This window comes from Acidimicrobiales bacterium (genome assembly GCA_033344915.1).
GTDB lineage: Bacteria > Actinomycetota > Acidimicrobiia > Acidimicrobiales > Aldehydirespiratoraceae > JAJRXC01.
In genome coordinates, this window is record JAWPML010000001.1 from 3,947,253 (window position 1) to 4,003,147 (window position 55,895).

General features: G+C 67.9%; 62 protein-coding genes and 2 pseudogenes (1 of these 64 only partly in view). 47 read left to right on the forward strand and 17 right to left on the reverse strand.

Annotated elements, in window-relative coordinates; all coding sequences use genetic code 11:
• Together R8F63_19160 and rpoC are read left to right on the forward strand one after the other, a co-directional pair.
• Positions 1–2,363 carry the 3' portion of a DNA-directed RNA polymerase subunit beta gene (locus R8F63_19160; GenBank protein ID MDW3220728.1) on the forward strand. 1,228 nt of this gene lie to the left of the window's left edge, so only the last 2,363 of its 3,591 coding nucleotides appear in the window; the start codon falls outside the window, past its left edge; its stop codon occupies positions 2,361–2,363.
• Positions 2,364–2,389: 26 nt separating this feature from the next.
• The gene (rpoC, locus tag R8F63_19165) at positions 2,390–6,310 is read left to right on the forward strand and encodes a DNA-directed RNA polymerase subunit beta' (GenBank protein ID MDW3220729.1); all 3,921 of its coding nucleotides are present in this window, start codon (positions 2,390–2,392) and stop codon (positions 6,308–6,310) included.
• An 83-nt stretch (positions 6,311–6,393) separates the two neighbouring features.
• Here rpoC and R8F63_19170 read toward each other — a convergent pair whose 3' ends face one another.
• From R8F63_19170 to R8F63_19220, 11 genes are all read right to left on the reverse strand, one after another.
• Positions 6,394–7,236 carry an SDR family NAD(P)-dependent oxidoreductase gene (locus tag R8F63_19170; protein ID MDW3220730.1) on the reverse strand — a complete coding sequence of 281 codons (843 nt, stop codon included), beginning with the start codon at positions 7,234–7,236 and terminating at the stop codon, positions 6,394–6,396.
• A gap of 1 nt (position 7,237) precedes the next feature.
• Entirely contained in the window at positions 7,238–8,683 is a 1,446-nt protein-coding gene (locus tag R8F63_19175; protein ID MDW3220731.1) for a carboxylesterase family protein, read from the reverse strand.
• Complete coding sequence (locus R8F63_19180) at positions 8,680–9,132, reverse strand: hypothetical protein (GenBank protein ID MDW3220732.1); 453 nt, start codon at positions 9,130–9,132, stop codon at positions 8,680–8,682. Before R8F63_19180 ends, R8F63_19175 begins: the two co-directional genes overlap by 4 nt.
• Before the next feature lie 17 nt (positions 9,133–9,149).
• Entirely contained in the window at positions 9,150–10,808 is a 1,659-nt protein-coding gene (locus R8F63_19185) for a hypothetical protein (protein ID MDW3220733.1), read from the reverse strand.
• Between the two features lie 31 nt (positions 10,809–10,839).
• A complete protein-coding gene (locus R8F63_19190; protein ID MDW3220734.1) occupies positions 10,840–12,441 on the reverse strand; it encodes an alkaline phosphatase D family protein in 1,602 nt (533 codons plus the stop codon).
• 62 nt (positions 12,442–12,503) lie between these two features.
• Positions 12,504–14,060, reverse strand: a complete 1,557-nt coding sequence (locus R8F63_19195; GenBank protein MDW3220735.1) for an MBOAT family O-acyltransferase — start codon at positions 14,058–14,060, stop codon at positions 12,504–12,506.
• Positions 14,057–15,247, reverse strand: coding sequence for a hypothetical protein (locus tag R8F63_19200; GenBank protein MDW3220736.1), 1,191 nt, complete (start codon positions 15,245–15,247; stop codon positions 14,057–14,059). Before R8F63_19200 ends, R8F63_19195 begins: the two co-directional genes overlap by 4 nt.
• A 4-nt stretch (positions 15,248–15,251) precedes the next feature.
• On the reverse strand, positions 15,252–15,404 hold the full coding sequence (locus R8F63_19205) for a hypothetical protein (GenBank protein MDW3220737.1): 153 nt from the start codon (positions 15,402–15,404) through the stop codon (positions 15,252–15,254).
• Entirely contained in the window at positions 15,401–16,879 is a 1,479-nt protein-coding gene (locus tag R8F63_19210) for a class I adenylate-forming enzyme family protein (protein MDW3220738.1), read from the reverse strand. The genes R8F63_19205 and R8F63_19210 overlap by 4 nt, the downstream gene beginning before the upstream one ends.
• Before the next feature lie 10 nt (positions 16,880–16,889).
• On the reverse strand, positions 16,890–17,117 hold the full coding sequence (locus tag R8F63_19215) for an acyl carrier protein (protein MDW3220739.1): 228 nt from the start codon (positions 17,115–17,117) through the stop codon (positions 16,890–16,892).
• Positions 17,118–17,126: 9 nt separating this feature from the next.
• Positions 17,127–18,599, reverse strand: a complete 1,473-nt coding sequence (locus R8F63_19220) for an aldehyde dehydrogenase family protein (GenBank protein MDW3220740.1) — start codon at positions 18,597–18,599, stop codon at positions 17,127–17,129.
• 99 nt (positions 18,600–18,698) lie between these two features.
• Here R8F63_19220 and R8F63_19225 point away from each other — a divergent pair, with 99 nt between their 5' ends.
• From R8F63_19225 to rpsJ, 8 genes are all read left to right on the forward strand, one after another.
• A complete protein-coding gene (locus R8F63_19225) occupies positions 18,699–19,223 on the forward strand; it encodes a hypothetical protein (protein MDW3220741.1) in 525 nt (174 codons plus the stop codon).
• A 14-nt stretch (positions 19,224–19,237) separates the two neighbouring features.
• On the forward strand, positions 19,238–21,172 hold the full coding sequence (locus tag R8F63_19230; protein MDW3220742.1) for a hypothetical protein: 1,935 nt from the start codon (positions 19,238–19,240) through the stop codon (positions 21,170–21,172).
• A gap of 78 nt (positions 21,173–21,250) precedes the next feature.
• Positions 21,251–22,696, forward strand: coding sequence for an HD-GYP domain-containing protein (locus R8F63_19235; GenBank protein ID MDW3220743.1), 1,446 nt, complete (start codon positions 21,251–21,253; stop codon positions 22,694–22,696).
• A 144-nt stretch (positions 22,697–22,840) separates the two neighbouring features.
• Positions 22,841–23,212: a 30S ribosomal protein S12 gene (rpsL, locus tag R8F63_19240; protein MDW3220744.1), complete on the forward strand. Its 372-nt coding sequence runs from the start codon at positions 22,841–22,843 to the stop codon at positions 23,210–23,212.
• A gap of 2 nt (positions 23,213–23,214) precedes the next feature.
• Positions 23,215–23,685 (forward strand): 30S ribosomal protein S7, encoded by a 471-nt coding sequence (gene rpsG / locus R8F63_19245; protein MDW3220745.1) that lies wholly within the window; start codon positions 23,215–23,217, stop codon positions 23,683–23,685.
• Positions 23,686–23,816: 131 nt separating this feature from the next.
• Positions 23,817–25,910 carry an elongation factor G gene (gene fusA, locus R8F63_19250; protein ID MDW3220746.1) on the forward strand — a complete coding sequence of 698 codons (2,094 nt, stop codon included), beginning with the start codon at positions 23,817–23,819 and terminating at the stop codon, positions 25,908–25,910.
• 54 nt (positions 25,911–25,964) lie between these two features.
• Positions 25,965–27,152, forward strand: coding sequence for an elongation factor Tu (gene tuf, locus R8F63_19255; GenBank protein ID MDW3220747.1), 1,188 nt, complete (start codon positions 25,965–25,967; stop codon positions 27,150–27,152).
• Between the two features lie 7 nt (positions 27,153–27,159).
• Positions 27,160–27,480, forward strand: a complete 321-nt coding sequence (gene rpsJ, locus R8F63_19260) for a 30S ribosomal protein S10 (GenBank protein ID MDW3220748.1) — start codon at positions 27,160–27,162, stop codon at positions 27,478–27,480.
• Positions 27,481–27,559: 79 nt separating this feature from the next.
• On the opposite strand, the gene R8F63_19265 is transcribed toward rpsJ, so the two are convergent.
• Both R8F63_19265 and R8F63_19270 read right to left on the reverse strand, forming a co-directional pair.
• Entirely contained in the window at positions 27,560–28,399 is an 840-nt protein-coding gene (locus R8F63_19265; GenBank protein ID MDW3220749.1) for an S-layer homology domain-containing protein, read from the reverse strand.
• An 88-nt stretch (positions 28,400–28,487) separates the two neighbouring features.
• The gene (locus R8F63_19270; GenBank protein ID MDW3220750.1) at positions 28,488–29,129 is read right to left on the reverse strand and encodes an S-layer homology domain-containing protein; all 642 of its coding nucleotides are present in this window, start codon (positions 29,127–29,129) and stop codon (positions 28,488–28,490) included.
• A gap of 70 nt (positions 29,130–29,199) precedes the next feature.
• On the opposite strand from R8F63_19270, the gene R8F63_19275 reads away from it, so the two are divergent.
• Together R8F63_19275 and R8F63_19280 are read left to right on the forward strand one after the other, a co-directional pair.
• Entirely contained in the window at positions 29,200–30,837 is a 1,638-nt protein-coding gene (locus R8F63_19275) for an amidohydrolase (GenBank protein ID MDW3220751.1), read from the forward strand.
• The gene (locus R8F63_19280; protein MDW3220752.1) at positions 30,834–31,724 is read left to right on the forward strand and encodes a GTP-binding protein; all 891 of its coding nucleotides are present in this window, start codon (positions 30,834–30,836) and stop codon (positions 31,722–31,724) included. The genes R8F63_19275 and R8F63_19280 overlap by 4 nt, the downstream gene beginning before the upstream one ends.
• Here R8F63_19280 and R8F63_19285 read toward each other — a convergent pair.
• Complete coding sequence (locus R8F63_19285; GenBank protein ID MDW3220753.1) at positions 31,705–32,409, reverse strand: S-layer homology domain-containing protein; 705 nt, start codon at positions 32,407–32,409, stop codon at positions 31,705–31,707. The genes R8F63_19280 and R8F63_19285 overlap by 20 nt on opposite strands.
• Positions 32,410–32,586: 177 nt before the next feature.
• Here R8F63_19285 and R8F63_19290 point away from each other — a divergent pair, with 177 nt between their 5' ends.
• Positions 32,587–34,125 carry a sigma-70 family RNA polymerase sigma factor gene (locus tag R8F63_19290; protein ID MDW3220754.1) on the forward strand — a complete coding sequence of 513 codons (1,539 nt, stop codon included), beginning with the start codon at positions 32,587–32,589 and terminating at the stop codon, positions 34,123–34,125.
• 226 nt (positions 34,126–34,351) lie between these two features.
• Positions 34,352–35,041 (forward strand): response regulator transcription factor, encoded by a 690-nt coding sequence (locus R8F63_19295; protein MDW3220755.1) that lies wholly within the window; start codon positions 34,352–34,354, stop codon positions 35,039–35,041.
• 19 nt (positions 35,042–35,060) lie between these two features.
• On the opposite strand, the gene R8F63_19300 is transcribed toward R8F63_19295, so the two are convergent.
• Positions 35,061–35,837 carry a hypothetical protein gene (locus R8F63_19300; GenBank protein MDW3220756.1) on the reverse strand — a complete coding sequence of 259 codons (777 nt, stop codon included), beginning with the start codon at positions 35,835–35,837 and terminating at the stop codon, positions 35,061–35,063.
• On the reverse strand, positions 35,834–36,979 hold the full coding sequence (locus R8F63_19305; protein ID MDW3220757.1) for an AI-2E family transporter: 1,146 nt from the start codon (positions 36,977–36,979) through the stop codon (positions 35,834–35,836). Before R8F63_19305 ends, R8F63_19300 begins: the two co-directional genes overlap by 4 nt.
• A gap of 280 nt (positions 36,980–37,259) precedes the next feature.
• On the opposite strand from R8F63_19305, the gene rplC reads away from it, so the two are divergent.
• The 30 genes and pseudogenes from rplC (at position 37,260) to truA (ending at position 52,945) form a co-directional block, all read left to right on the forward strand.
• Entirely contained in the window at positions 37,260–37,898 is a 639-nt protein-coding gene (rplC, locus tag R8F63_19310; protein MDW3220758.1) for a 50S ribosomal protein L3, read from the forward strand.
• Position 37,899: 1 nt separating this feature from the next.
• Positions 37,900–38,547 carry a 50S ribosomal protein L4 gene (gene rplD / locus R8F63_19315; GenBank protein ID MDW3220759.1) on the forward strand — a complete coding sequence of 216 codons (648 nt, stop codon included), beginning with the start codon at positions 37,900–37,902 and terminating at the stop codon, positions 38,545–38,547.
• Between the two features lie 2 nt (positions 38,548–38,549).
• Positions 38,550–38,840, forward strand: a complete 291-nt coding sequence (gene rplW / locus R8F63_19320) for a 50S ribosomal protein L23 (protein MDW3220760.1) — start codon at positions 38,550–38,552, stop codon at positions 38,838–38,840.
• Positions 38,841–38,853: 13 nt separating this feature from the next.
• The gene (gene rplB / locus R8F63_19325; GenBank protein ID MDW3220761.1) at positions 38,854–39,690 is read left to right on the forward strand and encodes a 50S ribosomal protein L2; all 837 of its coding nucleotides are present in this window, start codon (positions 38,854–38,856) and stop codon (positions 39,688–39,690) included.
• Positions 39,691–39,695: 5 nt separating this feature from the next.
• Positions 39,696–39,974: a 30S ribosomal protein S19 gene (rpsS, locus tag R8F63_19330; GenBank protein MDW3220762.1), complete on the forward strand. Its 279-nt coding sequence runs from the start codon at positions 39,696–39,698 to the stop codon at positions 39,972–39,974.
• Positions 39,971–40,321 (forward strand): annotated as a pseudogene (gene rplV / locus R8F63_19335) (50S ribosomal protein L22). The gene rpsS and the pseudogene rplV overlap by 4 nt, the downstream one beginning before the upstream one ends.
• A gap of 590 nt (positions 40,322–40,911) precedes the next feature.
• Positions 40,912–41,541, forward strand: a pseudogene (rpsC, locus tag R8F63_19340) (30S ribosomal protein S3).
• 286 nt (positions 41,542–41,827) lie between these two features.
• Positions 41,828–42,244, forward strand: coding sequence for a 50S ribosomal protein L16 (gene rplP, locus R8F63_19345; protein ID MDW3220763.1), 417 nt, complete (start codon positions 41,828–41,830; stop codon positions 42,242–42,244).
• A complete protein-coding gene (gene rpmC, locus R8F63_19350) occupies positions 42,244–42,468 on the forward strand; it encodes a 50S ribosomal protein L29 (GenBank protein MDW3220764.1) in 225 nt (74 codons plus the stop codon). Before rplP ends, rpmC begins: the two co-directional genes overlap by 1 nt.
• The gene (gene rpsQ, locus R8F63_19355) at positions 42,461–42,745 is read left to right on the forward strand and encodes a 30S ribosomal protein S17 (protein MDW3220765.1); all 285 of its coding nucleotides are present in this window, start codon (positions 42,461–42,463) and stop codon (positions 42,743–42,745) included. Before rpmC ends, rpsQ begins: the two co-directional genes overlap by 8 nt.
• Positions 42,742–43,110, forward strand: coding sequence for a 50S ribosomal protein L14 (gene rplN, locus R8F63_19360; protein ID MDW3220766.1), 369 nt, complete (start codon positions 42,742–42,744; stop codon positions 43,108–43,110). Before rpsQ ends, rplN begins: the two co-directional genes overlap by 4 nt.
• Before the next feature lie 31 nt (positions 43,111–43,141).
• The gene (gene rplX / locus R8F63_19365; protein MDW3220767.1) at positions 43,142–43,450 is read left to right on the forward strand and encodes a 50S ribosomal protein L24; all 309 of its coding nucleotides are present in this window, start codon (positions 43,142–43,144) and stop codon (positions 43,448–43,450) included.
• Positions 43,451–43,508: 58 nt separating this feature from the next.
• Positions 43,509–44,075 (forward strand): 50S ribosomal protein L5, encoded by a 567-nt coding sequence (rplE, locus tag R8F63_19370; protein MDW3220768.1) that lies wholly within the window; start codon positions 43,509–43,511, stop codon positions 44,073–44,075.
• Between the two features lie 3 nt (positions 44,076–44,078).
• Positions 44,079–44,264, forward strand: a complete 186-nt coding sequence (locus R8F63_19375; protein ID MDW3220769.1) for a type Z 30S ribosomal protein S14 — start codon at positions 44,079–44,081, stop codon at positions 44,262–44,264.
• Between the two features lie 15 nt (positions 44,265–44,279).
• Complete coding sequence (rpsH, locus tag R8F63_19380) at positions 44,280–44,684, forward strand: 30S ribosomal protein S8 (protein MDW3220770.1); 405 nt, start codon at positions 44,280–44,282, stop codon at positions 44,682–44,684.
• 10 nt (positions 44,685–44,694) lie between these two features.
• Positions 44,695–45,234, forward strand: a complete 540-nt coding sequence (gene rplF / locus R8F63_19385; protein MDW3220771.1) for a 50S ribosomal protein L6 — start codon at positions 44,695–44,697, stop codon at positions 45,232–45,234.
• A gap of 2 nt (positions 45,235–45,236) precedes the next feature.
• Positions 45,237–45,602: a 50S ribosomal protein L18 gene (gene rplR, locus R8F63_19390; protein MDW3220772.1), complete on the forward strand. Its 366-nt coding sequence runs from the start codon at positions 45,237–45,239 to the stop codon at positions 45,600–45,602.
• Positions 45,602–46,207 carry a 30S ribosomal protein S5 gene (gene rpsE, locus R8F63_19395; protein MDW3220773.1) on the forward strand — a complete coding sequence of 202 codons (606 nt, stop codon included), beginning with the start codon at positions 45,602–45,604 and terminating at the stop codon, positions 46,205–46,207. Before rplR ends, rpsE begins: the two co-directional genes overlap by 1 nt.
• A complete protein-coding gene (gene rpmD / locus R8F63_19400) occupies positions 46,204–46,401 on the forward strand; it encodes a 50S ribosomal protein L30 (protein ID MDW3220774.1) in 198 nt (65 codons plus the stop codon). The genes rpsE and rpmD overlap by 4 nt, the downstream gene beginning before the upstream one ends.
• A gap of 2 nt (positions 46,402–46,403) precedes the next feature.
• A complete protein-coding gene (rplO, locus tag R8F63_19405; protein ID MDW3220775.1) occupies positions 46,404–46,895 on the forward strand; it encodes a 50S ribosomal protein L15 in 492 nt (163 codons plus the stop codon).
• A gap of 57 nt (positions 46,896–46,952) precedes the next feature.
• Positions 46,953–48,254 carry a preprotein translocase subunit SecY gene (gene secY / locus R8F63_19410; GenBank protein ID MDW3220776.1) on the forward strand — a complete coding sequence of 434 codons (1,302 nt, stop codon included), beginning with the start codon at positions 46,953–46,955 and terminating at the stop codon, positions 48,252–48,254.
• A gap of 2 nt (positions 48,255–48,256) precedes the next feature.
• A complete protein-coding gene (locus tag R8F63_19415; protein MDW3220777.1) occupies positions 48,257–48,826 on the forward strand; it encodes an adenylate kinase in 570 nt (189 codons plus the stop codon).
• Positions 48,827–48,970: 144 nt separating this feature from the next.
• On the forward strand, positions 48,971–49,195 hold the full coding sequence (infA, locus tag R8F63_19420) for a translation initiation factor IF-1 (GenBank protein MDW3220778.1): 225 nt from the start codon (positions 48,971–48,973) through the stop codon (positions 49,193–49,195).
• A gap of 9 nt (positions 49,196–49,204) precedes the next feature.
• Positions 49,205–49,318 (forward strand): 50S ribosomal protein L36, encoded by a 114-nt coding sequence (gene rpmJ, locus R8F63_19425; GenBank protein ID MDW3220779.1) that lies wholly within the window; start codon positions 49,205–49,207, stop codon positions 49,316–49,318.
• A gap of 1 nt (position 49,319) precedes the next feature.
• Positions 49,320–49,697, forward strand: a complete 378-nt coding sequence (gene rpsM, locus R8F63_19430) for a 30S ribosomal protein S13 (GenBank protein ID MDW3220780.1) — start codon at positions 49,320–49,322, stop codon at positions 49,695–49,697.
• On the forward strand, positions 49,697–50,095 hold the full coding sequence (gene rpsK, locus R8F63_19435) for a 30S ribosomal protein S11 (protein MDW3220781.1): 399 nt from the start codon (positions 49,697–49,699) through the stop codon (positions 50,093–50,095). The genes rpsM and rpsK overlap by 1 nt, the downstream gene beginning before the upstream one ends.
• Positions 50,096–50,098: 3 nt before the next feature.
• Positions 50,099–50,713 (forward strand): 30S ribosomal protein S4, encoded by a 615-nt coding sequence (gene rpsD, locus R8F63_19440; protein MDW3220782.1) that lies wholly within the window; start codon positions 50,099–50,101, stop codon positions 50,711–50,713.
• A gap of 12 nt (positions 50,714–50,725) precedes the next feature.
• Positions 50,726–51,664, forward strand: coding sequence for a DNA-directed RNA polymerase subunit alpha (locus R8F63_19445; GenBank protein MDW3220783.1), 939 nt, complete (start codon positions 50,726–50,728; stop codon positions 51,662–51,664).
• A 12-nt stretch (positions 51,665–51,676) separates the two neighbouring features.
• On the forward strand, positions 51,677–52,030 hold the full coding sequence (gene rplQ, locus R8F63_19450; protein MDW3220784.1) for a 50S ribosomal protein L17: 354 nt from the start codon (positions 51,677–51,679) through the stop codon (positions 52,028–52,030).
• 117 nt (positions 52,031–52,147) lie between these two features.
• The gene (gene truA / locus R8F63_19455) at positions 52,148–52,945 is read left to right on the forward strand and encodes a tRNA pseudouridine(38-40) synthase TruA (GenBank protein MDW3220785.1); all 798 of its coding nucleotides are present in this window, start codon (positions 52,148–52,150) and stop codon (positions 52,943–52,945) included.
• Here truA and R8F63_19460 read toward each other — a convergent pair.
• Positions 52,930–53,451, reverse strand: a complete 522-nt coding sequence (locus R8F63_19460; protein MDW3220786.1) for a hypothetical protein — start codon at positions 53,449–53,451, stop codon at positions 52,930–52,932. The two genes, truA and R8F63_19460, sit on opposite strands and share 16 nt — an antisense overlap.
• 123 nt (positions 53,452–53,574) lie before the next feature.
• Between R8F63_19460 and rplM the strand changes: the two genes are divergently transcribed.
• From rplM to glmM, 3 genes are read left to right on the forward strand one after another with little or no spacing between them, the layout of a single operon-like run.
• A complete protein-coding gene (gene rplM / locus R8F63_19465) occupies positions 53,575–54,030 on the forward strand; it encodes a 50S ribosomal protein L13 (GenBank protein ID MDW3220787.1) in 456 nt (151 codons plus the stop codon).
• A gap of 14 nt (positions 54,031–54,044) precedes the next feature.
• Positions 54,045–54,437 carry a 30S ribosomal protein S9 gene (gene rpsI / locus R8F63_19470; protein ID MDW3220788.1) on the forward strand — a complete coding sequence of 131 codons (393 nt, stop codon included), beginning with the start codon at positions 54,045–54,047 and terminating at the stop codon, positions 54,435–54,437.
• 43 nt (positions 54,438–54,480) lie between these two features.
• Positions 54,481–55,803, forward strand: coding sequence for a phosphoglucosamine mutase (gene glmM, locus R8F63_19475; protein MDW3220789.1), 1,323 nt, complete (start codon positions 54,481–54,483; stop codon positions 55,801–55,803).
• Positions 55,804–55,895: the final 92 nt, after the last annotated feature.

The following is a 55,895-nucleotide window of genomic DNA, read 5'->3' on the forward strand; positions in this document are numbered from 1 at the left end:
CCCAGCTGTCGCAGTTCATGGACCAGGTCAACCCCCTGTCGGGTCTCACCCACCGTCGTCGTCTCTCGGCGCTCGGCCCGGGTGGTCTGTCCCGTGAGCGGGCCGGCTTCGAGGTGCGAGACGTTCACTTCTCGCACTACGGCCGCATGTGCCCGATCGAGACCCCGGAGGGTCCGAACATCGGTCTGATCGGTGGCCTGGCGTCCTTCGCCCGGGTCAACCCGTTCGGCTTCATCGAGACGCCCTACCGCGTGGTCAAGAAGGGTCGCGTCACCGACGAGATCGTCTACCTGACCGCCGACGAGGAAGAGGACTACGTCGTCGCCCAGGCCAACGCGCCGATCGACGCCAAGGGCAACTTCCTCAACGACCGGGTGCTGGTGCGCCGGTCGCCGCAGGCTGCGTCGCTGCAGGACCTTCGCCTCCAGCTCGAACAGGAAGTGTTCTTCGGTGCCACCACCGAGATCTCCTCGGTGCCGCCGGAGGAAGTCCAGATGATGGACGTCTCGCCGAAGCAGATCATCTCGGTCGCCACGGCGCTGATCCCCTTCCTCGAGCACGATGACGCCAACCGTGCGCTCATGGGCGCCAACATGCAGCGCCAGGCCGTGCCGCTGGTGCGAGCCGAGGCTCCCTACATCGGCACCGGCATCGAGGGCCGCTGCGCCACCGACGCCGCCGACATGGTGCTCGCCGAGGAGGACGGCACCGTCGTCGAACTCGACGGCGACCACATGGTCCTCGACTACAAGAACAAGGGTCAGACCACGATCCGGCTCAAGCGCTTCGAGCGGTCGAACCAGGACTCCTGCATCTCCCAGAAGCCCCGCGTGGCCGAGGGCGACAAGGTCAAGAAGGGCCAGCTCCTCGCCGACGGTCCGTCCACGGACAACGGCGAGCTGGCGCTCGGCAAGAACCTGCTCGTCGCCTTCATGCCGTGGGAGGGCTACAACTTCGAGGACGCGATCATCCTCTCGGAGCGGCTCGTGAAGGACGACGTGCTCACGTCGGTCCACATCCACGAGCACGAGATCGATGCCCGTGACACGAAGCTCGGCCCGGAGGAGATCACCCGGGACATCCCGAACCTGAGCGAGGAGATCCTCGCCGACCTCGACGAGCGCGGCATCATCCGCGTCGGCGCCGAAGTCGGCCCGGGCGACGTCCTCGTCGGCAAGGTCACGCCCAAGGGCGAGACCGAGCTCACGCCGGAGGAGCGCCTCCTGCGGGCGATCTTCGGGGAGAAGGCCCGTGAGGTGCGCGACACGTCGCTGAAGGTCCCCCACGGCGAGACCGGCAAGGTCATCGACGTCAAGGTCTTCAATCGCGACGACGCCCACGAGCTGCCCCCCGGGGTCAACCAGCTCGTGCGGGTCTACGTCGCCCAGAAGCGCAAGATCAGCGTCGGTGACAAGCTCGCCGGCCGCCACGGCAACAAGGGCGTCATCTCCAAGATCCTCCCGATCGAGGACATGCCGTTCAACGCCGACGGCCAGCAGGTCGACATCATCCTCAACCCGCTCGGCGTTCCGTCCCGCATGAACGTGGGCCAGGTGCTCGAGGCGCACCTCGGCTACGCGGCGCGCTGGGGCTGGGACATCGATGGTGAGAAGGTCGGCGACGAGCCGGTCCGGGGCACCGAGCGCAAGACGCGTCCGACCACGAAGCCGTCCACGTTCATCGCCACGCCGGTGTTCGACGGCGCCAAGTGGGACGAGCAGGAGCTCGCCGGTGACAAGCCCGTCATCGTCGACATCCTGAAGAACCTCAACGCGGAGAGCCACGACGGTGAGACCCGCCTGATCGGTACCGACGGCAAGCAGATGCTCTTCAACGGGCGCACCGGTGAGCCGTACGACAACCCGATCATGACGGGCTACGTCTACATCCTGAAGTTGGCCCACCTCGTGGACGACAAGATCCACGCCCGTTCGACCGGTCCGTACTCCATGATCACCCAGCAGCCGCTCGGCGGTAAGGCCCAGTTCGGTGGCCAGCGCTTCGGTGAGATGGAGGTGTGGGCCCTCGAGGCGTACGGCGCGGCCTACTGCCTGCAGGAGCTGCTCACGATCAAGTCCGACGACGTGCTCGGCCGGGTGAAGGTCTACGAGGCCATCGTCAAGGGCGAGAACATCCCGGAGCCGGGCATCCCCGAGTCCTTCAAGGTGCTCATCAAGGAAATGCAGGCGTTGTGCATCAACGTCGAGGTGCTCTCCAAGGACGGTCAGGAGATCGAGATGCGTGAACTCGACGAGGAGACCTTCCGCACGGTCGAGGAGCTGGGGATCGATCTCCAGCGCCCCGAGCGTGGATCAGATGAAGAAGACGCTGCCCGTGCCGCCGCTCGTGCGGCCCGCGGCTGAGACCGGGAACGGACTGAGGGAACAACATGCTCGACGTCAATGATTTCTCCAACCTGAAGATCGGTCTCGCGACCGCGGACTCGATCCGCATGTGGTCCAACGGCGAGGTCAAGAAGCCGGAGACCATCAACTACCGCACGCTCAAGCCCGAGAAGGACGGACTCTTCTGCGAGAAGATCTTCGGTCCGACGAAGGACTGGGAGTGCGCCTGTGGCAAGTACAAGCGCGTCCGGTTCAAGGGCATCATCTGTGAGCGGTGTGGCGTCGAGGTCACCCGTTCGAAGGTGCGCCGTGAGCGGATGGGCCACATCGAGCTCGCCGCGCCGGCGGTGCACATCTGGTACCTCCGCGGCACCCGTTCGTGGCTGGCGTATCTCCTCATGGGCACCGAGCCCAAGGAGGAGCTCAAGGCCAAGCAGCTCGAGAAGGTCATCTACTTCGCGGCCAACCTGGTCGTGTCCGTCGACGAGGAGCGTCGCGACGAGGACCTCCCCTCGCTCGAGGCCGAGGTCGTCGGTGAGCGCGAAGCGATCGACAAGGACATGGAGCTGGACCTGGCTCGACGCAACGAGGAACTCGAGAAGGAACTCGCCGCGCTCGAAAAGGACGGCGCCAAGGAGACCGAGCTGAAGGCGGCTCGCCGTCAGGCCGAGAAGGACCTGGCCGAGATCCGCGAGCAGTTCGAGTTCGAGACCGAGATCCTCGACCGGGCGTGGGACGAGTTCAAGAGCCTGTTCGGTCGGCAGATCATCGAAGACGAGATGTTGTGGCGCGAGCTCGTCGACCGTTGGGGCGACTACTTCGTGGGCGGCATGGGTGCCGACGCGATCGCCCGTCTGGTCGAGCATCTCGACTTCGACGACGAAGAGGTCCGTCTGCGGGCCCAGATCGATCCGCCGGAAGGCGTGAAGGGTCTGTCCGCCCAGCGCAAGCAGAAGGCGATCAAGCGACTGAAGATCGTCGCCGCCTTCAACCGCCGCGACGAGCACGGGCGCCGGATCAACGATCCGCGCGCCATGATCCTCGACGTCGTCCCGGTCATCCCGCCGGAGCTGCGCCCGATGGTCCAGCTGGACGGTGGCCGCTTCGCGACCTCCGACCTCAACGACCTCTACCGCCGCGTGATCAACCGCAACAACCGGCTCAAGCGTCTGCTGGACCTCGGTGCGCCGGAGATCATCGTCAACAACGAGAAGCGGATGCTCCAGGAGGCCGTCGACGCCCTGTTCGACAACGGTCGTCGTGGTCGCCCGGTCACGGGTCCCGGCAACCGTCCGCTCAAGTCGCTGTCCGACATGCTCAAGGGCAAGCAGGGCCGGTTCCGTCAGAACCTGCTCGGCAAGCGCGTCGACTACTCCGGCCGTTCGGTCATCGTGGTCGGCCCGACCCTCAAGTTCCACCAGTGCGGTCTCCCCAAGATCATGGCGCTCGAGCTGTTCAAGCCGTTCGTCATGAAGCGTCTCGTGGACGCCGAGCTGGCCCAGAACATCAAGTCGGCCAAGCGCATGGTCGAGCGTCGTCGTCCGCAGGTGTGGGACGTCCTCGAGGACGTCATCAAGGAACACCCGGTGATGCTGAACCGCGCGCCGACCTTGCACCGCCTCGGCATCCAGGCGTTCGAGCCCGTCCTCGTCGAGGGCAAGGCCATTCGCCTGCACCCGCTGGTGTGTACCGCTTTCAACGCCGACTTCGACGGCGACCAGATGGCGGTCCATCTGCCGCTGTCCGCCGAGGCCCAGGCCGAGGCCCGGGTGCTCATGCTCAGCGCCAACAACGTGCTCAGCCCGGCCAACGGCCGTCCGCTGGTCACGCCGACGCAGGACATGATCATCGGTGCGTACTACCTCACCGATCTGGTGGAGGACGCCAAGGGCGCGGGCCGAGTGTTCCGCGACACCCAGGAGCTCCACGCGGCCTACGAGCGCGGCGATGTCGCGATCCACGCGCCGATCCAGTTCCGCACCCCGGATCTGCTGATCAGCCCGGCCAACGGTGAAGCCGCCCAGTACGAGCCGACCACCGTCGGCCGTGTCTTCTTCAACGAGACCCTCCCGGAGGCGTACCCCTACGTCAACGCGAAGGTCGGCAAGAAGGAGATGGGGGCGATCGTCGACACGCTGGCTCGCGGCTACGCGAAGCAGGACGTCGCCGTCAGCCTCGACGCGATCAAGGACACCTGCTTCGCCTTCGCGATGCAGTCGGGCCTCACGGTCTCCATCGATGACGTTGCGACGCCGTCGGAGAAGGCCGAGATCCTCGACCGTCACGAGAAGCAGGCCGACAAGATCGAGCAGCAGTTCCGGCGCGGCATCATCACCGATGGTGAGCGTCGGCAGATGGAGGTCGAGGTCTGGTCGGAGGCCACCGAAGAGGTGACCAACCGCATGAAGGACGGCCTCGAGGCCCAGCAGTTCAACCCGGTCAACATGATGGTCGACTCGGGTGCTCGCGGAAACATGATGCAGGTGCGTCAGATCGCCGGCATGCGTGGTCTCGTCGCCAACCCGCGTGGTGACATGATCCCCCGCCCGATCAAGAGCAACTTCCGCGAGGGCCTGAAGATGCTGGAGTACTTCATCGCCACCCCGGGTGCCCGGAAGGGCCTCGTGGACACGGCGCTGCGTACCGCCGACTCGGGCTACCTCACGCGTCGTCTCGTGGACGTCGCGCAGGAGCTCATCATCAACGACGAGGATCCCTTCGAGCGCCCCGGTCCGATCCGTGGCATCTGGCTCGAGGACATCGCCCCGGACTCACCCAACAAGCGGACGCATCTCGAGACGCGCCTGTTCGGTCGGGTGTTGGCCGAGGACGTCACCCTCTCCGATGGTTCGACCATTCCGGCCGACACCATGGTGGGCGACGACGAACTCGCGACGCTGCGCGACGACGAAGCGGTCACCCGGGTCCGAGTGCTCTCGCCCCTGACCGACGACTCGGCGTTCGGCATCTCCGCCAAGAGCTACGGCATGTCGCTCGCCACCGGCGGACGCATCGAGCTCGGCGAAGCGGTCGGCGTCATCGCCGCTCAGTCCATCGGTGAGCCGGGTACCCAGCTGACCATGCGGACCTTCCACACCGGTGGTGTGGCCGGTGCGCAGGACATCGCCGGCGGTCTGCCCCGCGTCGTGGAGCTCTTCGAGGCCCGCACCCCGAAGGGCAAGGCCACCCTGGCCCGCACCTCCGGTGTGGTCCGCGTGGGTGAGGACGACGGCCGTGGCCGTGAGGTCCTGGTCGTCGCGGACGACGGCGAGGAGGATGCCTACACGATCCCGTCCGGAGCCCGACTCGAGGTGACCGACGGCCAGGAAGTCCGGGCCGGCGACGCCATCGTCGAGGGTGCCCGCGATCCCAAGGAGCTCCTCGAGATCAAGGGCGTCCGCGAGACCCAGCAGTACCTCGTCAACGAGGTGCAGAAGGTGTACCGCGACCAGGGCGTGTCGATCCACGACAAGCACATCGAGCTGATCGTGCGGCAGATGACCAAGCGCATCCTGATCAACGAGCCCGGTGACACCGAGTTCCTGCCCGGCTACCAGATCGACCAGAAGACCTTCGCCGACACCAACCGGCGTGTGGTCGAGGAGGGCGGCAAGCCCGCCGAGGGTCGTCCCCAGCTGATGGGCATCACGAAGGCGTCGCTCGCGACGGAGTCGTGGCTGTCGGCCGCGTCGTTCCAGGAGACCACCCGTGTCCTCACCGAGGCCGCGATCGAGTCCAAGAGCGACAGCCTGCAGGGCCTCAAGGAGAACATCATCATCGGCAAGCTCATCCCGGCCGGTACCGGCATGACCGAGTACCGCAACATCAAGACCAATGCGCCGGACTACGAGCCGATGGACTACTACACCAGCGATGATGCCGAGGAGCAGGACCTCGCCGAGTGGCTCGCCGGCCGCTCCGAGGGCGGCGCCGACGTCATCACGATGCCCACCGCCGAGGCCTGATCCGGCCCCAACCCTGCAACTGGCGTGTGCATCACCCGAAAACCGGGTGATGCACACGCCAGTTCGTGGTTTTGGGGTGGGGCTCAGTCGGCGCCGCGGTCGTGGAGCGGTCCGTCGGGCAGGGATCCATCGATGTCGGTGAAGTTGTAGGCGTCGGCGAGGTCACGTGACGTGAGCGCCTGACCGGTCCAGCGGGCGACATCGGGGTCGGCGGCGAGATGGGCTGCCGCTCGACCGGTGAAGCGGAACGACTCCGCCGTGGAGGTGTCGAGCGACGCGGGGAGCATGCCGGCCCGTTCCGCGAGTTCGATCCGTTCGTTCTTCACGAATCCGGGCCACAGTGAGACGACCGTGACGCCGTGGGGGCCGAGTTCGTGGGCGGTGTCACGGGTGATGCGGTCGAGCGCGCACTTGCCCACGCCGTACACGACATGCCACGCGTACTCGGTCGCGCCGGACGAGCTGATGTTGACGATCGTGCCGGAGCCGGCCGGCACCATGAACCGCTTCGCGGCCATCGCGCTCGCCACATAGGCCGAGCGGGTGCCGACGTCGATCATGTCGTCCCAGTCGGACAGCGGCACCTCCCAGAACGGCTTGCCGGAGGTGAGGTCCGGGGTGACGATGAACGCGTTGTTGACGAGGACGTCCAGGCGGCCGTGGTCCGACTCGATCCGATCGAAGACCGCCGCGACCGCGTCGTCGTCACGATGGTCGCAGACGAGGCCGACGGCATCGCCGCCCGCCTCGATGACCTCGGCGGCGGTCGCGCCGACGGTGCCCGGCAACGGGTTGTCGGCCTCCGTGGCCGACCGACCGGTGAGGTACACGGTCGCGCCCGCGGCGCCGAGCTCGATCGCGCACCCACGACCGATGCTGCGGCTCCCGCCCGTCACCAGCGCGACCTTTCCGTCGAGTGCGCCCATGTCAGTCCTCCCCGAGCCACGCCCGGCGGCGTTCGGCATCCGGATCGTCGTCGATCGTGATCTCGCGCCCGAGCCGGATCGTGGGTCGGGAGATCGTGTCGTGGGCCGGCCAGTCGCCGATCGGCGCGCACGCCGGTGTCCCGCGGTGGCAGAAGGCGGCCCATGCCTCCCGCATGGCTGCGGACAGCCGGTCGGCCGCGTCGTCGCCGGCGACGAACGCCCGCCAACCCTGCGCGTCGAGGGTTCCGAAATGGAACGGCAGGTCGACGGCGTGGGCGGCACCGATGGTCGGCGCCTGCCAGTCGAACCGGTAGCGCCAGACGGAATGGCCGGCGGCCACATGGGCGTCGGCGAGCACGACGGCCGGGAGATGCAGCTCGGTGTCGGCGATGGCCTCGACGAGATCTCCGGCGGCGGCCAGGCCCGCTCGGACCTGCTCGTCCGCGGGGGGCGAGCCGGTGACCGCGGCGACCTTCGGTGCGAGCCAGGCGGCGGCGAACTCGTCCGGGAGGTCCGGCACCGCGTCGCGGAACAACTCCATCTCCTGACTCGTGGTCCCGATCACGACCGGCACCGGCGCGAGCCGACCCTGGCGGGCGGCGTCGAGCGGTGAACGGGGGAGGATGTCGCCGTCGACCCACGGATGGAACGGCATCATGCCGACGGTGGCGAGGAGATCCGCGTCGGCGCGGGTCTGCACATCCAGGAGGTCATCGGCATCGAGCGCGCGCAACGCATCGACCGAGTCGGTACCTGCCGCGGCGAGCACCGCGTCGGCCACGACCCCCGCGGCGTCCGACGTGAGTGTGGCGCCGGGCGCGCCGCTGGCGATGATCGCGCCGCTTACCAGGTCTTCGATCCCCGGCACGGCGAGCAGGTGGGCGACGGCTCCCGCGCCGGCGGATTCGCCCATGACGACCACCCGGCTCGGGTCGCCTCCGAAGGCGGCGATCTCGTCGCGGATCCAGGTCAGCGCGGCGATCAGATCGCGGAGCCCGAGGTTGCTGGGCACGCCGTCGGCGGCGAGGAAGCCGCACATGCCGAGTCGGTAGTTGAGGGCCACCGTGACGAGATCGCCCTCGGCTGCGAGCCGACTGCCGTCGTAGGTCGCCAGCGCGTTGCCGCCGATCTTGAACGACCCGCCGGGAATCCAGACGAGGACCGGCCGCGATCCGTGCAGACCCGGCGTGCGGATCTCGGCGCTGAGGCAGTCCTCGCCGATGTCGGCGACGGCCATCCCGGGTACCGGCGCGTCGTCCGGGACGACCTGTAGCGGCGCCGGGCCGGGCGCGTCGGCGGACCGGACGCCCGGCCAGGCCGGAACCGGCTCGGGGAGGCCGAAACGCTCCGCTCGGGCATACGCCACGCCGCGGAACGCAAGGACGTCGCCGGGGAGGCCGCGGAGGCACCCACCGGACACGGTGGTCTGTTGTTCCCGGCGTTTCACGTGAACGTCCAGTGGTCCGGTTGGGGTTCGCCGCCGCGCTCGAAGCACTGGATGTCGAACCAGATCGGGAGCAGGAACCGCACGTAGAACGCGTGGGTCACATGGTCGCCGTTGACCAGGTCGTCGTATTCCTTGATCTGCACGCGATCGTCCGCCGCTCGGCGTGCCTTGGCCTTCGCCAGCAGGGCATCGACCTCGGCGCGGGTGTCACACAAGAGCCCCAGATGGTCGTAGCCGGGGGAATCGATGTGAACGCGCTGTTCTGTCACGAGGATGAACTGGCTCGTGGCGTCGTCGGTGCGGAGCAGCAACCCGCTCTGGCCGAGGATCGGGATGTCGCTCGCCGTCCAACCCAGCAGGTCGCCGTAGAACTCCCGTATCTCGTCGCGCGTTTCCGTGAGCCTTCCCGGTGGGAGCGTCAGCTCCATGTGGTTGAACCGCAGTGGCATGGGGTCGACCCTCTCGGTCAGGTGCCGGTCGTCGGCCTCCGGCCTCGGATGAGCAGGTAGCCGCCGCCGAGCGCGATGAGCGCCACCACGACGATGACGATCGCACCGCCCGCGCCGCCGTCACCGTCGTCGCTCGTGGCGTCCGCGGCCGGTTCGGCGGCCCCGTCATCGGGCGCCAGGGTGCCATCGTCGGTCGGCTCCGGATCGTCCGACGGCGGTTCCGTGGTCGTCGGCGCAACGGTCGTCGTGGTGGTCGTGGTCGGCGGCGGCGGGGTGAAGCCGTCGAGTCGGGCGACGAGCCAGCTGTCGTCGTCGGCCACCGGGGTTTCGTCCGGTGGGAACCCGAACGACGTCGGTCCGCTGGTTATCGCGAACACGATCGCATCGCCGTCGGCGAGGAGTTCCGAGCCCCAGGACACGTCGAAGTCCTCGCTTCCGTAGCCGGTCGTCCACACGAGCGAGCCGTCCGGCTGGTAGACGGCGACGCCGAGACGCGACTGGTCGCCGAGTTCCTGGGTCGGCTCGTCCGCGCCGAAGGTGACGCTGCCCGGACCCACGTCTCCAGAGACGATGATCTCGCCGCTCGGCCGGACCCCCAGCGAGCGGTACTCCTCCTCGCCGGCCTCCGCCGAGCCGATGACGTGGACCCACTCGAAGTCGCCGGCCGCGGAGTAGCGGGCCAGGAGGTGATCGTCGCCGAACCCGTCGTCGATCAGGATCTCGGCCGTCGCCTCCGCGTCCGTTCCCTCGCCCATGACGATCTCCCGGTTGGTGCTGAGCCAGAGGACCGAGGCACCGTCGTCGCTCGTCGCGAGATCGAGCACGTCGCCGGAGAACGACACGCCGGTGCCGACCCCCCAGTCGAGCTCCCGGGCACTGTTGTACGAACCGAGGATCGCGTCCTGCACGATCCGGGTGTCCTCCTGGACGACCTCGATCGTGGTCTCGGCTGCCCCCTCGCCGATGGTCACCGTGCTGGCCGCGACGCCGAGCACGCGCACGCCGCCGTCCGGGCCCGCGGCGACGGTGACGTCGCTGACGTCTGCCCACAGGTCGGTGTCGACCAGCGTCCCGTCCGGCGTCAACCAGGCGACGAACGCCGAACCGAGGGGGCTGCCCTCGTGCGTCAGGGACGTCTCGGTGTCCTCGCCTTCGCCGAGCACGATCGTGCCCGTGAACCGGGCCGCGAGGGCGATCGTGCCATCCGTCAGCTCGACGGCGATCGGGGCGCGGAGACCTTCGATGCGACGCTCCCACCGGACCGTGCCGTCCGGAGCGACGCGGGCGAGCGTGCGATCCTCGCTCGTCACCAACAGGTCGCCATCGTCGGTGATGGTGAGTCGTTCCGCCGCGGCGTCGAGCGCGATCACGGACCGAAGCTCTCCCTCCAGGCTGATGCGGAGCGCGTAGGTGCCGGTGGTGTAGGTCGCTTCGGCGACGTCGCCGCCGCCGAACGTGACGGACCCGTCCACGTTGAGGATGGCGACGATCTCGCCGGCGGCTTCGTCGACGGCGAAGCCGCGCGGGGTCGTCGTGCCCCCCGCGGTCCGAGGGATGGTGACCGCCCACTCGAGCTCGCCTGTCGCGTCGTCCTGGGCCGCGATCGGCGACACGGTCGCCAGCATCGTGGACACGAGGACGACCGTGAACACTGCCTGCCACCGTCGCCGCATCATCACGGCAGGGTAGCCGCGCCGGCGCAGCAGGCTAGATCCGCTCGACCGTGCCGCCGTCGGGGAGCACCCAGCTCGTGGCGACCTCCACGGCCGTACCCGGCACGGTCGCGTCCTCGACCTCGCGGAAGTCGGCTCGCCACTCCGTCGGCGTGATCTCGTGGCGGGTCCAACCGCGGCGGGTGGCCTGGGCCCACTCGAGGTGGGGATTCTGCTCCAGAACCGCCGGGATGATCGGCTCGAGCAGCGAGCCGTCGGACGAGACGGACGTGCCGACGAACTCGGTGCCGATCACCTCCGCGTTCTCGTCGTCGAAGTCCGTCGCCAAGCTGCCGACCCAACTGCTGTGGACATCGCCGGTGAGGACCACCGGGTTGCGCACGTCGGGGGACCGCAGGTCGTCGAAGAGGCGGTCGCGGGCGGCGGGATAGCCGTCCCACTGGTCGAGGTTCCACGCCGCGTCGCCCGGCAGGAGTCGCCATTGCTGCATGACGACCTGCTGTTGCAGGACGTTGTAGACGGCATCGGAGGCGGCGAGTCGGTCGCTCAGCCATGCCTCCTGTTCGGCGCCGAGCACGGTGAAGTCCGGCCCGTCCGATCCCTCGCAGCGTGGACCGACGTCGTTCGCGGCGCATGCCTGGTCCGTCCGGTACTGGCGTGTGTCGAGCACGGACAGGGACACGAGGCGACCGAACTCGACCCCGCGGTGGATCGGCAGCGATGCGCCGACCGGGGCGGCGAGGCGGACGGGCATGTTCTCCCACCAGGCCTGGTAGGCGGCGCCCCGACGGGCCAGGAAGCTCTCGCGATCCGGCGTATCGCTGCCGTTCTCCGCGACCTGACCCTGGTAGTTGTTCTCCACCTCGTGGTCGTCCCAGGTGACGACCCACGGCGCGATCGCATGCGCGGCCTGCAGCGAGGGGTCCGCCTTGTAGCCCGCGTAGATCGCCCGGTAGCCGGCGAGTTCGGTGGGCTCCGGGATGTCGAGCGTCCGGATACCGCTGCCGTTTCGCTCGTAGATGTAGTCGCCGCAGTGGACGATCGCGTCCACGTCGTGGGTCGCGAGATCGTCGAAGGCCGTCCAGTATCCCTGGGTGATCCGCTGGCAACTGATGTGCCCCAGGACGAGTCGGTCCGCGAGATCCCCGGCGGCCGGTGTCGTGCGGGTGCGGGCGGTCTCCGTCTCCCAGTCGCCGACGAAGAAGCGGTACCAGTAGGTGCGGGCCGGCTCGAGTCCGGCGAGCTCGATGTGGACACTGTGTCCGAACGCCGGGTCGGCGACCGCGTTCCCGGACGCCACGATGTCGCTCATGTTCTCGTCGGCGCCGACCTGCCAGCCGATCGTCACCGCTTCGGGGGTCATCCCGCCGTCGGGCGCGAAGGGGTCGGTTGCCAACCGGGTCCAGAGCACGACCGAGTCGCTCGCCGGATCACCGGAGGCGACACCGAGGCTGAAGGGATCGGCGGCGAAGCTCGGCCCCGGCGGCAGCGTCGACGCGGTCGTGGTCGGCGCCGCGGAGGTGGTGGACGCGGTGGTGACCGGCGGCGCGGACGTGGCGTCCCCCGAGCAGGCGGCGATTATGCCGCTGGCGGTGACGATCAGGAACGATCGCCGGGTGAGTGGGGATCCGGCCATCGCCGGACACTAACCGGGGGAGGGAGAACGGACAGGTGCCTGACTCCGTGTCCATTCTCGGATCAGAGCAGGGCCTGCACCGGGGCGGTGACGAACTGCCAGAAGACCGTCCAGGCGAGCGAGTAGTCGCGGATCGACACGAACGCGAAGCCGCCGGCGACATAGAGGTTCGTGAGCACGGTGCCGCCGATGGTGCGGAAGCGACTCTCCTTGACGAGGTTCCACGGCCACCAGGCGAGCACCGCCATCCCGATGCCGTGGTACAGCCCCCAGGTCACCCAGGTCAGCGCGAGGTCGTGCCAGAGCGCGATCGTGAGCAGGGTGACGACGAGGGCGGCCGACTGGCTCCGCGTCGTCGCGATGACCGGGAAGAAGACGTTGCGGAACGCCCAGCCCGACAAGGAGATGTGCCACCGCCTCCAGAACTCGGCGAGGTCCGGCGCGAAGATCGGCCAGCGGAAGTTCTCGCCGATGGTGTGGCCGAACAGCCGGGCGAGCCCGATGGCGATGTCCGAATAGGACGAGAAGTCGAGGTAGGCGAGGAGGTAGGCGAGGATGCAGAAGCGCACGACGTCCCACGGGTCGCCGGTCGGATCGGTGACGATTCGGCTCCAGAGTCCGCTCTCGAACAGCAGTCCGGCGAGGATCCCGTCGACGATGACGAGCTTCTTCGCCACCCCGACGGTGATCCGCATCGCGCCGTCACCGATGTCGTCGCGGGTGATGCGCTCGGCCCGGTTCTTGAAGAACGTGTCGACGAGCTCGATCGGTCCGGCGACGAGGGTCGGCGGGAACAGGACGTAGACGAGATAGCGCCGCAGCGTCAGGTCCTCGAGTTGGCCGCGGTGCCACCGGAGCTGGAGATCGAGCAGCCGGATCAGGAAATAGCTGGTGCCGAGCGGGAGCACAAGCGCCAGCGCCCCGTAATCCTCGAACGAGACGAGGAAGATGGCCTTGAAGTTCTTGAGGACCAGCAGGATCAGCGCGGTGACGGCGAGCCAGGTGAGGATGAATCTCCCGCTGCGGCGGTCACTGGCCCGGTACCAGCGACCGATCGCGTAGAAGGCCAGCAGGATCGCGAGCAGGATCACCGTGAAGCCGAACTGGAGCGCCGCCAGGACGGTCACGGAGAAACCGATCAGCAGCCACTGACTGAGCGCTTCGCGCCGATGGGTGAGCACGATCACCGGGACGAACGCGAGGGCGAGCAGGAAGAGGCGGCTGAGCCAGCGGCCGTCGAAGGGTGCCTGGCGGGTCTGGCGGACGTTGTCGATGCCGTCGACGTCCACGATTGCGCCGTCGAGCGTCGGGGCGATGACGAGGCGCAGTGAGTCGCCCACGAGGGTGGCGTGGCCGCGGCACGTGAACGACGCATCGCACTCGACCTCGTTGAACCCGCGGGTCCGGATGTCGTCGACCGTGTCGACGCCGTCGACCGAGAAGCGGACGACATAGTCCAGCGTCGCACCGTGCCCCTCGAACTCGGCTTCCCATCGGCCGTCCTCGGTGATGCCCTGGGCTTCCGGTCCGGCGATGTCGTCCGTCACGATCGACCAGATGCCGACGAGGACCGCGGCGAGGGCGAGCAGCGTGATCAGGGGGCGGAGCTTGGTGATCACTCGGCGTCGATTCCCAGCTCGGTGTCGAGGAGGGCCTCGAACACGGCATCGGTGAGGCGGGGGCGGGCGGGCGCGAGGAGGTGTTCGAGGTCGAAGAACTCGTCGTCCTCGAACGGCAGCGACCGGAGGTCGAGCCGGGTGGCATCGCCGGCGGCGACGAGCCGGTCGACGTCGGCGTCGTACTGGTCCCAGATCGGTCCGTAGGCGGCGACGGACTGGCTCGCCCGCGGGACCTCGAGGAAGACGACCTCGGCGCCGGTCGCCCGGATGGCCTCGGTGAGCGCGGCCGCGATCGTCAGATCGAGCTCGTGATGATCGAGGTACCCCTGCACACGGGTCTCGGCGACGATCTCGGCCAGCTCGGCCTTCTCGATGTCGGTCAGCGGCTGGTTGCCGTAGCCGTAGCGAACCGGGCGGCGGATGTCGCGAAACGAGGTGTCGGTCAGCGCGCCCCAGTCGACGTAGGTCAGCCGCCCGGCGAAGAGGTCCTGCCAGGCCTGGGTGGTCTCGCCGCGGAGCCGGCCCTCGACCCACTGGCGCAGGAACAGACGATGCTCGAACACCGCGGTCTCGTCCCACGGCGAGAACACCGCCGAGTCACCGAACGCCTCGAGGTGCCCGGTGATCCCCGAGGGATCGGGGCGGGCGGCGTCGATCGGGTCGGCGGATACGAGCTCATCCAGCTCGTCGGCCGGGAGGAGGGAGAAGCGCGAGGCCGAGAACTCCTGTTCCAACGCGTCGTCGCCGAACCCGAACCGTCGCGGGTTCACGCTGATCACGACCGTGTCGCCCTCGGCCAACGGCAGGTTCAGCGCGATCCTGGCGGTCTCGGCCATCGACTGGTCGAAGCTGTACAGGGTGTGCACCTCGGGCGCCGCCGGGCCGAGCACCGCGTCGATCTCCTGCTGGATGACCGCGTCGGGCAACAGGCCTTCCCGGATGGTCGAGCCGCCGATGAGGATGATGCGCCCGGCGTCCGGACGCTCGCTCGACTGGATCGCGACGACTTCGGAGACGAGGCGGCCGTGGTCGTCACGTTCGTGGGCGAGGAACGACTCGGCACTCCACTCGTCGAGACCGTCCGGATCGAATGCGACCCGCACGGTCACCTCCACCGCGACGAGCAGGATCGCGACGGTGAGGGCGGCGGCGGCGAAGGCGCGACGGTTGGCGAGCAGCCCGGTCATCGGTTCAGAACCCGGCGTAGCGGAAGGCCGACAGCTCGGAGGACGTGAGCCAGATCGAGACCGCGATCGACAGGAAGACGATCACCCAGAACGCGTAAGCGATCGCGAAGTCGCGACGCGGATGGGCGGGCGGTTCGTCCGTCGGCTCGTCGCTCACGACGTCTCCAAGGACTCGATCAACGCGTCGAGTGCTCGGCGGTCGACCTTGCCGGATCCGGTGCGGGGGATCGAGGGGATCGGCACGAACGTCTTCGGGATGTGGTTGGTGGCCAGGTCCTCGCGGAGCCGGCGCACCGTCTCGGTCCGGTCGAAGTCGCCCCGTACGACGACGTAGGCGACCGGCACGTGGCCCTCCATCCGGTCCGCCGCCGCCCGCACGAAGGCGTCCTCCACCGAGTCGAGATCCTTGAGCGCATCGGTGATGACCTGGGCGGAGACCTTCAGGCCGGACCGTTTGAAGACGGCGTCCGACCGGCCGGCCATGAAGAGGTACCCGTCCTCGTCGCGGTACGCCTTGTCGCCGGTGTGGAAGCCGCGGGGGCCCAGCACCGCGTCGTTGGCCGCCGGGTTCTCGTGGTAGCCGTCGAAGCGGAACGGCCCGTCGACGTGCACTTCGCCGATTTCACCGGGCGCCGCGATCGCGCCGGACTCGTCGTAGACGTCGAGCTCGATACCCGAGATCGGCAGGCCGACGCTGCCCTTCTTGCGGACGATGTCCCCCGGCGGAAGCGTGCAGATGCGCCCGCCCATCTCCGCCATGCCGTAGACGACATGGAGCTCGAGATCGGGGAACGCCGCCAGGAGCTGGTCGATCGTGGAGACCGGCAGATGGTCGCCCGAGGACATCAGCCAGCGCAGATCGGGGAGACGCTCCGTGCCCGCCAGCGCGACGAACTGGGCATGGAAGGGCGAGCCGCCGAAGGCCGTGATGCGGTTGTCGGCCAGCTCCGTCATCAGGTCCTTCGGCATGAGGGTGGTCTCGACACCGTGGAACGCCGCGCCGCACATGAGCGTGACGACGAAGTGGCTGATCGAGCTGATGAACCGGAACGGGGTCGCGATCATCAGCCGATCGGTCCGCCGCAGTCGGAGCCGATCCCGCGTCGCCAGGGCGTTCATCACGAGCTGTTCGTGGGTGAGCGGCACCCCCTTCGGGAGACCGGTGGTGCCGGAGGTGAAGATGAGGCCGGCGAGATCCGGCTGGGTGTCGGCCCCGGCCCAGGGCAGATCCCGCAGCGACGACACCGCCGCGCCCACCGGGTCGGTGTCGCCGACGGGTTCGAGCCCGGCGAAGGCCGGCGGCGGATCGATGCCGGCCGCGCACAGACGGGTGGCACCGGTGATCGCGAGCACGTTGGCGCCATGGTCGTCCGGCACGTCCGGTTCGAGACACACCGGCTTGGCGCCGATCACCCACAGGGCGAGCAGGTCCACCCAGAAGCGCTCGCCCCGACCGCAGAGCACGACGACGAACTCGTCGGCGCCCACGCCGGCATCGGTCAGCTCGTCGATGCGGCCCCGCACACGGGCCAGCAGGTCGCCGCGGGTGAGCTCGGACGATCCGACGAGGCATGGCGCGTGGGCGTCGGCGATGAGCGCACCCATCACGTAGCGGGCGATGTTCTTCTTCACCGCGGGTGACTCAGCTGTACTTCTCGACGGTCGCCACGATCAGCTCGATCGAGTCGAAGTCGTCGAGGGCGACGTCGAGCGGCGACAGGGTGATGCCGAGGTCGTCGTTCAGCGAGAACAACAGCGACACGGCACTGAGGCTGTCGAGCAGGCCGGACGAGAACAGGAGGGTGTCGTCGGCGATGTCGGGCTCGAGGCCCAGGTTCTCGATCACCAGGGATCGGATCTTGTCCTTCACGCGGGCTCCTCAGTCGCCGTAGTTCAAGATGTTGGTCTTCGCGTACGTGTACGACTCGAGCATGGCTTCCAGTGAGCCCTCTTTGCCCAACCCGCTCGTGCGGATGCCACCGTACGCGATGCCCGGCACCATGATCGCGTTCTGGTTGATCTGCACGATGCCCGCTTCCAGACGGTCCGCGAGGCGCATGCAGGTGGTGATGTCCCGTCCCCAGACGCTGGCGGAGAGGCCGAACTCGGTGTCGTTCGCGAGGGCGAGCGCGTCGTCCACGTCGTCGTAGGAGAACACGCACACGACCGGTCCGAAGATCTCCTCCACCGCGGCGCGATGGTCCGGCGGCGGATCGAAGATCGCATGGGGGCGCACGTAGTAGCCGCCGTCCCAGTCGACGCCGTCGGCAACGGTGCCGTAGGTGGCGACATCGAGGCCGTCGGCGATCGCGCCGTCGACATAGTCCTGCACCCGGTCCCGTTGGCGGGCGGAGATGAGCGGGCCGCACTGGGTGTCGGGGTCTAGGGCGGGACCGATCAGGATGTCGTCGAGTGCCTTGCCGAGCCGTTGGCGGAAGTCGTCGAGACGGGCCGTCGGGATGAACACCCGACTCGCCGCGGTGCAGCTCTGGCCGCCGCGGGTGAAGCGCATCGACTGGACGACACCGTGCACCGCCTTGTCGAGGTCGCAGTCGGCGAGCACGATCATCGGGCTCTTGCCGCCGAGCTCCAGGGTGACCGGGCGGATGAGCCGGGCGCTCGCCTCGTAGACGACGCGGCCGGTCTCGACGCTCCCGGTGAAGCTGACCTTGTCGACGTCGGCATCGGCCACCAGCGCATTGCCGGTGATCTCGCCCGTGCCCGTCAGGAAGTGCAGGATGCCGTCGGGTAGCACGGCGGTGAGTTCCTGAAGCACGCGGATCAGGGTGAACGAGGTCTGTTCGGGAACCTTGATCACCGATGCGTTGCCGGCGACGAGCGGGGCGGCGACCTTGTAGCCCATCATCATGAGCGGCACGTTCCACGGAACGATGCCGGCCACGACGCCGTGCGGGTGGCGGGTCGTGAAGCCGAGGACGTCCGGACCGAGCTGGGTGGTGTGCCCCTTGACCTCGTGGCTCACGCCGGCGAAGTAGCGGAAGATCTCGACGACGAGTCCGACCTCGCCCCGACACTCCGTGGCGATCGCCTTGCCGGACTCCAGCGCGAGCAGATCCGCCAGCTCGTCACCGATGGCTTCGAGCCGGTCGGCGCACTCGTTCATGAGCCGGTTGCGTTCCTGCGCTGTGGTACGCGCCCACGAGGGTTGCGCCCGGCGGGCCGCCGCCGTGGCCTCGGCGACCCGTGCCGCATCACAGATCGGCACGGTCGCGATCACGGCGCCGGACGAGGGGTCGAACGCGTCGAACGTCGGCGTGTCGGAGGGGAGTGACGCGTGGTCGAGATACCAGGACCGCAGGTCGGCGATCGTCGCGGGGGTCGGGCCGTTCATCGCGCAACCCTATTGCACCGCGAACGGTCTCCTCGCCTCCCCGTCGGTGACCCGCCGGCGAACGGAGAACCGGCGGTGCGGCCGGTAGGATCGCCGCTCATGCGCCACTGGATCACCGGCCTCGTTCTCCTCCTCGCCCTCGGCCTCCTGGCGGCCGGGTGTGGTGACGACGGCGGCGACGCCGACCCGGTCGCCGACCCCGACCCGGCCGACGATTCCGCCGCTGACGAGGACGGGACCGGCGATGACGGCGCGGGCGACGCGGCCGACGATGGCAGCGACGCGCCGCCCGCCGTCGACTTCGAGGTCTTCGAGTCCGACGAGGGCGCGGGGTGCGCCGTCTACGTCTCGGTCCCCGAGGATGCGATCGGCGACGATCACCGGTTGCTGATCTGGCAGGGCGTGGTCGCACAGGGCTTCACGACCTGCGGGTTCTCCGAGGTGGTCGAGGTCGGACTGTTGACCGTCAACGGGCTCGATTCGTACAACCAGCCGGACTTCTCACAGACCATCGAGCACTCCTACTTCCAGGTCAGCGGTTGGGATGCGCTCGTCGCCGACTGCTACACGACGGACCTGGGGGATGCTTGCGCGGCACAGCTCCAGGCCGCGCTGACCGAGTAGGCGACGCCACGGCCATGGCGGGTCCGAGGCGGTGGGCGATCGCCGGTGTGGCGCTGGTCGCCCTTCTCGCCGCGTGCAGCGACGACGGCGGTGAGACCGCGACGCCGTCGAGCACGACGACCACGACGACGACCACCAGTACGACGACCACGACGACGGTTCCGTCGGGCGGTCGGGGCGTGGCGACGTGGCCGCTCGTGGACGCGGTCCCGGCGTTTCGCAAGGCCGGCGTGCTCGTCGTGGCCGGCGTGGACCATCGACCGATCCTCGGTGCCTCGCTCGAGCAGGTCGCGGTCGAGCTCTCGCTGACCGCCGATGCGGCGGTCTTCGCGCTCGCGCCGGAGCGCGGCGAGGTCGCCTTCGATCAGATCCAGCTCGGCGCCGTCGACGGCCCGGCGGCCGCGTGGCCGTTCGTGATCACGGCAAGCGGGGACCTGACCGTCTTCGTACCGGCCGAGGACGAGCGCGACTGCGCCGACGCGGTGGCCGAACCGGATGCCCTGCTCGCCGAGCACGGTGTCGTTCCCGTGGACGACGCCTTCGTGGTGACCGGCGCCCGCTGCGGACTCCTGCGAACGGACGATTCCGGAGCGTTCGGTCAACTGCCGCAGCCGGCGGACGGCGTCAACAGTTTCGGCGTGCTGCTGCGGGCGGTCGGTGCGCGACTCCCGGACTCGACCGTTCGCATCGACTGGCTCGCGTTGGCGGCCTCCACCGAGACCGCGCCGGCCGCCGATCTCCGAATTCGCGTCGTCGGCCGCGAGCATGCCCTCGCCGCCCGCAGTGCCGATCCGGACGACGACGCCGCGCTCGACGCGCTCCACGTCCTGCGCGACGACGGCAGTACCACCGTCGTCGACATCGACCCCGCCGGCGGGTTCACGGTGCCGCGAGCGAACCTCGGCGTTCGAGCGAAGCTCTGGGTCGACGACTACGGGCTGGAGCACTTCGTGCAGCAGGGACCGTGGATCGACGTCGAGCGGATCACCACCGATCTGACGATCGACATGACACCGGAGTTCCCCGTCGCCGACGGCCCACCGCCCGACAGCTATCAGACCAGACGACCGCACGACCTCCAGATCTGGAACGGTTCGACGGCGCTGGAACGCCAGCAGTTCCAGGGGCTGAACTGGAACAACAACCTCGGCCAGGCCGACCGCGACCGGGACCGGGACAATGCCGGCGAGTGCAGCCGGGCCGCCTGGTTCGGCGGGTCCTACGTGCAGGCCCTCCAGACCCGGGTGGACCAGAAGCCGGGCCTGATCGCCGAAGCCCTCCTCGAGCTCGGCTCGGACCGGTGCCACGAGGTCTTCTCCGTCGCCCGCTCGCTGTACTCGGTCGAGACCCACGCGGCGAACGCCCGCCAGATGGTCGAGGAGTTCGGTGTCACGCACCTGATCTTCGCCGTCTCCGGCAACGAGCTCTGCCGGATGGACGACGCGTCGTACACCGACATCCACGGGGTGGCGGCGGACACGCCTGTGCACTGGCGCCTCATCGACGGTGAGCTCGTCGAGCCGTTCACGAGGTCCGCGGCAACCGCCGTCGAGCCGGATCCGGACTTCGACCGGCGCGACGCGTGTTCGTTCCGCGACGCGGGCGACCCGGGTGCGGCCGAGGTGATCGACAAACTCCGGCAGCTCGGTGACCTCTACGAGGACCTCGGACCGGAGGTCGAGGTCACGTTCTTCGTGATGAAGGACGTGCTCGCCGGGGCCGACGTGACGGCGGGCAACGTGTACGACATGTGCCTCACGACCGGACACCGCTGCGTGCTGCTCGACGAGCCGGTCGCCCGCGAGAAGCCCGCCGACCTGGTCGAGGAGGACTACATCCCGTTCCTCCTGCGCTACGTGGGTGACGGCCATCCCAATGCCCGCGCGAACCAGCACATCGGCCGAGGGCTCGCCGCGCTCATCACCGCGGCGGAGCTCGACGCCGACTGATCCGGTCGCACGCCGCCCCCGCGCCGCTCAGGCCGGGCCACGCGGTGCCGATGAAGAAGGTGACCGACGAGGAACCCCGTGTCACCGACTCCCGACCAAGCCGCGCCCATGGCCGAGGTGGGCCCGAACGCGGGCGAGTGGAAGGCCCGGCCGGTCCTGGCCTGGCTCGTGCGGGCCGCCCTGATCGTCGTACCGCTGGTCGTGAGTTGGCTCACCGTCCGGGTCGCGATGCGATACGTGAGCCGCCCCGACGGCCTCGGTCCCTCGATCGCCTGGTTCGCCGGCGCGCTCGTCCTCTCCTCGATCGTGTTCCAGGTCGTGCGCCGCCTGCTCCGCCGCTTCAGTTCGCTCAGCGTGCTGTTCAGCCTGTCGCTCACCTTCCCTGACGCGGCGCCGTCGCGCATGCGCGCGTTCTTCCGCTCGGGAGCCGACGCCCGTCCCGAGGATCTCGGCGTCGTCGTCCAGTCCGAGTTCGACGCGGCGATGATGACGAAACGGCTCGCCGCGCTCGTGGCCAAGGTGAGCCGACGGGAGGCGAGGTCGGGGCGCCACGGTGACCGGGTCCGGGGCTACGCCGAGCTGATCGCCCGGGAGCTCGGGCTCGAGGAACAGGAGATCGAGCGTCTCCGGTGGGCGACCCTGCTCCACGATGTCGGGATGCTCGACGTCCCCGAGCACGTTCTCGACACGAAGGGCGGATTGAGCGCCGAGGAGCGCGCGATCGTCGAGCGCCATCCGGTCCATGCGATCGGTCATCTCGCGCCGTTCGCCGACTGGCTCGGCCCGTGGTCCGGCGCCGCCACCGATCACCACGAGCGGTGGGACGGCACCGGGTATCCGTCGGGTCTGGCCGGCGAGAACATCTCGTTGGCCGGCCGCATCGTCGCCGTCGCCGATGCCTACGACGCGATGACGGCGTTGCGCTCGTACCAGAAGCCCATTTCGCCGGCCGCGGCTCGACACGAGCTCGTCGAGCACTCGGGCACCCAGTTCGATCCGACGGTGGTCCGGGCGTTCCTGAACGTCGGCATCCGCAAGAACCGGGCCGGTTTCGGCGCCCTCGGCGCCCTCGTCGAGATCCCCGGTCACCTGGTCACCGCGGCCACGGGGGTCGGCGCCACGGCGACGGCGACCGTGGCGAGCGCGGCCGTGGTCGCCACGTCCGCCGCGGTCATCCCGGCCATCTCGACCGAGGCGCCGCCACCGACACTCATCGAGCGCGTCGTCGAGATCGAGGAGACGACCACCACGACGTCCACGACCCTGGCCGAGACGACGACTGTGGCGCCCAGCACCACCCAGCGGCCCACGACCACGACCACGACGACGACCACCGAGCCGCCCACCACGACGGTGACGACCACGACCGTCCCCGCGACGACGGCACCGCCGCCCACGCAGCCGCCGACGACAACCACCACGACGACGACGGCGCCGCCGCTGCCCCCACCGACGACCACCGTGCCGGCGTACCCGACCCTTCCGCCGGTCACGACCACGGTCCCGCCCTACCCGACGGTGTAGCGGGTCCGCGTACGCGCGAAAGCGCGCCCCGCGCGGGTTGATGCTCCCGTGGGTCGCTCGTATGCTTTCTCGTCGGCCTGAGCGCGCTTTCACGGCGCAGCCGGCCGCAACCGATCTCCATTCCTCTTCCACGAAGGTTTTTCTGTGCCCACGATTCAGCAGCTGGTCCGCAAGGGTCGCCAGTCGAAGCGTCGCAAGGAAGCGACACCGGCGCTCAAGGGAGCGCCCCAGCGTCGTGGTGTGTGCACCCGCGTCTACACCGCCACCCCGAAGAAGCCGAACTCTGCGCTCCGCAAGGTCGCCCGTGTTCGTCTGACCAGTGGCATCGAAGTCACCGCCTACATCCCGGGCGAGGGCCACAACCTCCAGGAGCACTCGATCGTGCTCGTGCGCGGCGGCCGTGTGAAGGATCTTCCGGGTGTTCGTTACAAGATCGTCCGCGGCACTCTCGACACCTCGGGTGTGCGCGACCGCAAGCAGGCCCGTAGTCGGTACGGCGCGAAGAAGGATGGCTGACGATGCCTCGTAAGGGTCCGGCTCCGCGCCGCGAGATTCACCCCGATCCGATCTACGACTCGGTGCTCGTCACCCAGTTCACCAACAAGATCCTCCAGCGCGGCAAGCGCACCCTGGCCGAGAAGATCGTCTACGACGCGCTCGCCATGGTCGAGGAGAAGACGGGTTCCGAGCCGGTCAGCACGCTCAAGCGTGCCGTCGACAACGTCCGTCCCCAGCTCGAGGTGAAGAGCCGCCGTGTCGGTGGTGCCACCTACCAGGTGCCGATCGAGGTCCGTCCCCGTCGTGCCACCACCCTCGCCATCCGCTGGATGGTCGGGTTCTCGCGTGACCGCCGCGAGCGCACGATGGCCGAGCGTCTCGCCAACGAGATCCTCGACGCCAGCAACGGCATCGGTGCGTCCTGCAAGCGCCGCGAAGACGTTCAGAAGATGGCCGACGCCAACAAGGCGTTCGCCCACTACCGCTGGTAACTCCGCGGTTCCCTACCGCAATCCCAATACACTTTTCTCACGACCGGGCAGCTCGTTTCCAGAGCGGTCCGGTCGTGGCGTGTGCGAACCCCCTTCGCCCACACCACCTCCATTCACTCTGAGGAATACCCATGGCTGAGAAGCGAACGCCACTCGAGATGACCCGCAACATCGGGATCATGGCCCACATCGACGCGGGCAAGACCACCACGACGGAGCGCATCCTCTACTACACCGGTCGCTCCTACAAGATCGGCGAGGTCCACGACGGCGCCGCCACGATGGACTGGATGGAGCAGGAGCAGGAGCGGGGGATCACCATCACCTCGGCCGCCACCCACTGCATCTGGAACGACCACCGCATCAACATCATCGACACCCCCGGTCACGTCGACTTCACCGTCGAGGTGGAGCGTTCCCTTCGCGTGCTCGACGGCGCGGTCGCGGTGTTCGACGGCGTCGCCGGTGTGGAGCCCCAGACCGAGACCGTCTGGCGCCAGGCCGATCGCTACAACGTCCCGCGGATGTGTTTCGTCAACAAGATGGACCGCACCGGTGCGGACTTCTTCTTCTGTCTCGACACCATCAAGGACCGGCTGACGCCGAACGTCGCCGTCCTCCAGCTGCCGATCGGCGCCGAGGGCGACTATCGCGGCGTCATCGACCTCGTGAAGATGAAGGCCCTCGTGTGGCCGCTCGCCACCGACGAGACCGATCTCGGCGCCACCTACGACGTGGTCGACATCCCCGCCGAGCTCCAGGAGCAGGCCGACGACTACCGGGCGCAGCTGCTCGAGGCCGCGGCCGACCAGGACGAGGACATCATGATGAAGGTCCTCGAGGACGAGGAGATCGGCGAGGACGAGCTGATGGCCGCGATCCGCAAGGGCACGCTCGAGGGCAACCTCGTGCCGATCCTCAACGGCACCGCGTTCAAGAACAAGGGCGTGCAGCCGCTGCTCGACGCCGTCATCGACTACCTGCCGTCGCCGCTCGACGTCCCCCCGATCAAGGGTGAGGACAAGGCCGGCAACGAGGCGACCCGCAAGGCGAGCGACGACGAGCCGTTCTCGGCCCTCGCGTTCAAGATCATGACCGACCCCCACGTCGGCCGTCTCACCTACTTCCGCGTCTACTCCGGCACCTTCGACAAGGGCGATGTGGTGCTCAACACCCGCACGTCCAACAAGGAGCGCGTCGGCCGCATCCTCGAGATGCACGCCAACGACCGCGTCGACAAGGACTCGGTCGCCACCGGCGACATCGCCGCCGGCATCGGCATCAAGAACACCCGCACCGGCGACACGCTGTGCGACCCGTCGCACCCGATCACGCTGGAGAACCTCGACTTCCCGGCGCCGGTGATCGAGGTCGCCGTCGAGCCGAAGTCGAAGGCCGATCAGGAGAAGATGGGCAAGGCTCTCCAGGCGCTCGCCGAAGAGGACCCCACCTTCCAGGTCACGACCAACGAAGAGACCGCCCAGACGATCATCGCCGGCATGGGCGAGCTGCACCTCGAGGTGCTGGTCGATCGTATGAAGCGCGAGTTCAAGGTCGAGGCTGCCGTCGGCAAGCCCCAGGTCGCCTACCGCGAGACCATCACCCAGGAAGTGGTCGAGCACACCTACACGCACAAGAAGCAGACCGGTGGTACCGGTCAGTTCGCCGTCATCTCGGCCACGCTCGCCCCGAACCCCGGTGGCGGCTACGAGTTCGACTCGAACATCACCGGTGGCGCGATCCCCAAGGAGTTCATCAAGCCGGTGGACCAGGGCATCCAGGAGGCGATGAGCAATGGTGTGCTCGCCGGCTTCCCGACGGTGGACATCAAGGTCTCGCTCGAGGACGGCAAGACGCACGACGTCGACTCGTCCGAAATGGCGTTCAAGATCGCCGGCAACGCGTGGTTCCGCGAGGTCGCCCGTCAGGCGAAGCCCACGCTCCTCGAGCCGGTCTTCGCCGTCGAGATCGTCACCCCCGACGACTATCTCGGCGATGTCGTCGGCGACATCAACTCCCGACGCGGCCAGGTGCAGGGCACCGAACAGCGCGGAATCAACCAGGTCGTGAACGCACTCGTGCCGCTCTCCGAGATGTTCGGATACAGTACGGACCTGCGTTCACGCACGCAGGGGCGGGCGACGTACACGATGCAATTCGATTCGTACCAGCCCACACCTGCATCCGTTCAGGAAGAGATCGTCGCCCGCGTTCGCGGCGAATGATCGTCTCCTAACCCCACCAAGAAGCCACAGAGAAAATCACAAGGAAAAACAGTTATGGCCAAGGAGACGTTCGAGCGGAACAAGCCTCACGTCAACGTGGGCACGATGGGCCACATCGACCACGGCAAGACGACGCTCACCGCTGCGATCACAAAGGTTCTCTCGGACAACGTCGAAGGCTCCGCCTTCACCGAGTTCGCGAACATCGACAACGCGCCCGAAGAGCGCGAACGCGGCATCACGATCAACGTGTCGCACGTGGAGTACGAGACGGAGAACCGTCACTACGCCCACGTCGACATGCCCGGTCACGCGGACTACATCAAGAACATGATCACCGGTGCGGCGCAGGTCGACGGTGCGATCCTGGTGGTGTCCGCCGCTGACGGTCCCATGCCCCAGACCCGTGAGCACGTGCTGCTCGCCCGTCAGGTCGGTGTGCCGAAGATCGTCGTCGCGCTCAACAAGGTCGACATGGTCGACGACGAGGAGCTCCTCGAGCTCGTCGAGATGGAGGTGCGTGAGCTCCTCAACGAGTACGACTTCCCGGGCGACGACACCCCCGTCATCCACGTCTCCGCGCTGAAGGCCCTCGAGGGCGACGCCGACGCGGCCGCCGCCATCATGGATCTCATGGCGCAGGTCGACGAGTACGTCCCGACCCCCGAGCGTGACCTCGACAAGCCCTTCCTCATGCCGATCGAGGACGTGTTCTCGATCACCGGCCGCGGCACCGTCGTGACCGGCAAGGTCGAGCAGGGCAAGGTCCACACCGGCGACGAGATCGAGATCGTCGGCATCAAGGACACCACGAAGACCACCTGCACCGGTGTCGAGATGTTCCGCAAGCTGCTCGACGAGGGTCAGGCCGGCGACAACATCGGCGCCCTGCTCCGTGGTGTGGACAAGGAAGAGGTCCAGCGTGGCCAGGTGCTCGCCGCTCCCGGCAGCATCACCCCCCACACCGAGTTCGAGGCCCAGGTCTACGTGCTGTCGAAGGAGGAGGGCGGTCGTCACAAGCCGTTCTTCACCAACTACCGCCCGCAGTTCTACTTCCGGACCACGGACATCACCGGCACCATCCAGCTGCCCGAGGGCACCGAGATGTGCATGCCCGGTGACAACACCGAGATGCACGTCGAGCTGATCAACCCGATCGCCATGGACGAGGGCCTGCGGTTCGCCATCCGTGAGGGTGGCCGCACCGTCGGCGCCGGCTCGGTCACCAAGATCCTCAAGTGAGCATCTGATGGCTGCAGGACAGAAGATTCGTATCCGGCTGAAGGCCTACGACCACGAGATCATCGATCAATCGACGAAGAAGATCGTCGAGACGGTGAAGCGGACGCAGGCCCACCTGTCGGGTCCGATTCCCCTGCCGACCGAGAAGCACCGCTTCACGGTCATCAAGGGTCCGTTCAAGGACAAGGATTCCCGGGAACACTTCGAGATGCGCATCCACAAGCGCCTGCTCGACATCCTGGATCCCTCGCCCAAGACGGTGGATTCGCTGCAGCGCCTCGACCTCCCCGCCGGGGTCGACATCGAGATCAAGATCCAGCAGGCGTAGCGCCCGCCGGACAGAACGCGAAAGAGCCCCGGGCCCTCGGCCCGGGGCTCTTCTCGTTTTCGGTCGGCGCAGCCGAGGCTCAGTTGTTGCCGTTGGGGTTGTGGTTGCGCCCGTCGTCGCCGGCGCCGAGCGGGACGATGATCGGTCCGCTGCTGGCGTCGAACGGCACGAACAAGACGTTGAGGTTCTCGTTGTAGACGTAGAGGAGATCGTCCGCGTCACCGCCGTGCGACAGCGTGACGTCGACGTCGTTGTCGCCCGCGCTCGCCTCGAGGACGTGGGTGAACGACAGCGTGTGCGTGTCGAAGTTGAACAGTCCGGCGTCGAGATCGATGACCTGGAAGAAGGTGTCGATGGTGTCGCCGTCGTGCTCGAACGTGGCGGTCACCGTGAGGTCGCCGGTGCCGCTCTCATTGATGTCCCGACCGATGTTCGCGCTGTAGTTGACGATCAGGAAGCCGTCCGTCGGCACGTCGATCGTGACGTCGGTCTTCAGGTCGTTGCCGTCCCAGTTGTCCTCGTCGGTGAACTGCTCGTAGGCGAGACGACCGACTTCGTCGTCGTGGGCGGACGCGTTGTCACTGATGGCGTCGGCGTTGTCGGCGATGTCGGCAGCGTTGTCGCTGATGTCGTCGGCGAGGGCGTCGCGGGCGGGGCCGGCGACGTTCTCGTCGTAGCGCTGCTGGAAAGTGACGGCCTCGTAGCGGGTGACGCCGTCGTCGCCGTTGAAGGTCGTCGGCGTCTTGCCGGTGGTGATGTCGTTGTCGTAGGCCCACTCGACAGCGTCGGAGTACCACTTGCCGTCCTCGACGTCGGTGAACGGGTGGTGGCCCGCATAGGCCACCGAGGTGCCGGCGAGGGCGACGGCCGCCACGACGAGAGCGAGCTTCGTCTTCGTGAGCTTGATGTTGATGTGCATGCGTTGTCCGCCAATCGGAGTCGTGTGCGCTCCTCGCGCACCACGGGTCCCGTCGGCCGCGACGCGCTCGATGTGAGCGCAGGTCCGATCAGCAGTAGGCGACGAAACGGAATGAACTGTCCGTCAGCGCCTCGCTGGTGTCGAAGACCCACACGGTGTGGAACTCGTTCTCCCCGCCGACCACGTAGCTGGTTGCGGTGAAACCGAGCGACGTGGTTGCCGTGCCCATGCAGTAGATCTCGTTAGCGAAGAGATCGCTTGCCGGGACACCGTCGAATCCGACTCGATAGGTCCCGGTGTCGTCCCGATGTGCGGTCGCGGGGTGCGAGCTCGTGAGCACGGACCCGTCCGGATCGATCATCGCCCAGTAGTACTCGGTCTCGGCCGCCAGCGATGCGATCGCCTCGCCGTTGTCGGCGATGTCGTCAGCGTTGTCGCTGATGTCGTCGGCGAGGGCGTCGCGGGCGGGACCGGCGACGTTCTCGTCGTAGCGCTGCTGGAAGGTGACGGCCTCGTAGCGGGTGACGCCGTCGTCGCCGTTGAAGGTCGTCGGGGTCTTGCCGGTGGTGATGTCGTTGTCGTAGGCCCACTCGACGGCCTCGGAGTACCACTTGCCGTCCTCGACGTCGCCGAACGGGTGCCCCGCCAACGCGGTGGCCGTTCCGGCGAGCACGGCCACGGCCACGAGGATCGCGAGCGTCGCCTTCGTGATGCGGATGGTGATCGTCATGTGCGTCCCGTCGGCCGCTCCCGCAGAGCCGTGAGCACGGCCACTCGGCGTGGCGATAGCGTCGCCGGCGATGACCACCATCCTCACGGCCAAGACCGTCCACCCGCTCGACGAGGCGGTTGCCGGCGATGCCGTCGCGATCGCTGACGGGTGGATCGTCGGCGTGGGTTCGACCGCTGATCTCCTCGCCGCCCATCCCGACGCCGAGGTCGACGATCGTCACCGGGAACGGGTGCTGCTGCCGGGGTTCGTGGAGGCGCACTCGCATGCGATGGCCGGCGGCATGTGGAGCAACCTCTATGTCGGCTACTTCGACAATCGCGATCCGGACGGGAAGCTGTGGGCCGGCTGCACGACGATCGACGCGGTGATCGACCGCCTCCGTGGCGCCGACGCGGCGATGGACGACCCGGACGCGCCATTGCTCGCGTGGGGGCTCGACCCGATCTACTTCCCCGGCGAGCGCCTGGTGGCCGAGCATCTCGACCGGGTCTCGACGACCCGGCCGATCTTCGTGTTCCACGCCTCGCTGCACCTCGCCACGGTCAACACCGCCCTGATGGAGAAGGAGGGCATCACCGCCGACACGCTGGCCGAGGGGGTACCGAAGGACGGTGCCGGACATCCCATCGGCGAGCTCCAGGAGCCGGCCGCGATGCGACTGGCCGGGGACAGCTTCATGTCGATGGTCATGCCGCTCATGTCGCCCGAAGGGATCGGCGCGTTCGGTCGGCTCGCTCGCAACGCGGGGATCACGACGGCGGTGGACCTCGGCAGCGGTTCGCTCGCCGGCGACGGCATGGCGGCGATGTGGCGGCAGGTGGTCGACGACCCGGCGTTTCCCGCCCGCGTGTCCGTGTTCCACAATCCGGGTCACGGCGGTCCGTCCGACCTCGACGACGTCGCGGCGCTGATCGAGCGCCGCCGGGGAGAGTCGTCCGAGAAGCTGCGCTTCGGCGGCGTGAAGTTCGTGCTCGACGGAAGCATCCAGGGCTTCACGGCCCGGGTCACCGAGCCCTACGTGAACGGCAAGGACAACGGCCTGTGGCTGGTACCGCCCGCCCAGCTCGCCGACTGGTTGCGGCCGGTGCTCGACGCCGGGCTCCTACTCCATGTCCACTGCAACGGCGACCAGGCGGTGGACGTGTTGCTCGACGCGTTCACCGAGGTGACCGGCGGCGCGCCGTACGACGATCACCGCACGACGATCCAGCATTGCCAACTGACCCGCGACGACCAGTACCGGCGGATGGCGGAGCTCGGCATGTGCGCCAATCTCTTCTCCAACCACTTCTGGTACTGGGGCGACCAGCACCACGACCTGACCGTCGGCCCCGACCGGGCGTCGAGGATGAACGCGGCGGCCACGGTGCTGGCCCACGACATCCCGCTCTCGATCCACAGTGACGCGTCGGTGACGCCGCTCGGCCCGCTCCATGTCGCGTGGTGTGCCGCCAACCGGCAGACCGCATCGGGCCGGGTTCTCGGACCGGACGAGCGGCTCACCGTGGACCAGGCGCTGCACGCGGTGACGCTCGGTGCCGCCTTCCAGCTGCGCATGGACGACGAGATCGGCTCGATCAGTGTGGGCAAGCGTGCGGACCTCGTCGCCCTCGACGCCGATCCGTACGAGGTCGGCGCGGGCGGACTGCGTGACATCGGTGTCGTCGGCACGGTCCTCGGCGGCGACCACCACCCGGTCGGGTGACGGCGACGAGGATCCCGCTGACGGTGGTCGGCGGGTATCTCGGTGCCGGTAAGACGACATTGCTCAACCGGCTGTTGACCGGCGACCACGGTCGACGGATCGCGGTGGTCGTCAACGACTTCGGCGACGTCGCCATCGACGAGGCCCTCATCGAATCGGACGATGGCACGATGCGGGCGCTCGCCAACGGGTGCGTCTGCTGTTCCGCCGTCGACGGGCTCGCCGTCGCCCTCGACGAACTGGCGAACCTCGAGCCCCGCCCCGAGCATCTCGTCATCGAGGTGAGCGGCGTCGGCGATCCGTGGGCGGTGGCCCAGTGGGGTCGCACGCCGGGCTACGAGTTGGAGGGCGTCGTTGTCGTGGTCGATCCCGAGTCGGTAGACGGGTGGCTCGACGATCCGCTCGTCGGCGACACCGTGGCGACCCAGATCACCGGGGCCGACATCGTGCTCGTCAGTCGCACCGACGTCACGGATCCCGCCACCGTCACGCGGGCGCGCGACCGGATCGGGATCATCACCGATGCTCCCGTGTTCGACGCCGCGGCCGTGGGGGTCGAGATACTGCTCCCCCTCGACCGGGTCGGGCGTGGCGGGGCGGATTCGCACGCGTTGCACGTCGCTCGATCGTTCGTGCCCCAGCCCACCGATCGGGCCGGCCTCGATGCGTGGCTGGCGGCGGCGCCGGACGGGATCGTCCGGCTCAAGGGCTTCGTCGACGTCGACGGTGAGCGCCATGTCGTGCAGCGCAGCGGGCGCCGAACCGAGGTGACGCGGCAACGGCCGCCATCGACGGGCGAACCCGCGATGACCGCCGTTGCCGTGCCGGGTACGGACCCGGAAGTGCTCGCGTCGTGGACCGAGCGGATCAGCCGCCGAGCTCGATGAACGGCGGCGTGAACGGCGCCGGCGACGTGCAGATCACCTGGAGCTGGAAGCTCGTGTTCTTCGACGTGCCGGTGTCGTCCGACACCCGTACCCGGATCTCGTCCTCGTCGCGGTCCCAGCCGTCGATCGTGATCGCCGTCGGCGTCGAGAGGTCGAAGTGGGGCTGGTCCTCGAAGTCGGGATCCGGCAACAGCAACAGGCCGTCGGTGGAACGATGGGTCACCGTCCAACTGCAGTCCGTCACGTCGCGGGGGAAGTCGACCACGTACTCGCCAGTGCTCTCGCGTTCGGCGGTGACGCCGTCCGTGGTGCCCGCGTCCATCGCCGTTCCGGCCGAGGACACGTTCGCCGCGTAGATCGTCGGGATGTCGATGTCGTCGATCTCGTCCTCGAGATCGGCGAGCGCGGGTTCGACCAGCTCGGTGTGGAACCGGTGCTGCACCGTGTACAGCTGATACCGATCGACGCCGGCGTCACCGCTGAAGGTCGTGGGGCTGGTCCCCGTGGTGAGGCCGTTGGCGTAGGCCCACTCGACGGCTTCGCTGTACCACTGGCCCTCGTCGACATCGACGAACGGGTGCGCCTGGGCGACCGCCGGGATGCCGATCGCGAGGGCGAGACCGACGGCGACGGCCTTGCGACCGAGCCGGCGCGTGGGCTTCTTCGGGGTGTCGTGGGTGTGCATGGGAGAACTCCTCCTGGTTCGCCGCGGCCGGGTGCCGCAGTCGTGGTCCAGAGCGCGGGCGGGGTGGTCGCTGGACACTTTTCGGCGAAAGAAGTTCGCGAAGTGTCCAGAATCGGGGTGCGGCGCGCTCTGGACGGCCATGAAGCGCGCCCCCACCTCTCGCTACGCTGCGGCCCCATGGCAGCGACGAACGGCGGTGACGGAGACGCGTCGCTGGTCGCGCGCCACCTCGCCGGCGACCCCGCTGCGCTCGGCGCGATCTACGAGCGCTACGCCGACCGCGTCTACGACCTCTGCCTCGCCATGCTCCATTCGCCCGACGACGCGGCGGACGCCTTCCAGGACACCTTCCTCACCGCGAGTCAGAAGCTGGGCCAGCTGCGGGACCCCGAGCGACTGCGACCGTGGCTCTACAGCATCGCGAGGAACCAGAGCCGCGCCCGGCTGCGCGGCCGGAAGCGCACGGTGGCGGAACCCGATGCGGGCGCGGACGTCGGGGTCGAGGTCGAGATGACCCGGTCCGTGGAGCGCGCCGAGCTGCGCCAGCTCATGGTCGATGCCCGCGCCGGGCTGAACGAGCGCGATCAGGAGGTGCTCGATCTCCACATGCGCCACGGCCTCGACGGTGAGGATCTGGCGGCCGTCCTCGGCGTGTCGACCGAGAACGCCTACAAGCTCGTGCAGCGGGTGCGGGCCCGCGTCGAACGGTCGCTCGGCGCCCTGCTCGTCGCCCGCCACGCCCGCTCCGACTGTGGCGAACTGCAGGCGGTGCTGGGCGAGTGGGACGGGTCGTTCTCGCCGGTCGTGCGCAAGCGGGTCGGTCGCCACGTCGACGGCTGTGAGACGTGCAGTCGTCGACGCAAGGCCCTCCTGGATCCGAGCGGGATGGCCTCCGCCATGCCACTGACCCCGGTGCCCGAGGGTCTGCGGGGCGATGTCGGTGCCCTGCTCGCCGCCGGCCATCCGCCGACGGTCACCATCGAGCAATGGCGCCCGGACGGGTTTCCGGGTGCGGCGGCCTCCGGTCGTCTGGGCGCGTTCCTGACGGTCGTGGCGCTGTCGGTGCTCATCGTGCTCGTCACCGCCGGCGTCGTCGCGGTGGACGTGCTGGGCGATCGGGCCGCGGTCGACGAAGGGTCCGTGGGGGCGCCGACCACGACCGCGGTTCCCGCGACGACGGCACCGTCGACCACGGTCGCGCCGCCGAGCTCGACCACGACCACCAGCACAACGACCACGACAGAGCCGCCGCCGACCTCGTCGTCCACGACCACCACGTCGACCACGTCGACCACGACGACCACGTCGACCACCACGTCCACGACCACGACGACGACGACGACCGTCGCACCGGACCCGAACCCGCCCGACGTGGCGCGCTTCACCAACTCGGACTCGCCGATCGTCGAACGCAACACGGCGAACTCGTGCGCGACGGCGCAGCTGGAGGAGCAGACCACGGTGACCGTGCTCGCCACCGATGACGTGGCCGTCACCGCCGTCACGGTCGACTGGGTCAACCCGGCCGGCTCCGAGTCCGGCTCGGTCGGATTGTCGCCGACCGGCCAGCCGGACACCTGGTCCGCGACGCTCGCGATCCCGGCCGGAACGTTCGCCACGACGACGCGCATGGAGATCCGGGCCACGGCCTTCGACGCCGCCGGGAACACGGACACGTCCGATCCCATCTCCGTCACCGTGATTCCCTGCCCCTGAGCGGCGAGTCGCTCGACGCCCCAGGCGGCGCGGGAGAGGGGCCGTTCGGCCCAGTCGACGCCGGGACGGCGGTCATCGTCCCCGATGGGCCGAGGAGCGCTTCCGTGGTGACGAGCGGCCGGTCCTCGTCAAGTACAGGGCCAAGAGTCCCCGACGATCAGGACAGGTGACCGCACGGCATCCGCCGGGACCGGAACTCCGACCGAATAGGGACAAGGGACCTGCAATGACGATTCGAGTGTTTCTCCTAGATGACCACGAACTCGTTCGAGAAGGCCTTCGTGCCGTGCTCGAGCGGGAGACCGACATGGAGGTCGTCGGCGAGGCCGGCACGGCCGCCGACGGTCTGCGGCTGATCGAGTCGACCCGGCCCGATGTGGCGCTGATCGACCTGATGCTCCCCGACGGCGACGGTCTCGACGTCTGTCGGGGGATCAAGGAACGTCTGCCGAAGGTGGCGAGCGTCATTCTCACCTCCTACTCCAACGACGACGTGCTGCTGTCGGCCATCCGCGCCGATGCCGCCGGCTTCCTCCTGAAGCGGACCGCCGGCACCGAACTCGTCCGATCGATCCGTGTCGTCCACGGCGGCGGCTCGCTCATCGACCCGACGTTGACGGGCCGGTTGCTGGAGCGGCTGCGGACCGGTCGTATCGACGACGGCGATGCTTCCGTGCTGAACGACCTCAGCCCCCAGGAGCGGCGCCTCCTCGACCATCTCGCCGAGGGCCTCACGAACCGCCAGATCGCGGAGCGCATGAGCCTCGCCGAGAAGACGGTCAAGAACTATGTGTCCAACCTGCTGCGCAAGCTGAACATGAGCAGCCGCACCGAGGCCGCGGTCTTCGTCACGAACCTGCGGGCCGAGCGGGAGCGGCGGACGCGTCTCGTGGACGACGCCACCACGCCGGTCTGACCGTCTGCGAGCGGCCGGCTCAGCCGGCGGCGTCCGACGCCTGAGCGTGTTCGTAGAGCTGCTGGTCGAAAACGACCGCAGCCCGGATCTCGTCGACGAGGTCGTCGTCGACCGCCACCGGCTCGCTGGTGCGGTTGAGGTGTTCGGGCGGCGACAACGGAAGTTCTGCGGCGGTGGCGAGACGGGAGACGAAGCCGGCGAGGTTCGCCGTGGTCCCCACGACGTCGAAGCGGGACAATGTCGCGATCGCCTGTGCCAACGCTGCGTCGTCGATCGCCATCGGGTTCCAGATCGCGGTCGACCACCCGTCGCTGAGCGACGCCAGGACGCGGCGCTTCATGGCGTCGTCCATCTCGTCGGGCAGGGGCTCGTTCGGGACGGGGCGGTCCTCGCGGTCCGCGAAGAGCTGGCACATGTAGTTCGACAGGCGCGCCCGGATCTCGGGGTCGTCCCAGGCCTCGCGGGGCGAGTCGGCGCGATGGTTGCCCCCGGCGATCTGGCGAAGATGGGACAGCGTTCGCGCCACCGGTTCGCGCAGCACCGTCGCGCGGATCGTGTCGGGTGGCGCGGTGAACGCGACCCACGCCGGCTGGTGCACCGTCGTGAACCGCAGGGCCCGGCGATCCTCGTCGTCGAGAGCCAGCAGATAGTCGGGTATGGACTTGGCGGCCACGACGGCCACATCGCCGGCCGAGTCCGGGAAAGTCCGGTCGGCGCCGACTGCATCCCGGATGGACGTCGTGATCGAGATCCCGCCCGTCTTCATGATGTGCGTGTAGAAGATCGGTCGACTCATCGGGTCACTCCACGGCCGCGTCGTTGTGCGCTGCGTTCGAGGACATCCTCCTCGATCTCGTGGTGCTGTCGGTAGCCCGAGATGAACGCCTGCGCGGTGGCCGCGAAGGGGAGCGCGAGCAGGGCACCGACGACGCCGAGCAGGGCGGCGCCGGCGAGCACGGCGCCGAACGCCACCGCGACGTGGATCTCCATGGTCTGGGCCGTCACCCGGGGGGCAAAGAGATAGTTCTCCACCTGCTGGTAGACGACGATCACGATGAGCAGGACGAGCCCCTTCTTCGGGTCGTCGAGCAGCCCGATCACGACCGGGAGCGCGCCGGCGAAATAGGTGCCGATGACGGGGATGAACTGGGAGATGACGCCGACCCACAGGGCGAGCGGGAGCGGGAACGGGAGATCGACGATCTCGAAGGCGACCCAGTGGGCGGCGAACGAGAAGAACGCAAGGATGCCGCGGGAGTAGATGTAGCCGCCGGTCTTCTGGATCGCGAGGTCCCAGACCTCGAGCACCATGGCCTGGCGCTCGGGTTCGAGGAACGAGCAGATCGTGCGGCGCAGCTTCGGTCCCTCGGCCACCAGGTAGAAGGTGAACAGCGCGATCGTGAACGCCTGGAAGATGATGTTGAGGAGCGCCGCGCCGAGATTGACGATGTCGTCGGCGAACTGACCGGCGAGATCCGCCGCCCGCCCGTCGGCCACGAACTCGTCGCGGAACTCGGTGAGGTCGATGTCCTCGTCCACGTTCTCCTGGAGCCATGCCTCGGCGTCCTCGATGAGGCGCGGCGCGTCCTGGATCAGCTCGTCGATCTGGGTGGCGAGGGCGGTGCCGATGGCGGCCGAGAATCCGGCGATGCCGATCAGCATGAGCACATAGACGATCCAGACGCCGCCGCCCCGACGGATTCCCCGCCGTTCGAGCCGGTTGACGGCCGGCTCGATCGCGAAGCTGAGGAACAGCGAGATCAGGATGACGATCAGCAGTGATCGCAGCGATCGGACCATGCCGGTGCCGACATAGACCGCGAGCCACCCGAGCCAGAAGAGGCCGATCGCCTTGACGATCCACGTCGGGACCGTGGAGGCGCTCAACCAGGTGTCGGGCGCACTGGTTCCAGTATCTTCGTCACCCTCGGTCGCCATCCAATCGGACGCTACTTCCGGCCGCGGAAAGACCCGGGGATGCCGGTTGGTACGCGGCAGTCCGGGCGCTAGCCTCGTCACCTTGTGCGGTTCCGATTCTCGGATCGGGCCATCAGCACGGAATCGACGTCGATGCAGGCCCCCGGGAACCACATCGCAAAACCGAACGAACGCTCCGCCGGGTCCGCCCGAGCGGAGCGTTCGCGTGAAACCCCGCACCGGCTCGCCGGCGCGAACGAGCGCACCGATCCCGGTCGGTGCCAAGGATGAGGATCCAATCATGGCCACCAAGGCGATCGTCGGCGAGAAAGTCGGCATGACGCAGGTCTGGGACGACGAGAACCGTGTCGTCCCGGTCACCGTGCTGCGCGTGTCGACGTGCCGTGTCGTGCAGGTCAAGACCCCTGAAAGCGACGGCTACTCCGCCATCCAGGTCACGCTCGGCGTGAAGGATGCAGGCAAGCTCACCCGGCCCGAGGCCGGACACTTCGAGAAGGCCGGCGTCGAGTCCGGTCGCACGCTCGTCGAGCTCCGCCTCGATGACGTCTCGGAGTTCACCGTGGGCCAGGAGATCGGCGTCGACGTCCTCGAGCAGGGCGAACGGGTCGATGTCACTGCCGTTTCCAAGGGCAAGGGCTTCGCGGGCGCGATGAAGCGACACGGCTTCAAGGGCCAGCCCGCCTCGCACGGCGCCCACAAGGTCCATCGCAAGCCCGGCTCGGTCGGCCAGTGCGCCACGCCGAGTCGTGTGTTCAAGGGCAAGAAGCTGCCCGGCCGCATGGGCAACCAGAAGGTCACCACGCTGAACCTCGAGGTCGTCAAGAGCGATCCCGAGGCCGAAGTTCTGCTGGTGCGGGGCTCCGTGCCCGGCCCCCGCGGTGCCACCGTGGTCATCCGCGACGCAGTGAAGGGATCCTGAGATGGCTGATTCCTCGAAGATCACCGTCACCATGAAGTCCCCGTCCGGCTCCGATGCCGGCACGGCCGAACTGGTCGACGACGTGTTCGGCATCGAGCCCAACATCCCCGTCATGCACCAGGTCGTGACCGCCCAACTCGCCGCCAAGCGGGCCGGCACCCACTCCACCAAGACCCGTCGTGAGGTCCGTGGTGGCGGGGCCAAGCCCTGGCGCCAGAAGGGCACCGGCCGCGCCCGCGCCGGTTCCTCCAACTCGCCGATCTGGCGGGGTGGCGGCATCGCCCACGGCCCGAAGCCGCGTGACTACAGCCAGAAGACCCCCAAGAAGATGGTGCGCCTCGCCCTGCGCAGCGCCCTGTCCGACCGGGCCAGCGAGGGCAACGTCATCGTGGTCGACTCCTGGAACTTCGACACCCCCAAGACCAAGGACGCCGTCGCCGCGCTCGCCGCGATCGGTGCCGAGGGCAAGGTGCTCGTGGTCCTCGGCGACGCCGACGAGTCCGCCTACAAGAGTTTCCGCAACCTCACCAACGTGCACTGCCTCCACGTCGGTGAGCTCAACACCTACGACGTGCTCGACAGCGACGTCGTGGTGTTCACCGAAGCCACCCTGCCGGGTGGCGCAGACGGCTCCGAAGGAGGCGAGTGATCGTGAAGGATCATCGCGACGTCATCATTCGTCCGGTCGTCTCGGAGAAGTCCTACGGGCTGCTCGAGGAGAACGTCTACACCTTCGTCGTGGCGCCGAGCGCGTCGAAGCCGGAGATCCGCGACGCCGTCGAGGAGATCTTCGACGTGTCCGTCCTCAAGGTGAACACCCTCAACCGCAAGGGCAAGCGCAAGCGCAACCGCCGCACCGGTGGTTTCGGCCAGCGTTCCGGTCAGAAGCGGGCCCTCGTCACCCTCGCCGAGGGTGACTCGATCGATCTGTTCGAGGCGTAGGGGAGACAGCATCATGGCCATTCGCAAGCGCAAGCCGTCCAGCCCGGGTCGTCGTTTCCAGACCTCCTCGGACTTCTCGGAGATCACCGCCTCTTCGCCGGAGAAGAGTCTCACCAAGGGTGAGACCAAGTCCGGCGGGCGCAACAACCACGGTCGCAAGACCAGCCGTCACCGCGGTGGCGGACACAAGCAGAAGTACCGCCAGGTCGACTTCCTTCGCACGAAGGACGGCGTACCGGCCACGGTCGCGACCATCGAGTACGACCCGAACCGCACCTGCAACATCGCCCTGCTGCACTACCACGACGGCGAGAAGCGCTACATCATCGCCCCCCGTGAGCTGCAGGTCGGCGACAAGCTCACGTCAGGTCAGGGTGCGGAGATCCGCCCCGGCAACGCCTTGCCGCTGCGCTACATCCCGGTCGGTACCGTCATCCACAATGTGGAGCTGAAGGCCGGCGCCGGTGCCAAGTTGGGCCGCTCCGCCGGCACCTCCATCCAGCTGGTCGCCAAGGAAGGCGAGTTCGCCACCCTGCGTCTGCCCAGCACCGAGATGCGACGGGTGCCGATCGACTGCCGGGCCAGCATCGGCGAGGTCGGCAACAGCCAGCACGAACTCATCAAGATCGGCAAGGCCGGCCGCAACCGCTGGAAGGGCAAGCGCCCCCAGACCCGCGGCGTCGCCATGAACCCGGTTGATCATCCCCATGGCGGCGGCGAGGGCAAGACCTCCGGTGGTCGCCATCCCGTATCCCCGTGGGGCAAGCCCGAGGGCCGTACCCGCAAGCAGAAGCCCGAATCCGACAAGCTGATCGTGCGCCGTCGCCGGACGCGCGGTTCGCGGAGGTAATCACAATGCCGCGCAGCCTCAAGAAGGGTCCGTTCGTCGACGACCACCTCCTCAAGAAGGTGGATGCACTCAACGAGACGGGCGAGAAGAAGGTCATCAAGACCTGGTCTCGTCGTTCGACCATCATCCCCGACATGATCGGCCACACCCTGGCCGTCCACGACGGTCGCAAGCACGTCCCGGTCTACGTGACCGAGTCGATGGTCGGCCACAAGCTCGGTGAGTTCGCGCCCACCCGCACCTTCAAGTTCCACGCCGGCCAGGAGCGGGGAGCCCGCCGATGACCGGCACGAAGACCAACGAGCGTCCCGGCACCCGCGCCAAGGCGTCGCACGTGCGCGCGTCGGCCTACAAGGCCCGCGAGATCCTGAACCTGATCCGGGGCAAGTCCTACGCCGAGGCGTCGGAGATCCTCGCGTTCAGCGAGCGCGGCATCAGCGAAGAGATCGCCAAGGTTCTCGATTCCGCCGTCGCCAACGCCGAACACAACGACGGCCAGCTCGCCGAAGAGCTGTTCGTCTCGGCCTGCTACGCCGATGAGGGTCCGACGCTCAAGCGTTGGCGCCCCCGGGCCCGTGGCCGTGCCACCCGCATCCGCAAGCGCACCTGCCACATCACGGTGATCGTGTCGCGCTACTCCGAGGAGCAGCTCGAGGCGCTGCGCGAGCGCGAAGCCAACGCCGGTCGCTCGACCACGACGAACGCGGCCGAGGCCCGTCGTCAGCGCGTTGCCCAGAGCCGGGCCCGTGAGGAAGCCGAGCACGATCACGACCATGATCACGACCACGACCACGACGAACCGTCGGTCGAGGAACAGGCCAGCGAGATCGTCGCTGCGACCGTGGAAGCGGTCGAGGATGCGGCCGATGCCGCCGACGACGCCGCCGACGATCTCGAGGATGCGCTCGACGATGCCGACGTGAGCGACGACGTGGCCGACGCGGTCGACGATGTCGAGGACGCGGTCGACGATGCCGCGGACGACGCCGAAGACGCCGCCGAGGCACTCGCCGAGGGCGACCTCGACGAAGCCCGCAAGGCCGCCGACAAGGCGACCGAGGAAGCGGCCGACGCCCGCAAGGCGGCCGATGAGGCCATGGCCGCGGCCGAGACCGATGAAGAGAAGGAACTCGCGGCCCAGGCCGCCGAGGCCGCGACCAAGGCCGAAGCGGCTGCGGCGACGGCTCGAGCGGCGGTCGAGGCCGCAGAGGAGAACGAGTAATGGGACAGAAGGTCAACCCCTACGGGTTCCGCCTCGGCGTCACCACGGAATGGAAGAGCCGCTGGTTCGCCGACCGTGAGGAATATGCCGACAACGTCATCGAGGACTGGAAGATCCGCGACTTCCTCATGACCGAGCTGCCGCACGCCGCGATCAGCCGGGTCGAGGTCGAGCGCACCCGCGATCGTCTCCGTGTCGACGTCCACACCGCCCGGCCGGGCATCGTCATCGGGCGTCGTGGTTCCGAGGCCGACCGCCTCCGCGCCGGTCTCACCTCGATCACCGGCAACGCCAAGGTCCAGCTGAACATCCAGGAGATCAAGCAGCCGGAGCTCGACGCCGCGCTGATCGCCCAGGGTGTCGCCGACCAGCTCGCCGGACGCGTCGCGTTCCGCCGGGCGATGAAGCGTGCGGTGCAGAACGCCCAGAAGGCCGGTGCCCTCGGCATCCGCGTCCAGTGCTCGGGCCGCCTCGGCGGATCGGAGATGGCGCGCACCGAGTGGTACCGCGAAGGTCGTGTGCCGCTGCACACCCTGCGCGCCGATGTGGACTATGGCTTCCGCGAAGCCCGTACCACCTACGGTCGCATCGGCGTGAAGGTGTGGCTCTACAAGGGCGACATCCTCCCGTACAAGACCAACGCCGAGGACAAGGCCACGCTCGAGGCCGCCATGGCCGCCGGCGAGACCAGCGGCCAGGCCAAGCCCCGCAAGGTCGTGTCGAGCCGCAAGCGCGTCGCCACGCCCGAGACCGAAGAGACCCCCGAGGCCGAGACCGAGGAAGAGCCGGCTGCACTCGTGCAGGAAGCCGATCCCGAGTTCGAGAAGCTCCTCGACGAGGAAGACGCCATCGAGGCGTCCATTCGCGAGCAGAGCGAGACCCCGCACTTCCGGGCGAACGACTGAGGTTGCTGTCATGTTGATGCCCAAGAAGGTCAAGCACCGCAAACAGCACCGGGGACGGACCAAGGGCGTGTCGAAGGGCGCGACCGAGGTCACCTACGGCGACTACGGCATCCAGGCGCTCGAGCCCGGATGGATCACCGCGCGTCAGATCGAAGCCGGTCGTATCGCAATGACCCGCCACATCAAGCGTGGCGGCAAGGTGTGGATCAACGTCTTCCCGGACAAGCCCGTCACCCAGAAGCCGGCCGAGACCCGCATGGGTTCGGGCAAGGGCAACCCCGAGATGTGGGTCGCCGTCGTGAAGCCGGGCCGGATCCTGTTCGAACTGTCGTACCAGGACGAGGAGATCGCCCGCGAGGCGATCGACCGTGCGATCCAGAAGCTGCCGATCAAGGCCCGCTTCGTGAGCCGTGAGGAGAGTTTCTGATGGCGAAGGCAAAGGCACTCGCCGACCTCGGCGACACCGACCTGCTCGAGAAGCTCGCGGACCACAAGGAAGAGCTGTTCAACCTGCGCTTCCAGTTCGCCACCGGCCAGCTCGACAATTCGACGGCGATGCAGGCCGTCAAGAAGGACATCGCCCGCGTGCTCACCGAGCTGCGGGCCCGCGAGATCGCCGATGCAGAGGCGCTGGAGAGTTCCGATGGCTGAGCAGACAGAGCGTGACACCGGCGTTCGTGAGAACGCCCGCAAGGTGCGCGAGGGCATGGTCGTGTCGAACGCGATGGACAAGACGGCGGTGGTCGAGACCATCGACCGTGTCCGTCACCGTCGCTACGCGAAGACCGTGCAGCGCAACAAGAAGCTCCACGTGCACGATGAGGAGAACACCCTCAACGTGGGCGACCGCGTGCGGGTCCAGGAGACCCGGCCGCTGTCGAAGAACAAGCGCTGGCGCCTCGTCGAAGTCCTGGAGCGTGCCAAGTGATCCAGCAGGAATCCCGCTTGCGGGTCGCCGACAACTCGGGCGCCAAGGAGGTCTTGTGCATCAAGGTCCTCGGCGGTTCGAAGCGTCGCTACGCCTCGATCGGCGACGTCTTCGTCGCGACGGTCAAGGATGCGATCCCCGGCGCTCAGGTCAAGAAGGGCGATGTCGTCAAGTGCGTCGTCGTCCGGGTGAAGAAGGAAAAGCGTCGACCGGATGGCAGCTACATCCGTTTCGACGAGAACGCGGCGGTGCTGATCAACGATCAGCGTCAGCCCCGCGGTACTCGCATCTTCGGCCCGGTCGGTCGTGAACTGCGCGACAAGCAGTTCATGCGGATCGTGTCGTTGGCGCCGGAGGTTCTCTGACATGGCTGGCAAGAACAGCACCACGAAGAGCATGAAGATCATCAAGGGCGATCGCGTCGTCGTGCTGTCCGGTAAGGACAAGGGCGCCGAGGGTGTCGTCGAACGGGCCATCCCCGAAAAGGGCAAGGTCATCGTCGACGGCGTCAACATCGCGAAGAAGCACCAGGCGCCCACCCGTCAGGACCAGCAGGGCGGCATCATCGACAAGGCGATGCCGATCGACGTGTCCAACGTCGCGGTGGTCAGCCCCAAGGACGGCAAGGCCACCCGCGTGGGCTACAAGATCCTCGACGACGGCACCAAGGTCCGCGTCTGCAAGCGAACGGGGGCCGAGCTGTGAGCGAGCACTGCGAGCGTGGCCGCCCGGCCCGCCGCGCCAGCGGCAAGAGGGCAGAACGATGAGCACGACCACCTATCAGCCTCGGCTGCGCACCCGGTACAACGAGGAGATCAAGAGCGCCCTCCAGAGCGAGCTCGAACTCCCCAACGTCATGATGGTGCCCAAGATCGAGAAGATCGTCCTCAACATGGGCGTCGGCGAGGCCGCCGGTTCGGCCAAGCTGCTCGAGGGCGCCCTCACCGACATGGAGACCATCGCCGGCCAGAAGCCGGTGGTCACCCGGGCCAAGAAGAGCCTCGCCACCTTCAAGTTGCGCGACGGCCAGGCCATCGGTTGCAAGGTCACCCTCCGGGGCGACCGCATGTACGAGTTCCTGGATCGCCTCATCTCGTTGGCGATCCCCCGTATCCGCGACTTCCGAGGGTTGTCGCCGAAGTCGTTCGACGGCAACGGCAACTACACCTTCGGTGTCACCGAACAGCTCATGTTCCCCGAGATCGACTACGACAAGGTCGACACCACGCGGGGCATGGACATCACGATCGTCACCACGGCGACGTCGAACGACCACGGCCGGGCTCTCCTGGCTGCGTTCGGCTTCCCGTTCCGACGCGAGGGGCAGTGACCCATGGCGAAGAAAGCACTCCGCGAAAAGCAGCAGCGCACCCCGAAGTTCAAGGTGCGCGCCTACACCCGGTGCCGCCGTTGTGGCCGGCCCCGTTCGGTGTACCGCAAGTTCGGCCTGTGCCGAGTCTGCTTGCGAGAGATGGCACACGCGGGCGAACTGCCCGGTGTGAAGAAGGCCAGTTGGTGAGGAGGTGACCCTGCGATGACGATGACCGATCCCATTTCCGACATGCTCACCCGCATCCGCAACGCCAACGTGGCGATGCACGATGACGTACGCATGCCGTCCTCGAAGCAGAAGGTCGCGCTTGCCGGCCTTCTCGAGAAGGAGGGCTACATCAGCGGCTTCTCCGAAGAGGACAACAACGACAAGCCCGGCCGGACCCTGACGATCGAGATGAAGTACAGCCCCGAGCGGGCTCGCGTCATCTCCGGTCTGAAGCGCGTCTCCAAGCCCGGCCTGCGCATCTACAAGAGCCGCGACGAGATCCCCCGTGTTCAGGGTGGTCTCGGTGTGGCCATCGTGTCCACCAACAAGGGCCTGATGTCCGACCGCGAAGCACGGAAGAACCGCATGGGCGGCGAAATCCTGTGCTTCGTCTGGTGAGGAGGCTGACGTGTCTCGCGTAGGCAACAACCCGATCACCGTCCCGAGTGGCGTCGAGGTCTCGATCTCGGGCGACACCATCACGGTGAAGGGCACCAAGGGCGAGCTCGCCCAGACCCTCACCGGTGGCATCACGGTCCGTGAGGACGAGGGCACCCTCGTCGTCGAACGGCCGGACGACACCGGCGCATCCAAGTCCTTCCACGGCCTCAGCCGCACCCTGATCCAGAACATGATCATCGGGGTGACGGAGGGCTTCACCAAGGAACTCCAGATCCAGGGCGTCGGCTATCGCGCCACCGCCAAGGGCAAAGACAAGTTGGAGCTCGCGCTCGGCTTCAGTCACCCGGTGAACATCGAGGCCCCTGCGGGCATCGAGTTCGACGTGCCCCAGCAGACCCAGATCTTCGTCAAGGGGATCGACAAGCAGCTGGTCGGCCAGGTGGCCGCAGACATCCGCAAGTGGCGCAAGCCGGAGCCCTACAAGGGCAAGGGCATCCGCTATGTGGACGAGCGCGTGATCCGCAAGGCCGGAAAGGCGGCCAAGTAGTCATGGCGTACACCGCGAAGAAGCGTCGGCAGGACCGTGCCCGGCGTCACTACCGGATCCGCAAGACGATGCGCGGCACGGCCGAGCGTCCCCGTCTGGCCGTGTTCCGGTCCAACAAGCACATCTCCGCGCAGGTGATCGACGACCTTTCGGGCGTCACCCTGGCCGCGGCATCCACCACCGAGTCGGCGCTGCGCGCCGACAAGAACGGCAACGTCGACGCGGCCGGCAAGTGTGGAGCGCTCCTCGCGGAGCGGGCCAAGGCCGCCGGTGTCGACACGGTGGTATTCGATCGTGGTGGCTTCCGCTACCACGGCCGGGTTGCGGCGCTCGCCGACGCAGCCCGCGAGGGAGGATTGAAGTTCTGATGTCCTACGGAAACAGGGAACGAGAGCCGAACCCACGTGACGGTGGTGAAGGTCTGCGCGAGTCGCGGGTCATCAACATCAACCGCGTGGCGAAGGTCGTCAAGGGTGGTCGTCGCTTCAGCTTCACCGCGCTCGTGGTGATCGGCGACGGCGCCGGCAAGGTCGGTCTGGGTTACGGCAAGGCGAAGGAGGTGCCGCTGGCGATCCAGAAGGGCACCGAGGAAGCCCGCCGCAATCTGTTCGCCGTGCCGATGGCCGGTTCGACGATCGTCCACGAGACCATCGGTGAGATGGGTGCAGGCCGCGTCATGCTGAAGCCCGCCGCCCCCGGTACCGGTGTGATCGCCGGTGGTGCCGCGCGCGCCATCCTCGAAGAGGCCGGCATCCACGACGTGCTCTGCAAGTCGCTGGGCTCGCCCAACCACATCAACGTCGCCCGCGCGACCATCAACGGTCTGCGCGGTCTGCGTCGTCCCGACGAGATCGCGCGGCTGCGCGGGCTCGATCCGGACGAGTTCCTCCCGGCCGGCCTCTGGGCGGCCTACAAGGAGAGCGAGCGCGACGCGTCCGATGACGCGCCGGCCGCGCCGAGTGAGGTGTCGTGATGGCCACCATCAAAGTCACCCAAGTCCGCTCCGCGATCGGCACCAAGCCGAAGCAGCGCGGCACCCTGCGCGCCCTCGGGTTGCGGGGCATCGGCCGGACCAACGAGATCGAAGACGGTCCCGTGGTCCGCGGCATGATCGCCCGGGTTCCCCATCTGATTCGTGTCGAAGACGGCACAGGAGACGCTGACTGATGATCAAGCTCCACGATCTCGAGCCCGCTGACGGCTCCAACAAGCGCGGCAAGCGCAAGGCTCGCGGTATCGGCGGCAAGGGCGGCAAGACCGCCGGCCGTGGCACCAAGGGTCAGCGCGCCCGCAACACCGTCCCGGTCGGCTTCGAGGGTGGCCAGATGCCACTCCTGCAGCGGATCCCGAAGCTGCGCGGGTTCACCAACCCGTTCCGCGTCGAGTACCAGGGCATCAACCTCGACACCCTCGAGGAGACCGGTCTCACGGAGGTCTCGCCCGAGATCCTCCTCGAGCGCGGCCTCATCGGCAAGGGCGCCCTGCTGAAGATCCTGGGGCGTGGTGAGCTCACCAAGGCGATCACGGTCAAGGCGCACGGGTTCTCCAAATCCGCAGAGGCAGCTATCACCGCGGCCGGGGGTAGTGTCGAGACGCTGCCGCTCCCGTGGGGCGATCGTCGTCCTCCGCACGGAAGCTTCAACCAACACACCAACCGCTGATTTCCCCTTCGGGGCAGGAAACGGGGTAGGAGAACAGTGCTCACGCGGGTTTTGAACATGTTCCGGGTCGCCGACCTGCGCAACAAGATCATCTTCACCCTGGCCATGATCGGCCTGTACCGGTTGGGATCCTTCATCCCGGCGCCGGGCGTCGACATCGAAGCGGTCCAGGGCCTGCGGGACCAGGCGAACCAGTCGGGCCTGCTCGGCTACATGCAGCTGTTCTCCGGCGGTGCGCTCACCCAGTTCGCGGTCTTCGCGCTGGGGATCATGCCCTACATCACGTCGTCGATCATCATGCAGATCCTCGGCGTCGTGATCCCGAAGATCGAGCAGTGGCAGCAGCAGGGCGCGGTCGGTCAGCGCAAGATCACCCAGTGGACGCGCTACCTCACCGTGTCGATCGCGGTCGTGCAGTCGACCTCCTTCGCCTTCCTGTTCCACAACGGCGGCATCGTCGGCAACGACATCGACCTGCTCCCGAAGTTCAACGCCTGGACCGTCTTCGTGGTCGTCCTCACCCTCACCAGCGGCACGGCGCTGCTGATGTGGATGGGTGAGCTGATCACCCAGCGGGGCATCGGCAACGGCATGTCGCTGCTGATCTTCACGAGCGTCGTCTCCAGCCTCCCGGCCCAGGGCGCGCTGGTGCAGGCCGAGAACGGCAGCGGCCCGCTCATCGCCCTCATCGCCGTGGCGGTGATGCTGCTCGTGGCGATCGTGTTCGTCGAGCAGGGTCAGCGGCGCATCCCCGTCCAGTTCGCCAAGCGGGTCGTCGGGCGGCGCATGTACGGCGGCCAGTCCACCTACATCCCGTTGAAGGTGAACCAGTCGGGTGTCATCCCGATCATCTTCGCCAGCTCGGTCCTCTACCTGCCGAACCTCATCGCGGTCGCCCTTCCCAACGACGGTTGGGGTGGCTCGGTGCAGCGCTGGGTGGACAACAACCTCGCCAACCCGGCCGCGATCACGTACCTGATCTTCTTCGGCCTGCTGATCGTCGGCTTCGCCTACTTCTACACGGCGATCTCGTTCGACCCGGCCAAGCAGGCCGACACGATCCGCAAGCAGGGTGGCTTCATCCCGGGCATTCGGCCCGGTCCGCAGACGGAGCGGTATCTCGCCCGCATCCTCTCCCGGATCACGTTCCCCGGCGCCCTCTTCATCGCGTCGGTCGCTCTCGTGCCGTCGATCCTCATCAACATCACGCTCGACTCGGGCACCGGCGGTGGCGGTGGCGCCGGCGGCTTCGCCTTCGGCGGCATCTCCCTGCTCATCGCGTCCGGTGTCGCGCTGGAGACGATGAAACAGATCGACAGCCAGCTGATGATGCGCAACTACGAAGGCTTTCTCAAATAGTCATGGCCGCACTTCGATTGGTGATCCTGGGCCGTCAGGGCTCGGGCAAGGGCACACAAGCCCTTCGTATCTCCGAGACCTTCGGCTGCATCCACATCTCGACCGGCGACATGCTCCGCGCCGCGGTCGCCGCCGGCAGCGAGCTCGGCCGCCAGGCCGAAGAGGTGATGAACGCCGGCGGTCTCGTGGGCGACGACATCATGAACGGCATCGTCGCCGAGCGGCTCGCGGCCGACGACATCATGGCCAACGGCGTGCTGCTCGACGGCTTCCCCCGCACCGCCGATCAGGCCGACGCCCTCGAACGCATCTGCGCGGATCAGGGTGTCGCGATCGATCGCGCGATCAACCTCGACGTGCCCGTCGACGTCGTCCGCGAGCGCATGATGGCCCGCGGTCGCGAGGACGACACCCCCGAAGCCATCGACAAGCGGCTGGCCCTCTACGAAGAGCAGACCGCCCCGTTGCTCGACTGGTTCGCCGCCCGGGATCTGCTCACCACGGTCGACGGCGTCGGCTCCGAGGACGATGTCTTCGAGCGCCTTCGCGCCGTGATCGAAGCGGTTCGCTGAAACCGTGCCGAATGCCCTGTCCCTGTTGTCCCGCGTGGGTTGGACGCCTCCCGCGCGCCCGATAGCGTAGAGCGCTGGCCTGGCTTGCCGGGCCTGTTTCTGCGTGCGAGCAACCGCTCGTGCGCCTGTGTGGAGGTTTTCGCCATCGCAAAGCCCAAGGAAGATGCGATCGTCCTGGAAGGGACGGTCACCGAGTCGCTCCCCAATGCCATGTTCCGCGTGGAGTTGGAGAACGGCCATGACGTGCTCGCGCACATCAGCGGCAAAATGCGCATGCACTACATCCGCATCCTCCCTGGCGACAAGGTCCAGGTGGAACTCACTCCGTACGACCTCCAACGAGGTCGGATCACCTATCGATACAAGTAGCTCGCATTCATGAAAGTTCGTCCCTCCGTCAAGAAGATCTGTGACAAGTGCAAGGTGATCCGTCGCCACGGCCGAGTCATGGTCATCTGCGAAAACCCGCGTCACAAGCAGAGGCAAGGCTGAAATGGCACGCATCAGCGGCGTCGACATCCCCCGCGAAAAGCAGGTCGGGATCTCGCTCACCTACATCTACGGCATCGGCCGCACCACCGCAGTGAACATCTGCGAGGCGACCGGCATCGACAACACCACCCGTGTCCGTGACCTCACCGACGACGAGGTCGCCAAGCTGCGCGGCTACATCGACGGCGAGCTCCAGGTCGAGGGCGACCTGCGCCGTGAGGTCAGCCAGGACATCAAGCGGAAGATGGAGATCGGCTGCTACCAGGGTCTGCGCCATCGTCGTGGTCTGCCCGTCCGTGGTCAGCGCACCCACACCAACGCTCGCACCCGCAAGGGTCCCAAGAAGACCGTTGCCGGCAAGAAGAAGGTCATGAAGTAATGGCTACCCCAGCAGCCGGAGGCCGTCGGCCCCGCAAGCGCGAGCGCAAGAACGTCACCCACGGCATCGCCCACATCAAGTCGTCGTTCAACAACACGATCATCGCCATCTCGGATCAGCAGGGCGACATCATCGCCTGGGCCTCCGCCGGCAACGTGGGCTTCAAGGGCTCGCGCAAGTCCACCCCCTACGCCGCGCAGATGGCCGCCGAGCAGGCCGCCCGTCGCGCGATGGAGCACGGCGTCCGCAAGGTCGACGTGCAGGTGAAGGGTCCCGGCTCCGGCCGTGAGACCGCCATTCGTTCTCTTCAGAATGCAGGCATCGAGGTCACCGGCATCAAGGATGTCACCCCGATCCCGCACAACGGTTGCCGTCCCGTCAAGCGGCGGAGGGTCTAGCAAATGTCTCGTTACACCGGACCGAAGGCGCGCGTGTCGCGTCGCCTCGGCACCAACATCTGGGGCACGAAGGGCGAGACCATCGCCCTCGACAAGCGCCCCTACCCGCCCGGCGAGCACGGTCGGTCGCGCCGTCGTGGCTCCGTCAGCGAGTACCTGATGCAGCTCCAGGAGAAGCAGAAGGCCCGCTTCACCTACGGCCTCACCGAGCGCCAGTTCCGCAACCTCTTCGCCGAGGCCTCGCGTCGTCAGGGCGTGACCGGCGAGAACATGCTGCGCTATCTCGAGCTCCGGCTCGACAACGTGATCTATCGCGCCGGCTGGGGTGCCACCCGCCCGCAGTCGCGCCAGTTCGTCAACCATGGGCACGTCAACGTCAACGGTCGCCGGGTCACCATCCCGAGCTATCGCGTGCGCAAGGGCGACGTCATCGAGCTGCGCACGAAGGCTCGCGACTTCACCGTGGTCCAGTGGAACTCCGACGTTCTCGATCGCACGCCGCCGGCGTGGCTCGAGGTCGGCGAGAACTTCCAGGTGACCGTCCGTGAGCTCCCGATTCGTGAGCAGATCGACATTCCCGTCCGCGAACAGCTCATCGTCGAGCTGTACTCGAAGTAGCCGAGGTACACGATGCTCGTCATCCAGCGTCCCACCGTCGAAGCCATCGACGAGGCCGAAGGCAACCTTCAGCGGTTCGCCATCGGCCCACTCGAACCCGGCTTCGGCCACACGATCGGCAACTCGATCCGCCGCACCCTGCTCTCGTCGATCCCCGGCGCCGCAGTCACGCAGGTGCGATTCGACGACGCCCTCCACGAGTTCGACACCATCACCGGTGTCGCCGAGGACGTCACCGACATCATCCTCAACCTGAAGGACCTCGTGCTGACGGTCCACAGCGAGGAGCCCGTCACGCTGCGGCTCGACTCCCGCGGCCCCGCGGAGGTCACCGCCGCCGACATCCAGCCCCACCCCGACGTCGAGGTGCTGAACGGCGACCTGGTGCTGGCCAACGTCAACGGCAAGGGCCGTCTCGCCATCGACATCACGGTGCAGACCGGTCGGGGCTACGTGTCCGCCGACAAGAACAACACCTCCACCACCATCGGTGTGATCCCGGTCGATTCGATCTACTCGCCCGTTCGTCGGGTGGCCTTCGAGGTCGTGCCGACCCGCGTCGAGCAGTCGACCGACTTCGACCGTCTCGTCCTGGAGATCGAGACCGACGGTTCCATCACCCCGCGCGACGCCCTGGCCTCGGCCGGCGGCACCCTGCGGGCCCTCGTCCAGCTGGTCGAGGAGATGAGCGACGAGCCCCAGGGGCTCGAGCTCGGTGAAGCCGTCCAGGTCGCCACCGGCGGCCCGGACATGGATCTCCCCATCGAGGACCTCGAACTCTCCGAGCGTCCCCGCAACTGCCTCAAGCGCGCCCAGGTCAACACCGTGGGCGAGCTGCTGCTCAAGAGCGAAGACGATCTGCTGGCCATCACGAACTTCGGTCAGAAGAGCCTCGACGAGGTCATCGCCAAGCTCGACGAGCGGGGCCTGACCCTGCGCAACCGCGATTAAGGCGACACCGAGATGCCCGCACGTCCCCGCAAGAGCAAGCGCTTCGGCGGCAGCTCCGCGCACCAGAAGGCCATGATGGCCAACCTGGTCGCTTCGCTGATCGCCGCCGAAGGCATCACCACCACCGAGGCCAAGGCCAAGGCGGTCCGGCCGATCGCCGAGAAGATGATCACCAAGGCCAAGAAGGGTGGCGTTCACAACCACCGTGAGGTCGTGAAGTTCCTTCGCGATCGCGAGATGGCCAGCAAGCTGTTCGACGAGATCGGTCCCCGCTACGAGGATCGCCCCGGCGGCTACCTGCGCATCATCAAGCTCGACCCCCGGTCCGGCGACAACGCCCCCATGGCCCGCATCGAGTTCGTCTGACGTACTTTCTGGGGTCAGACCCCAATACGTTCTCAGAACGCTGAACGAACGCCCCGCCCGGGACACCGGCGGGGCGTTCGCCGTTCCGAGCCGACCGACCACCCGTAGGATCGCGCCGTGGCCACCCAGGAACCCCGTGTCCCGCCGCCCCCACCCGAGGGGATGGTCCGCGTCCGCATGTGGATCGCGTACGACGGCGCGGGGTTCTCGGGCTTCGCCAAACAGTCGGACGTCCGGACGGTCGAAGGCGTGCTCGAGGAGACCCTCGTTCGCGTGCTCCGCCATCCCGTGAAGCTGGCGTGCGCGGGCCGCACCGACCGCGGCGTGCACGCCCGACGGCAGATGATCACGTTCGACGCCGATGCCGAGCACTTCGACGGCGCGCGGCTCGGCCGGTCACTCAACCGCACGCTCGGCCCGGAGATGACGTTCCAGGACGTGGAGGCGACGGATCCCATTTTCGATGCCCGCCTTTCCTGCCGGGGTCGGACCTATCGCTACCTCGTTCACAACCATCCGGTGCCCGACCCGCTCACCCGCCACACGACCTGGCACGTACGCGAACCGCTCGATCTCGACGCGATGAACGAGGCGGCCGAGATGATCGTCGGCGGCCACGACTTCACGACGTTCTCCAAGAAGAACAAGTCCCGGCCGGACGAGTCGTTCTTCCGGCGTATGCAGTCAGCGCACTGGTTCGTCGACCGCGACCAGACCGTCTTCGAGGTGACCGCCAACGCCTTCACCCATTCGATGGTGCGCAGCCTCGCCGGCCTGATGGTCGAGATCGGTCGGGGCCGCCGCGACCCGAGCTTCATGGCGACCGCGTTGGAGGCGAAGGACCGGAGCTTCGTGCTCAGCCCGGCCCCGGGCCACGGCCTCGTGCTGTGGGATGCGCGCTACGACTTCTCGTAGACGTAGGTGACGGTCGCGTCGCCGTAGGTGGCGGTGACCTCCCAACAGCCGGGCTCGTCCGGATCGATGCCGTTCATCATGAACCAGCCGTCCTCGGTCGTGTAGGCGTTCGTGCCCGGCGCCGGATAGTCGACGAACCCGTCGCCATCGAGCTGTTCGTAGGTGACGGCGAGCGGGGGCGTCTCGTCCTCGTTCACGTCGAAATCGGCCGACCAGTAGACGCCCTTGCGGGGGAGATGCGAGCCGTCGATGGGAACGACCGTCCACAACGCGTCGGTGCCGTACCAGACCGTGTCCTCGAGATGGGCGGGTGTCGGCGGGTGATCGCTCGTCGGCGTGTGGCCGGGATTCGGGGGAATCGTCACGGGGCAGGTGAAGGCCACCGCTGCCGCCGCCGCCGCCGCCGTGGCGGCACCCGGATCCGCGGTCGCGGTGTCGACCGAGTCACCGCAGGAGGCGAGCAGCAGAGCGAGGACGAGCGGGATCGTGAGCAGGTGAGTGCGCATGCCCTTCCTACACTGCCACGGCGCGCGAAGTTCCCGCCCGTGGCGTTTGGCGTTGCCGGATCTCCCCCGTAGCCTTGAACGGTCCTATCCGATCATTCGGATCAGAAGTCCTCGGAGACCCCAGTGTCCACCACCTCAGTCAAGCGCAGCGAGATCGAACGCTCCTGGCACGTCGTCGATGCCGAAGGCCTCGTCCTCGGTCGGCTCGCGACCGAAGTCGCCAACATCCTGCGCGGCAAGCACAAGGCCACCTACACCCCGCACCTCGACACCGGCGATCACGTGATCATCGTGAACGCCGACAAGATCGTGCTGACGGCGGGCAAGGCCGAGAAGAAGCTCGTCCACCGTCACAGTGGCTACCCGGGCGGCCTCAAGAGCGAGACCTACGCCCAGAAGATGGCCCGCAAGCCCGAGCAGGCGCTGATCGACACCATCAAGGGCATGATCCCGAAGACCCGTCTCGGCCGTGCCCAGATCAAGAAGCTGAAGGTCTACGCCGGCCCGACGCACCCCCACTCCGCCCAGAACCCCCAGCCCCTCGAGATCGCCCACGCCGTGGCGCGGCCCCGGGCCTGATCAGGAATCCTTCGATGACCACTCCGCTCGTCCAGTCCACCGGCCGCCGCAAGCGTTCCGTCGCCCGAGTGCGCGTGCACTCCGGCACCGGCACCGTCACCGTCAACGGTCGCCCCCTCGACGAGTACTTCCCGTCGAAGACCCATCGCAACAACTCGATTCTCCCGCTGGAGATCACCGAGACGGCGGGCACCTACGACATCGACGCCACGATCCACGGCGGCGGCACCACCGGGCAGGCCGGGGCGCTTCGCCTCGGGATCGCCCGTGCACTCATCGAGCTCGACGGCGAACATCGTGAAGCGCTGAAGCGAGCCGGTTTCCTCACCCGCGATCCGCGGAAGAAGGAGTCCAAGAAGTACGGCCTCAAGAAGGCCCGCAAGGCTCCGCAGTACAGCAAGCGCTGATCGAAGCGCTGTCGGCGGATACCGTCCTGCCGATGGAGACGCCGTGAGCCTGCGCTTCGGCACCGACGGCATGCGGGGAGACGCCCGCGATGTCCTGACCACCGATGCGGTGGCCGCCCTCGGCCGCGCCGGCGCGGAGATCCTCGGCTCCGACGGTTTCGTCGTCGGCCGGGACACCCGTGAGTCGGGTCCGGCCCTCGCCGCCGCCATCCATGCGGGCGTGAAGGCGGCCGGCGGCAGCTCGGCCGACCTCGGTGTCGTGCCGACCCCCGCCGTGGCCCGCTGGTGCGCCGACGAGGGCGTCGCCGGCGCGATGGTGTCGGCCAGCCACAACCCGTGGCACGACAACGGGATCAAGTTCTTCGCCCCGGGCGGTTCCAAGCTCGGCGATGCCGTGCAAGACCGGATCCAGGCGCGGTTCGACGAGCTCCTCGCGGCGGGCGACACGCCGACCGAGGGGTCGGGTGCCGACCGCCACGCCGATGCCGTGGAGAGACATGTCGCGGCGGCCGTCGCCAGCCTCGACGGGCGCTCCCTGGCCGGACTCCGGGTGATCGCCGACGCGGCGAACGGCGCCGCCTCGACCGTGGCGGGCGCCGTCTTCGACCGTCTCGGCGCCGACGTCACCGTGATCCACGCGAACCCCGACGGGCGCAACATCAACGACCGGTGCGGGTCCACCCATCCGGAGTCGCTCCAGGCCGCCGTGGTCGCGGAGGGCGCCGATCTCGGCGTGGCCTTCGACGGTGACGCCGACCGGCTCGTGGCCGTCGACGCGGCGGGGGAGATCGTCGACGGCGATCAGATCATCGCCGTCTGTGCGCTCGACCGTCACGAGCGGGGCGCGCTGACCGGCGATGCGGTCGTCGTCACGGTGATGACCAACCTCGGCTTCCGTCGCTCGATGGAGGCCGCGGGGATCCACATCATCGACACGAAGGTCGGCGACCGCTACGTCCTCGAAGCGCTCGACGCCGGCGGCTACAGCCTCGGCGGTGAACAGTCGGGCCACGTGATCTTCCGCGAGCTGGCGTCGACCGGTGACGGCGTGCTCAGCGCGGTGCAGTTGCTCGACGTGGTCGTGCGGACGGGCCGCTCCCTCGCCGATCTCGCAGGCGCCTCCATGACGCGACTCCCGCAAGTGCTGCGCAACGTCCGCGTGGCGAGCCGACCGGACGACGTCGACACGCCGCTCGCCCCGTTCGTCGACGCATCGCTCGCCCGGATGGCCGGTCGCGGCCGCGTGCTCATCCGGCCGTCCGGCACCGAACCCCTCATCCGGGTGATGGTCGAGGCGGAAACCGACGCCGAAGCGCAGATGGAAGCCGACGGCCTGGTCTCCGCCGTCGAATCCCTGTTCAGTTAGCCGCAACATCTGGGGTCTGACCCCCGCTTCATCTCGGGTGACGAAGGGATCCCGTCGGACCTCTCTAAACTGCTCTGCGCGGGCGGCCGACT

What these genes read in the sequence shown, in the direction of transcription:
- rpoC (MDW3220729.1), top strand. Translation starts at nt 2,390, where the DNA reads ATGCTCGACGTCAATGATTTCTCCAACCTGAAGATCGGTCTCGCGACC.
- R8F63_19170 (MDW3220730.1), bottom strand. Translation starts at nt 7,236, where the DNA reads ATGGGCGCACTCGACGGAAAGGTCGCGCTGGTGACGGGCGGGAGCCGC.
- R8F63_19180 (MDW3220732.1), bottom strand. Translation starts at nt 9,132, where the DNA reads ATGCCACTGCGGTTCAACCACATGGAGCTGACGCTCCCACCGGGAAGG.
- R8F63_19185 (MDW3220733.1), bottom strand. Translation starts at nt 10,808, where the DNA reads ATGATGCGGCGACGGTGGCAGGCAGTGTTCACGGTCGTCCTCGTGTCC.
- R8F63_19190 (MDW3220734.1), bottom strand. Translation starts at nt 12,441, where the DNA reads ATGGCCGGATCCCCACTCACCCGGCGATCGTTCCTGATCGTCACCGCC.
- R8F63_19200 (MDW3220736.1), bottom strand. Translation starts at nt 15,247, where the DNA reads ATGACCGGGCTGCTCGCCAACCGTCGCGCCTTCGCCGCCGCCGCCCTC.
- R8F63_19220 (MDW3220740.1), bottom strand. Translation starts at nt 18,599, where the DNA reads ATGAACGGCCCGACCCCCGCGACGATCGCCGACCTGCGGTCCTGGTAT.
- R8F63_19225 (MDW3220741.1), top strand. Translation starts at nt 18,699, where the DNA reads ATGCGCCACTGGATCACCGGCCTCGTTCTCCTCCTCGCCCTCGGCCTC.
- R8F63_19230 (MDW3220742.1), top strand. Translation starts at nt 19,238, where the DNA reads ATGGCGGGTCCGAGGCGGTGGGCGATCGCCGGTGTGGCGCTGGTCGCC.
- rpsG (MDW3220745.1), top strand. Translation starts at nt 23,215, where the DNA reads ATGCCTCGTAAGGGTCCGGCTCCGCGCCGCGAGATTCACCCCGATCCG.
- fusA (MDW3220746.1), top strand. Translation starts at nt 23,817, where the DNA reads ATGGCTGAGAAGCGAACGCCACTCGAGATGACCCGCAACATCGGGATC.
- tuf (MDW3220747.1), top strand. Translation starts at nt 25,965, where the DNA reads ATGGCCAAGGAGACGTTCGAGCGGAACAAGCCTCACGTCAACGTGGGC.
- rpsJ (MDW3220748.1), top strand. Translation starts at nt 27,160, where the DNA reads ATGGCTGCAGGACAGAAGATTCGTATCCGGCTGAAGGCCTACGACCAC.
- R8F63_19265 (MDW3220749.1), bottom strand. Translation starts at nt 28,399, where the DNA reads ATGCACATCAACATCAAGCTCACGAAGACGAAGCTCGCTCTCGTCGTG.
- R8F63_19270 (MDW3220750.1), bottom strand. Translation starts at nt 29,129, where the DNA reads ATGACGATCACCATCCGCATCACGAAGGCGACGCTCGCGATCCTCGTG.
- R8F63_19275 (MDW3220751.1), top strand. Translation starts at nt 29,200, where the DNA reads ATGACCACCATCCTCACGGCCAAGACCGTCCACCCGCTCGACGAGGCG.
- R8F63_19285 (MDW3220753.1), bottom strand. Translation starts at nt 32,409, where the DNA reads ATGCACACCCACGACACCCCGAAGAAGCCCACGCGCCGGCTCGGTCGC.
- R8F63_19290 (MDW3220754.1), top strand. Translation starts at nt 32,587, where the DNA reads ATGGCAGCGACGAACGGCGGTGACGGAGACGCGTCGCTGGTCGCGCGC.
- R8F63_19295 (MDW3220755.1), top strand. Translation starts at nt 34,352, where the DNA reads ATGACGATTCGAGTGTTTCTCCTAGATGACCACGAACTCGTTCGAGAA.
- R8F63_19300 (MDW3220756.1), bottom strand. Translation starts at nt 35,837, where the DNA reads ATGAGTCGACCGATCTTCTACACGCACATCATGAAGACGGGCGGGATC.
- R8F63_19305 (MDW3220757.1), bottom strand. Translation starts at nt 36,979, where the DNA reads ATGGCGACCGAGGGTGACGAAGATACTGGAACCAGTGCGCCCGACACC.
- rplC (MDW3220758.1), top strand. Translation starts at nt 37,260, where the DNA reads ATGGCCACCAAGGCGATCGTCGGCGAGAAAGTCGGCATGACGCAGGTC.
- rplD (MDW3220759.1), top strand. Translation starts at nt 37,900, where the DNA reads ATGGCTGATTCCTCGAAGATCACCGTCACCATGAAGTCCCCGTCCGGC.
- rplB (MDW3220761.1), top strand. Translation starts at nt 38,854, where the DNA reads ATGGCCATTCGCAAGCGCAAGCCGTCCAGCCCGGGTCGTCGTTTCCAG.
- rpsS (MDW3220762.1), top strand. Translation starts at nt 39,696, where the DNA reads ATGCCGCGCAGCCTCAAGAAGGGTCCGTTCGTCGACGACCACCTCCTC.
- rplP (MDW3220763.1), top strand. Translation starts at nt 41,828, where the DNA reads ATGTTGATGCCCAAGAAGGTCAAGCACCGCAAACAGCACCGGGGACGG.
- rpmC (MDW3220764.1), top strand. Translation starts at nt 42,244, where the DNA reads ATGGCGAAGGCAAAGGCACTCGCCGACCTCGGCGACACCGACCTGCTC.
- rpsQ (MDW3220765.1), top strand. Translation starts at nt 42,461, where the DNA reads ATGGCTGAGCAGACAGAGCGTGACACCGGCGTTCGTGAGAACGCCCGC.
- rplX (MDW3220767.1), top strand. Translation starts at nt 43,142, where the DNA reads ATGAAGATCATCAAGGGCGATCGCGTCGTCGTGCTGTCCGGTAAGGAC.
- rplE (MDW3220768.1), top strand. Translation starts at nt 43,509, where the DNA reads ATGAGCACGACCACCTATCAGCCTCGGCTGCGCACCCGGTACAACGAG.
- R8F63_19375 (MDW3220769.1), top strand. Translation starts at nt 44,079, where the DNA reads ATGGCGAAGAAAGCACTCCGCGAAAAGCAGCAGCGCACCCCGAAGTTC.
- rpsH (MDW3220770.1), top strand. Translation starts at nt 44,280, where the DNA reads ATGACGATGACCGATCCCATTTCCGACATGCTCACCCGCATCCGCAAC.
- rplR (MDW3220772.1), top strand. Translation starts at nt 45,237, where the DNA reads ATGGCGTACACCGCGAAGAAGCGTCGGCAGGACCGTGCCCGGCGTCAC.
- rpsE (MDW3220773.1), top strand. Translation starts at nt 45,602, where the DNA reads ATGTCCTACGGAAACAGGGAACGAGAGCCGAACCCACGTGACGGTGGT.
- secY (MDW3220776.1), top strand. Translation starts at nt 46,953, where the DNA reads ATGTTCCGGGTCGCCGACCTGCGCAACAAGATCATCTTCACCCTGGCC.
- R8F63_19415 (MDW3220777.1), top strand. Translation starts at nt 48,257, where the DNA reads ATGGCCGCACTTCGATTGGTGATCCTGGGCCGTCAGGGCTCGGGCAAG.
- rpmJ (MDW3220779.1), top strand. Translation starts at nt 49,205, where the DNA reads ATGAAAGTTCGTCCCTCCGTCAAGAAGATCTGTGACAAGTGCAAGGTG.
- rpsM (MDW3220780.1), top strand. Translation starts at nt 49,320, where the DNA reads ATGGCACGCATCAGCGGCGTCGACATCCCCCGCGAAAAGCAGGTCGGG.
- rpsK (MDW3220781.1), top strand. Translation starts at nt 49,697, where the DNA reads ATGGCTACCCCAGCAGCCGGAGGCCGTCGGCCCCGCAAGCGCGAGCGC.
- rpsD (MDW3220782.1), top strand. Translation starts at nt 50,099, where the DNA reads ATGTCTCGTTACACCGGACCGAAGGCGCGCGTGTCGCGTCGCCTCGGC.
- R8F63_19445 (MDW3220783.1), top strand. Translation starts at nt 50,726, where the DNA reads ATGCTCGTCATCCAGCGTCCCACCGTCGAAGCCATCGACGAGGCCGAA.
- rplQ (MDW3220784.1), top strand. Translation starts at nt 51,677, where the DNA reads ATGCCCGCACGTCCCCGCAAGAGCAAGCGCTTCGGCGGCAGCTCCGCG.
- R8F63_19460 (MDW3220786.1), bottom strand. Translation starts at nt 53,451, where the DNA reads ATGCGCACTCACCTGCTCACGATCCCGCTCGTCCTCGCTCTGCTGCTC.
- rpsI (MDW3220788.1), top strand. Translation starts at nt 54,045, where the DNA reads ATGACCACTCCGCTCGTCCAGTCCACCGGCCGCCGCAAGCGTTCCGTC.